Origin of the sequence: Aquabacter spiritensis (genome assembly GCF_004346185.1) — a bacterium.
Taxonomy (GTDB): domain Bacteria; phylum Pseudomonadota; class Alphaproteobacteria; order Rhizobiales; family Xanthobacteraceae; genus Aquabacter; species Aquabacter spiritensis.
In genome coordinates this window covers 112668-161253 of record NZ_SMAI01000013.1, presented here as the reverse complement: position 1 = coordinate 161253, position 48586 = coordinate 112668, and the positions used below count along the sequence as shown (strand labels likewise).

Sequence of the window (48586 nt, the reverse complement as noted above, 5' to 3'; positions counted from 1 at the left end):
ATCGCTGCCGTCAAAGACGTCTTGCCATGGTCCACGTGACCGATGGTCCCGATGTTGCAGTGCGGCTTGTTGCGCTCAAATTTGACTTTGGCCATGGGACTCTCCGTTGGGTCTCGCTGGCAATTCCATTGCGGGGTTCAGTTGGCGGTTCAGGCGTATTTCGCCTGAACCTCCTGAGCGACGTTCGACGGCACTTGTTCGTAATGGTCGAACTGCATGGTGAAAGTGGCGCGGCCCTGGCTGAAGGAACGCAGGGTGTTCACGTAGCCGAACATGTTGGCCAGCGGCACCATCGCATTGATGACGTTCGCATTGCCGCGCATGTCCTGGCCCTGGATCTGACCGCGCCGGGAATTCAGATCGCCGATGACCGAGCCGGTATAGTCTTCCGGCGTCACCACTTCGACCTTCATGATCGGCTCGAGCAGCACCGGGCTGCCCTTCTGCAGGGCTTCGCGGAAGGCCGCACGGGAGGCGATTTCGAACGCGAGGGCGGACGAATCCACCTCGTGATAGGCACCGTCGATCAGCTGGACCTTGACGTCCACGACCGGGAAGCCCGCGAGCACGCCCGCACCCAGCACGCTTTCGAGACCCTTATTGACGCCGGGGATATATTCCTTCGGCACCGCGCCGCCGACGATCGCGCTCTCGAACAAGAAGCCCTTGCCGACTTCGTTCGGCTCGACCACGAACTTCACCCGCGCGAACTGCCCGGTCCCGCCGGTCTGCTTCTTGTGGGTGTAGTCGATCTCGGTCCGCTTCGTGATGGTCTCGCGATAGGCGACCTGGGGGGCGCCGATGTTCGCGTCCACCTTGTAGGTGCGCCGCAGGATGTCGACCTTGATGTCGAGGTGCAGCTCGCCCATCCCCTTCAGGATGGTCTGGCCGCTCTCGAAATCGGTGGACACCCGGAAGGACGGATCCTCGGCCGCCAGCTTGGAGAGGGCGATGCCGAGCTTTTCCTGGTCCGCTTTGGACTTGGGCTCGATCGCGATCTCGATCACCGGCTCGGGGAATTCCATCTTCTCGAGGATGACGGGCTTGTTGGTATCGCACAGCGTATCACCGGTGCGCACATCCTTCAGGCCCGCCAGAGCGACGATGTCGCCGGCGTACGCTTCCTTGATGTCTTCCCGGTTGTTGGCGTGCATCAACAGCATCCGCCCGACGCGCTCACGCTTGTCGCGGGTGGAGTTGAGCAGGCCCATGCCGGTCTCGATGACGCCCGAATAAAGGCGGCAGAAGGTGATGGTGCCGACGAAGGGGTCGTCCATGATCTTGAACGCGAGCAGCGACAGCGGCTCGGAGTCCGAAGGGTTGCGAACGGTGTCTTCCTCGGTCTTGAAGTCGATGCCCTTGATCGCACCACGATCGATCGGGCTCGGCAGATAATCCACGACCGCGTCGAGCAAAGGCTGAACACCCTTGTTCTTGAACGCCGAACCGCAGAAGACCGGATTGAACTTGCGGGTGACGACCGCCTTGCGGATCAGCTTCTTCAGCGTCTCCACGTCGGGCTCGACACCGTCCAGATAATTGGACAGCGCCTCGTCGTCGAGCTCGACCGCCGCTTCGACCAGCTTGCCGCGATATTCGGCAGCCTTGTCGGCGAGATCGGCCGGGATCTCCTCGTCGTGGAACTTCGCGCCGAGCGCTTCATCTTCCCAAACGACCGCCTTCATGCGGACGAGATCGATGATGCCCTTGAAATTGTTCTCGGACCCGATCGGCAACTGGCAGCAGACCGGGTTGCCCGCCACGCGGTCGATGATCATCTCGACGCAGCGATAGAAATCGGCGCCGGTCTTGTCCATCTTGTTGACGAACACGATGCGGGGCACGTTGTACTTGTCCGCCTGGCGCCAAACCGTCTCGGTCTGGGGCTCGACGCCCTGGTTGCCGTCGAGCACGCAGACCGCACCGTCGAGCACGCGGAGCGACCGTTCGACTTCGATGGTGAAGTCGACGTGCCCCGGCGTGTCGATGATGTTCAGGCGCTTGCCGTTCCAAAAGGCGGTGGTCGCAGCGGAGGTGATCGTGATGCCACGCTCCTGCTCCTGCGTCATCCAATCCATGGTGGCAGCGCCATCATGGACTTCGCCGATCTTATGGCTCTTGCCGGTATAATAGAGGATGCGTTCCGTCGTCGTCGTCTTGCCCGCATCAATGTGGGCCATGATGCCGAAGTTACGGTAGTCATCGATCGCGTGGGTGCGGGGCATGGCTTCAATCCTCTCCGATCACCAGCGATAATGAGAGAAGGCACGATTGGCTTCCGCCATCCGGTGCGTGTCTTCGCGCTTCTTCACCGCGTTTCCACGGTTGTTCGCCGCGTCGAGAAGCTCGGCGGAAAGGCGCTCCACCATGGTCTTCTCGTTGCGGGCCCTGGCCGAAGCGATCAGCCAACGGATGGCCAGCGTCTGGCGACGCTCGGTGCGCACTTCCACGGGCACCTGATAGGTGGCACCGCCGACGCGCCGCGAGCGCACTTCCACCGCCGGAGCGACGTTTTCGAGCGCTTGGATGAAGACCTCGACGGGGTCGTGCTTGGCTTTCGCCTCGACCGTGTCGAGGGCGCCATAAACGATCGACTCCGCGACCGACTTCTTTCCGTCACGCATGACGGAGTTCATGAAGCGGCTGAGGGTGAGGTTGCCATACTTGGCATCCGGGATGACTTCGCGGCGCTCGGCCCGATGACGACGAGACATGCTCTTATCTCCTCAGATCACTTCGGCCGCTTCGCGCCGTATTTGGATCGACGCTGCTTGCGGTTCTTCACGCCCTGGGTATCCAGGACGCCGCGCAGAATGTGATAACGCACACCCGGAAGGTCCTTCACACGGCCGCCGCGGATCATCACCACGGAATGCTCCTGGAGGTTGTGACCCTCGCCCGGGATATAGCCGATAACTTCGTAGCTGTTCGTCAGCCGCACCTTCGCAACCTTCCGGAGCGCCGAGTTCGGCTTCTTTGGGGTCGTGGTGTAGACGCGGGTGCACACGCCGCGCTTTTGCGGGCTCGACTGCAGAGCGGGAGCCTTGTCGCGCGCCTTCTGCGCTTCCCGCGGCTTCCGGATCAGCTGGTTGATCGTCGGCATACGCCTTCGCCTCGTCCTGACCTGCGGCTTGCGCCGCATTCTTGAATTTACGCGGCCCCGAGGGACCGCCGCTCATCGGCAGCCCGATCGGCCGCCACGAAACAGTCATCGCGCCGAAAGGCATTAGCCCTTCGACGGTCCAGGAACGGTCGGGCGCGCAGCATTGCCGTGGCAACGCAAGCGCCTCGTTCGCGACAGAGGATCACGCCGCTCCGCCCCTTTCGGAGCCGGCGCCGCGATCGTGCACCCATGCTTTCACAGTGCTGTTCCTGGCAGCGTTTCGGTGTTCCGATCGGGGCGCCCGGCTTTCCGGGAATGCCGCACCGATCGCTGGAGGCACCGACCGCCTGCCGCGAAGTGGGCTGCTTCTAGCCGGAGAGTCGCCGATCGTCAAGTATCTCCGGTCGGCGATGTCTGGATTAGGCCCTCACAAACGTGTTTGGCCGGCTTTATGGGCGAAATCGGCCAAGACGGGCGCCAAGACCGCGATAAAGGGCCCGGCCGCGCCGCGTAATCGGCAACCTTGGTGGCATAGACATGGGCACAACGGCTCGAAAATGCGGGTCCGCCGGAGCGGCGGACCCGCAGGCGACTCAGCCGACGATGGCCTTCACGCCATCCCGCTCGTCGAGCAGTTCCTTCAGGGTCTTGTCCATCATGGTGCGAGAGAAGTCGTCAACGGGAAGCCCCGCCACGACTTCGTAGGCGCCATTGGCGCACACCACCGGCATGCCGTACACGATCTCTTCGGGGATCCCATAGGAACCATCCGACGGCACGCCCATGGAGACCCAGCCGCCATTCGTCCCATGGATCCAGTCATGCATGTGATCGATGGCGGCATTGGCTGCGGAGGCCGCCGAGGACAGCCCGCGCGCCTCGATGACGGCTGCGCCGCGCTTGCCGACCTTCGGGATGAGGACGTCGCGATACCAGGCTTCGTCATTGATGAGGTCCGGAAGGGGCGTCCCCTTGACCGTCGCGAAGCGGTAATCGGCATACATGGTGGGGGAATGGTTGCCCCACACGGCCATCTTTTCGATGTCCGCCGAGGAGACGCCGGCCTTGGCGGCCAGCTGCGACAAGGCGCGATTGTGGTCGAGACGCAGCATCGCAGTGATGTTCGACGCCGGCAGATCCGGCGCGCATTTGCGGGTGATATAAGCGTTGGTATTCGCCGGGTTGCCGACCACCAGCACCTTCACGTCGCGCTTCGCGACTTCGTTGAGCGCCCCGCCCTGCACCTTGAAAATCTCGGCGTTTGCGAGCAGCAGATCGGCGCGCTCCATGCCCTTGGACCGTGGGCGGGCGCCGACCAAGAAGGCCGCGTCGATATCGCGGAACGCCACTTTCGGGTCATCCGTGACCACGACGCCGGCGAGATTCGGGAACGCGCAATCCTCGAGCTCCATCACGACGCCGCCCACGGCGGCCTGGGCCTGGGGCAGATCGAGAAGCTGGAGGATGACCGGCTGATCCTTGCCGTAGAGATCGCCATTGGCGATGCGAAACAGCAGCGAGTAACAGATCTGACCGGCGGCGCCGGTGACGGCGACACGAACGGCGGGCTTGGTCATGAGATAACCCCTGATTTCGACGCCCCGCTTCGGGGGGCTTCGCGCCGGGCAATCTAGGGCCGCGGCCGAGCCTTGGAAAGGCGCCCCGGCATCAGAATCAACCGGACAGCCAACCTCGCTTAATCCCCGCCCCCTGCCTCGCCGCCGAGCGTGATCGGCGCGTTCGGCAGTTCGTTGCGGTCGCCCGAACGCGCGGGCAGCGGGCCGGACAGGAGGTCGCCGGCGCGGGCGACGGCGGCGACGATGCCGTCGGCGAGCCGGCCCTCGGCGGCCGGCGCCGTCACGGTGCGGCAGACCTCCGCCCAGGCCGCGGCGCCGAGCGCCGCATCGGCATTGGCGTCGGCCAGTATCTCGACGATGCGGTCGCGTGATGCCACCAGGATGAGGAGCCCGCTCCGCCCCTCCGTCCCGTGCATGCCGTGGCCGACGAACAATTGACGCACCATCGCCCGCGCGGCTGCGCGGCGCTCGCGCATCGGCACCAGGCGGCGGGACACCGGGGGGAGCGCGAGTCCACCCCAGAACAGGACGAACGCCGCCGCCTGCACCGCCAGAAGCCGCAGTGGCTCGATCGGAAAGACGGCGATCGCCGGCCACGGCAGCACCAGAGCCCCCAAAGCGGCCCAGAGCACAGGATGATAGGCGTGGGTCACAAGCGGGGCTTCGACGAGCGCGACGCGAATCTCGGCTGAGGTCTTGGCTTCCGCCGCCGCGACCGCGTCGGCGATCCGCCGATGCTCGTCCGGCGTCAGAGGAGGAACATGCGCCATTTCACCACCCTCCCGAGGCGCCGCCGCCGCCGGACGAACCCCCTCCCCCCGAAAAGCCGCCGCCACCGGAATCGCCACCCCGGCCACCCGACCCTGGCATGAAAACGATCGGTCCGGCGGCGCCGCCACCGCGCAGCCCACCACCGCGCCAGATGATGAAGACGAAGATCAGGATCATGATCGCCAGAATCAGGAAATGGACCCAGTCATCCGACTCATCACCGTCTACGAGCGCCCTGGCGCGCCGACGCGCCTCCTCCGGATCGAGATTGAGGATGTCCAGGATCGCGTCGGCGCCCTTGACGATGCCGCCCGCCATGTCGCCGTCGCGGAATGCCGGGACGATGGCGGTTCGGATGATGGTGCCCGACACGGCGTCCGTAAGAATCCCTTCCAGCCCGTAGCCGACTTCGATCCGCACCTTTCGTTCGGCAGGCGCGACCAGGAGCAGAACCCCGTTATTCTCCTGCGCCTGCCCGAGCTTCCAGTGGCGGAACAGCCGGTTGGCGAAATCCTCGATCGAGGTGCCTTGCAAGGAGGGAATAGTCGCGACGACGAATTGGTCGCTCGCTTTCGCTTCCTGCGCCGCGAGCTTTCGGTCAAGTTCGACCAGGGTCTGCCAGTCGAGCACATGGGCCGAATCCACCACACGCCCACTTAAAGGCGGAAAGGTCAGCTCGGCGCGGGCCGGCAGGGGCAGCGCCATTAGAAAAAAGGCGAGCAGCAGCCCCGTAAGCATCCGGCAGATGCCCGGCACGAGCATCCGAGCGGGCTGGAGGTGGGCTGCGCGGCTCATCACCGAGACGCCCGCCGTGTCAATTGAACTTGACCTTCGGCACCTGCATCTGTTGCTCCGAGATCGTGAAAGTTTCCATCGGCCGCGCCGCCCGGTAGAGCGTCGCCGCCCAGAGCGCTCCGGGAAAGGTGCGCAGCTCGGTGTTATAGACCCGAACCGCCTCGATATAATCGCGCCGCGCGACGGCGATGCGGTTTTCCGTTCCCTCGATCTGGGATTGGAGGGCGAGGAAGTTCTGGTTTGACTTGAGGTCTGGATAGGCTTCGGCAATCGCAATCAGCCGCCCGAGGGCGCCGGAGAGCTGCGCCTGGCTGTCCTGAAACTGCTTGAACTGGGCCGGGTCGGTGATAGTCGAAGCGTCGACCCGCACCGAGGTCGCCTTGGCGCGGGCTTCGACGACGGAAGTCAGGACGTCCTTTTCCTGCTGCGCATAGCCCTTCACCGTCTCCACGAGATTCGGAATGAGATCGGAGCGGCGCTGATACTGATTCAGGACCTCGCTCCACGCCGCCTTCGCTCGCTCCTCCTCGGTCGGGATGGTGTTGACGCCGCATCCGGAGAGGACGAGCGCGAGCAGCAGCAGGCACGCGAGCCGGATGCGGGGAGCGGGAGCAATAAGGGCGATCATGGCGAAGCCTTCCCGGTGATATGCCGCGTCCGAGGACGAATCTGTACCTCGCACCGGACGTGCGGAGCGCGCTTGCTCCGCACGTCCGGTCGTCCAATGTCTGCGCAGGCGGCGTCAGCCGGGCGAGATCATCTTCTCGGGGCGGACGACCGCGTCGAACTCCTCGTTGGTGACATAGCCGCCGCCAACCGCTTCCTCGCGCAAGGTGGTTCCGTTGTGGTGGGCCGTCTTGGCGATCTTGGCGGCGGCATCATAGCCGATCTTGGGTGCCAGGGCCGTGACCAGCATCAGCGACCGCTCGAGCGCGGCCTTGATGTTGTCCTCGCGCGGCGTGATGCCGACGACGCAATGCTCGGTGAAGCTGTTGGCCGCATCCGCCATCAGGCGAACCGATTGCAGGAAGTTGTAGGCCATCACCGGATTGTAGACGTTCAATTCGAAATGGCCTTGGCTTCCCGCGAAGGTCAGGGCGGCATTGTTGCCGAAGATCTGGACGCAGACCTGGGTCATGGCCTCGCACTGCGTCGGATTGACCTTGCCCGGCATGATAGACGAGCCGGGCTCGTTCTCCGGCAGCGAAAGCTCGCCGAGACCAGAGCGCGGCCCCGAACCGAGGAAGCGGATGTCGTTGGCGATCTTGAAGAGCGACGCCGCCACCGTATTGATGGCCCCATGCGAAAACACCATGGCGTCGTGCGCGGCGAGCGCCTCGAACTTGTTCGGCGCCGAGGTGAACGGCAATTGGGTGATGGCGGCGATGTGCTCGGCTACCTTCTCGGCGAACCCAACCGGTGCATTGAGCCCGGTTCCGACCGCCGTCCCGCCTTGGGCCAGCTGCATCAGACCCGGCAGCGTCATTTCGATGCGCGCAATGCCGTGCTCGACCTGGGCGGTGTAGCCGGAAAACTCCTGCCCGAGAGTCAGGGGCGTCGCATCCTGCGTATGGGTGCGGCCGATCTTGATGATGGCCTTCCACTGCTCGGCCTTGTCGTTCAGGGCGTTCCGCAGCGTGCGGAGCGCTGGCAGAAGGCGGTGGACGATCTCCTCGGCGCAGGCCACGTGCATCGCAGTCGGATAGGTGTCGTTCGACGACTGGCTCATATTGACATGGTCGTTCGGATGGATCGGCTTCTTCGATCCCATCTGCCCGCCCATCATCTCGATGCCGCGGTTCGAAATCACCTCATTGGCGTTCATGTTCGACTGGGTGCCGGACCCGGTCTGCCAGACCACCAGCGGGAAATGGTCGTCGAGCTTGTTCTCCATCACTTCGCTGGCCGCCTTCACGATGGCCGCGCCGATCGTCGGATCGAGCCTGCCGAGCGCCATGTTCGTTTCGGCGGCTGCACGCTTGATCACACCCAAAGCGCGGATGACTGGCGCCGGCTGGCGCTCCCAGCCGATCTTAAAATTCCCGACGGAGCGCTGGGCCTGCGCGCCCCAATAACGGTCGGCGGGAACTTCGATCGGCCCGAACGTGTCCGTTTCCGTGCGTGTGGCAGTCATCTCGCTCGCCTTTCCACATGTCTGAAGCCGCTTGGCTTCTAGTTCGCCGACGCTCCCGAGGGAAGTGCTCCAAGTCAGGTGATGCCGGCAATGCAAAATAGTTAGGGGGAGGTACTTTGGGAGGGAAGAATGGCGGCACATTTGCCATAGCTTCGCCCTGGATCCCAGGCTAAATGCTTTGATCCGCATCGTTTCGGGGAAATGAAGCGCAAGGGTCATTTGCGATGCGGGAAATTCCCGGCGCGGTTTTGGGGGGAACCATGCCGAACGTCGAGGTTTGAAGTGGGCGAGATCGTCAATCTCAGGCGCGTGCGGAAGGCCAAGGCTCGCGGCAAGGCCGAAGACCAGGCGGCCCAGAACCGGATCGCTTTCGGCCGTACAAAGGCCGAACGCGCGGCTCAGGATCTGGAACGCCAGCAACGCACCCGAAGACTTGACGGCCATTTGCTCACGGAGAGGGAAAAAACATGAAAAGCCCCGTGGTGAAGAGGTCGATCGTCATTGCCGGCCATAAGACCAGCGTCAGTCTCGAAGATGCCTTCTGGGACTCGCTGAAGGAAATCGCCGCGGGCCGCCGGCTGACTCTGTCGGATCTGGTGGCGACCATCGATTCCTCACGGACCCAGGGCAACCTGTCCTCGGCGATTCGCCTTTTCGTGCTCGATTATTATCGCGGGCACGCCGCAGGCGGCCGGCCTCACGGCTCGAACGAACGCACCGGAGCCGGCGCTCCCGTTGCGTAAGCGGGGCCGCTCCCCTATCTGATGGACAAGCGAGGCACGCGCCACGTTGAAACGTGGCGCGTGCCTTCTTATAACCCGCAACTTGCGGCGCCGCGCGTACCGACGCTATTGGGCTCGGTATGTGCGCCAGCGACGTGTGGACTGAGCTGGACCGCAGCCTCAGACCGCGGTGATCGTGGCGCTCGACTGGAGACGTTGGATGTCGTGGAAGAATCAGAGCGGAGGTCCCTGGGGAAGCGGGCCTCGCGGGCCCTGGGGAACCGGGCCTTCCTCGTCCGGACCAACGCCGCCTGATATCGAAGACTTGATTCGCCGCAGCCAGGACCGGCTGCGGCATATGATGCCGGGCTCTATGGGCGTGAAGGGGATCATCCTTCTCGTCGCCCTCCTGATCGCCGGATGGCTTCTGTCTGGATTTTATCGTGTCGAACCCGACGAGCAGGGCGTGGTGCTGCGCTTCGGCCGCTTCGTCCAGCTCACCCAGCCAGGATTGAACTACCACCTCCCTTACCCGATCGAGACGGTGGAGACCCCGAAGGTCACCCGGGTCAACCGGATCGATATCGGCATGCGGATCGGCGAGGACGCACGGCGCGGCAGCCCGGTCGTACGCGACGTTCCCGAGGAAAGCCTCATGCTCACCGGCGATGAGAATATCGTCGACGTGGACTTCGCGGTCTTCTGGGTCATTTCGAATGCGGAGAACTACCTCTTCAACGTTCAAAACCCGGAGGGGACGATCAAGGCCGTGGCGGAAAGCGCGATGCGCGAGGTGATCGGCCGCACCAACATCCAGCCGATCCTGACCGGTGCCCGCCAGACCATCGAAACCGGCGTGCAGGAACTGATGCAGCGCACCCTGGACGAGTACAAGGCCGGCGTGCGGATCACCCAGCTTCAGATGCAGAAGGTCGATCCTCCGGCCCAGGTCATCGATTCCTTCCGTGACGTGCAAGCCGCCCGCGCTGACGCCGAGCGGTCGCAGAACGAGGCGCAGGCCTATGCCAATCGGGTCATCCCCGAAGCGCGCGGCGAAGCCTCCCGCATCGACAATGCCGCCCAGGCCTACCGCGAGCGCACGGTCGTCGAAGCCCGCGGCCAGGCCGATCGCTTCTTGAAGATCTACGAACAATATCTGACGGCCAAGGACGTCACCCGTCAGCGCATGTATTTCGAAACTATGGAGCGCGTGCTGGGGCCGATGGAAAAGGTGTTGATCGACCAAGGCTCGACCGCAACGGCCGGGGCCGGCGGCACGACAGGCGTGGTTCCGTTCCTGCCACTCGGCGAGCTTGGCCGCCGTCCAGCGCCGCCGGTCGGCGCAGCCCCGCAGGGCACCCAGAGCCAAGGAGCCGCGCGATGAGAAATCCGTTCACAGGCGGTCTGATCGCCGTCATTGTCGTGCTGGTCCTGTTCGGGGTCTATTCCGCGGCGTTCACCGTCACCCAGACCCAGCAGGCGCTTGTGCTTCGCCTCGGCAACCCCCTGCCCCCCATCACCACGCCGGGCCTGCACTGGAAGATCCCGTTCATCGACACGGTGGTCTATATCGACAACCGCATCCTCGATTTGGAAAACCCGCCGCAGGAAGTGATCGCGTCCGATCAGAAGCGGCTGGTGGTCGATGCGTTCGCCCGCTATCGGATTTCCAATCCGCTGAAATTCTATCAGTCGGTCGGGTCGATCGAGGCGGCCAATTCGCGGCTTGCCACTGTCTTGAATTCGGCGCTGCGCCGCGTGCTCGGCGAGAGCACCTTCACCCGCGTCGTGCGCGACGAGCGCGAGGCGCTGATGGCGCGCATCAACGAACAGGTCAATCGCGAAGCCGCCAATTTCGGCATCACGGTGGTCGATGTGCGGATTCGGCGCGCCGACCTGCCGGAAGCCAATAGCCAGGCGGTGTTCCAGCGCATGCAGACGGAACGCCAGCGCGAGGCGGCCGAAATCCGTGCGCAGGGCAACGAGGCCGCCCAGCGGACCCGGGCTCGGGCGGAACGCGAGGCCACCATCATCGTGGCCGAAGCCAATTCGACCGGCGAGCAGATGCGCGGTGAAGGCGACGCTGAGCGCAACAAGATTTTCGCTCAGGCCTATGGGCAGGATCCGGACTTCTTCGCCTTTTATCGCTCGATGCAGGCTTTCGAGGCGAGCTTGCGATCGAACGACACGAGGCTTGTCCTAAACCCGGATTCCAGCCTGTTCTTCCGTTACTTCTCCGATCCCATGGGCGGCGTACTGGACCCGCCCGCGATCGCCCCGGGCGCGCCTCCCTCGCGGGCGCCCGCACCTGCGGCCGGCACCGCCATTCCGCCGGTCGCCCCAGCCCCGGCCCAGTAGGCCGGGGGTGGAGATGCGGGACCTTCTGGCAGCCATCGGTCTCGTCCTGGTGCTGGAAGGGCTCGTTCTTGCGGCATTTCCCGGCGCTTGGCGCAGTGCCGTGAAAGCGGTGCTCAAAGCGCCGGAGACCCCGCTGCGGATCAGCGGTCTTCTTGTCGGCGCTGTTGGCGTGATTGTGGTTTGGCTTGTGCGCGGCTGATGCGGCACACTCGTGCCAGTCGCTATTCCGCCGCAATGGCGGGTGACGCATAACGATCCGGCGGTGTCTGCGCCTCGGCGTCACCCGCTATCCCGCGAGGAGAGGTCATGTCCGCTGGAAGCCGTCTGCTGTCCGCTTTGTCGGTGCCGGGCCTCGCCCTCGTTGCGGCCTTGACCTGCGCCGTACCCGCACCCGCTTTTTCAGCCTCCGCCAAGGGACCCGACACGGTGGCCGATACCGCGGCGATCGTCATGGACGCCGTGGTGAACATCTCCACTTCTCAGAATGTCGCGGCCTCCCGCGGCGTGCCGACACCGCAATTGCCGCCCGGCTCGCCCTTCGAGGATTTCTTCGACGAATTTTTCAAGCGCCGCCAGCAGCCCGATGACGGCGAAGGCAACAACAACAGGTCGCGCAGGGTCTCCTCCCTCGGTTCGGGCTTCGTGATCGATCCGGCGGGTCTCATCGTCACCAACAATCACGTGATTGCCGACGCCGACGAGATCTACGCCAATTTCAACGACGGCTCGAAGCTGAAGGCCGAACTGGTCGGGCGCGATCCCAAGACCGATCTGGCATTGCTGCGGGTGAAGCCGGAAAAGCCCTTGACGGCCGTCAAGTTCGGCAATTCCGACGTGCTGCGCGTCGGCGACTGGGTGATGGCCATCGGCAATCCGTTCGGCCTGGGCGGCACGCTGACGGTCGGGGTGGTCTCGGCCCGCAACCGGAACATCAATTCCGGTCCTTACGACAATTTCATCCAGACCGACGCCGCCATCAATCGCGGCAATTCCGGCGGCCCCCTCTTCAACATGGAGGGCGAGGTCATCGGCATCAACACGGCGATCATCTCGCCCTCCGGTGGGTCGATCGGCATCGGCTTTGCCGTTCCCTCGGCGACCGCAGCACCCATTCTCGCGCAGCTCGAACAGTTCAAGGAAGTCCGGCGCGGCTGGATCGGGGTGCGGATCCAGAGCGTCACAGACGAGATCGCGGAGAGCCTCGGGCTCGGTCGGGCCCGAGGCGCCCTGGTCGGTGGTGTGAGCGACGGCGGCCCGGCGGCGAAGGCGGACATCAAGGCCGGAGACGTCGTGGTGCGGTTCGACGGCAAGGACGTGAAGGAGATGCGCGATCTGCCGCGCATCGTGGCCGATACGCCCGTCGGCAAGGACGTGGACGTGGTCGTGATCCGCAAGGGTAAGGAAGAGACCCTTCGCATCACCATCGCCCGGATGCCGGAAGACGAGAAGAAGGCCGAGGCCGACACGCCGAGCCCCTCCCCGAAAGCGACCGCGTCGCAGCGCTCGCTCGGTCTCGAACTGACGGCGATGAGCGACGAGCTGCGCCGCAAGTTCAAGATCAAGGAGGGCGTCGCTGGCGTCGTGATCCTCAGCGTCGACCGCGGCTCAGCCGCGGCCGACAAGGGGCTGAAGCCCGGGCAGGTGGTGGTCGAGGTCAGCCAAGAAGCGGTTTCGAGCCCGGCCGATATCCGCAAGCGGGTCGAAGCCTTGAAGCGCGACGGGAAGAAATCCGCTCTGCTCCTCGTCGCCGATCCCGAGGGCCAGGTTCAGTTCGTCGCCATCCCGCTGACCTGACGGCCCGCCGTCACGGACGGACGATGTCCTCGCTGGTATAGCCCTGCATGTAGAGCAGTGCGGACAGATCGGCATAGTCGATCCGAACGTGCGCGGCCTCTGCGACCTTGGGCTTGGCGTGATACGCGATGCCGATCCCGGCTTCCGAGAGCATGCCGAGATCGTTCGCCCCGTCCCCGACCGCAAGGGTTTCGGAGGGCGAGAGCCGCAGCCGGTCGCGGATCTCGATCAAGGCCGCGGTCTTCGCGTCGCGGCCGAGAATGGGCTCCTGCACCTGGCCGGAGAAGGCTCCGTTTTCGATCAAAAGAACATTGGCGCGGTTCTCGTCGAACCCGATTCGGGCCGCGATCGGACCAGTGAACAGCGTGAAGCCGCCAGAAACGAGGACGGTATAGGCGCCATGCGCCTTCATCGTCGCGACAAGCTCGGGTCCTCCGGGCGTCAGGTGGATCCGGGTCGCCAAAAGGTCGTCGACGACGCCTGTCGCGAGACCGCGCAGCAAGGCGACGCGTTCACGCAGCGCCGGCTCGAACGCGATCTCGCCGCGCATCGCCCGCTCGGTGATGGCGGCCACGTGATCCTTGATGCCGGCGAGATCCGCCAGTTCGTCGATGCACTCCTGGCCGATCATGGTGGAATCCATGTCAGCCAGGAAGAGACGCTTGCGCCGGTCGGCCGCAAGTTGGACAACGACGTCGATCGGCGCGCCGGCGAGCGTGGCGCGGGCGGATTCGGCCAGGATGCGCGGATCGGCACCGAGCGGGGGATCGAAGGGAATGTCGACTGCCGTGTCGGGCGCGAGCACGCTCGCATCGCCGGCCCCCGGCAAAACGGCACGGACGGCGGCGACGTGATCGCGTGACAGCGGGCCGGTCTTGGGATTGGAAACGAGGGTCGCGACATAAACCATGGGGAAGATCCCGACGAGGATGGCCTGATGCAAGCCCCCGCGGATCGCCCGCGCAGGGCGCAGCCGGACGCGGTGCTCATCGCAGGTCCGACCGCAAGCGGCAAGTCCGCTTTGGCGCTCGCCTGCGCCAAGGCGACCGGTGGTGTGGTGGTGAACGCCGATTCGATGCAGGTCTACCGCGACCTCCAGATCCTGACGGCACGCCCCTCCGCCAGAGACGAGGCCGAAGCCGGTCACTGGCTCTATGGCCATGTCGATGGCGATGCGGATTATTCTGTCGGCCGCTGGCTGGACGACGCTGCGGCCGCCCTCGCCGCCCTGCGCGAGGCTGGCCGGCTGCCTATTCTGGTCGGCGGGACCGGCCTCTATTTCAAGGCGTTGACGCAAGGGTTGGCGCCCGTCCCACCGATCCCGGATGCCGTGCGGCTTAAGATCCGGATGGATACGATCGAGGACAAAACACCGGTCCTGCACAGCCGCCTCGCAACCCGCGACCCGGAAACCGCCTTCCGGCTGAAGCCCAACGACCGCCAGCGGATCCTGCGGGCGCTCGAAGTGCTGGAGGCGACCGGAAGGCCCCTCTCGGCCTGGCAGAAGGCCACCGGACCGGGCCTCATCGCCGAGGATCGCGCTGTGCGCGTGGTGATCGATACCGACCGAGACAGCTTGAAAGCGCGGATCGACACCCGTTTCGACGCCATGATCGAGACGGGCGCGCTCCGGGAGGTCGTGGACCTGATGCGGCGCGGCTTGCCGGCGGGGCGACCGATTCTGAAGGCCCACGGCGTCCCCGCGCTGTTCCGCCATCTGATGGGAGAAATCTCGCTCTCCGAGGCGATCGAGATCGGCAAAGCGGACACCCGCCGGTACGCCAAGCGGCAGGAAACCTGGTTCCGCCATCAGATGGCAGACTGGCCGCGCGCCCCCCCCGAGGCGGCCCTTCAGACGATCTTGCGTGTCCTTGGCTGACCCGGCTGAGTGTCGCCGCGACGACGGCTTCACCATCCGAGCACACCGTGTAAGATGACAAGACATGAAGCGGGCGGAGAGGTGGGCATGCCGGAGGGTCCGGGACCCTGGGCGCAGGTGGACGTCCTGCTCGACCGGTTTCTGTCCGGCCGCCTGACATTCGACGCGCTCACCCGTGACCTCAGAGCCGCCTGCGCAGTCGCGGACGGTGCATCTGCACTTCGGGTGCGTCTTCAAGGACATATCGATGGCCGGCGCCTCGCTCTGGCGCTGGCCGAGGCGATCTACGCGAAGGCGATCTCCGAAGTCGAGCCGCCGACGCAGCCGCACATCGCAGCGGCTTCATCCTCCTCAGCAGCACCGCGCAATGCCGAGGCACGGCTGGAGGATGCCCTTGTCGGGACTCTCGTCGACCGCTACCGCACCTTGAAAGGTTCTGGGCCGGAAACCACGGCACGGGACCGCTCGCTCGACCAGGATCTTCAGTCCTTCCTTTCGCTGCGGCTTCGCAAGCAGGCGCAAGTCGGGGCGGAGGGCGCGGCCGGACCATCGCGCGTGGATCTGAGCGAACCCGGTATCGGCACCATCCTGCGGGACCGTTTCGTCATCGACGCGGAACTCGGCCGGGGCGGCATGGGGATCGTCTACAAGGCGGTGGACCGGCGACGCCTAGAGACCGGCGCGCGCCAGCCTTATGTCGCGCTGAAGCTGCTGAATGCTGAATTCGGCGCGCATCCGGATTCGCTGCGGGCGCTCGAAGCCGAGACCCGCCGCACCCAGGAACTGCCGCACCCCGCCATCGTCACCGTGTACGATTTCGACCGCGACGGGGCCCGACCCTATATCGTCATGGAATTGCTTGAGGGAACCTCGCTCGACCGTGTCATGCGGCAAGAGCCGAATTTCATCGGAAGCCCCCTCGCCCGCTCTGTGATCCGGACGGTCATCGACGCCCTCGCCTTCGCACATGCCCATGGCGTCGTGCATGCAGACCTCAAGCCGGCCAACGTCTTCCTGTGCAAGGACGGACGCACCAAGCTGCTGGATTTCGGTATTTCCGCCGCGCTCCAGGCCGACGAGACAGGTGCCTTCGATCCGACCACGCTGGCCGCGGTGACGCCGGCCTATGCCACACCGGAGCGGGAGAGCGGCGCCGCCCCGGACTCGAGCGACGACGTCTATGCGCTCGGCTGCATGATCCACATCTTGATGAGCGGGCGTCATCCGTTCGGTCGGCGCTCCGGTGCGAAAGCCAAGGAGCAGGGCTTGACACCGCCGTCACTGCCGATGCTTTCGGCCGGCGAAGAACAGGCGGTGCGCGCCGCACTGTCGTTCGACAAAGCCGATCGACCGGCCGACGCCGGGGGCTTCCGCCTCGCCTATCTTTCCGGCCGGGATGCCTGAGCCCCGCCGCCTCCCTCTGTTCCGCTCGCACCACCGGGGTTTGTTTCTTTCCGAGACCGCCGCCTTCCTCAGGCCGAGCGCGCCTTCAGCCGCACCGCTTTGTCACGGGGCGGCCGCAGCCGCCGCCACACGGCCGCGGCGCCCGCGACCCCCAGCCCAGAGCCCGCAACCCAAAGCGCAGGACTGATGCCGAGGCCCGGTGTCAGATTCGCCTCTGCGACCAGCCAGGGGTCCACGCCCGTCGCGAGGCCGTACCAGGCGATCTCGCCCAGCGCCGTCAGAAGTCCAGCGATGAGCGCCAGCCCGCCCGCCACCGCTGCCGTCAATTCAACCCGAACACGCTGCACCAATCGGTATCCGAACAGGAGGATGAGGAATCCCATCATCATGATCGGCTCAGTCACGTCGAGCTTGGATTGGATCAGGAAGTGCGCGAGCGCGAGCGGCGCGACCAGATAGACGCTGCGATGGAGCAGCAGCCAACGCCGCCCGCCCATCCGGCGGATGACACGGTCGAACGAGGTCGAGGCGAGAATGAGCAGAAAAACCAGGGCGATCGCGCCGATGGCAAGATAGAAACGCAGGACAATCTCGCGCCCGACGGTCGCGAGATTGAAGCCCTGGTCCGCCACATAGAGGGCCAGATGAAGCGCAGCATAGCCGAAGGCGGCAACACCGAGGCAGCGCCGCGCAAGCACGAGTTTCGGCCAATCGAAAAGCCGCCGAACCGGTGTTACGGCAAGGCTCAGGAGCAGAAAACGGACGGCGAACAGCCCGGTAAAATGGATCGCGGCCATCAACGGCCGCGCGCCCAGATTTCCCATCGCTGCATCCACTGCCAGCCACAGGACCGGTAAAATGGCGGCGAGAAACGCCACCGTCTTCTCCGGGCTAAATCGCCCGGACTTTTCGTGAAAGAGGTTCATTTGCCGTCCGTCGCGAGGGTCGTGCCCTGTTTACGCGCCCGGAACCTGGAAAGTTACACCCCCGCGCGCACAACGCCGTGAGACCCGCACGTCTCCTCCGTCCGTCCCGCTCAGATCGCGACCGGCGCCTTGATGTGAGCATGCGGCTCATAGCCGGCGATTGCGATGTCTTCGTAGCGGAAGGCGAACAGGTCGGTCACCTTGGGGTTCAGATCCAGCCGCGGCAACGGGCGCGGGGCGCGGGAGAGTTGAAGGCGCGCCTGATCGAGATGATTGCGATAGAGGTGCGCGTCCCCGAACGTATGGATGAAGTCGCCCGCTTCGAGCCCGGTCGCCTGCGCGACCATGTGGGTCAGAAGCGCATAAGAGGCGATGTTGAAAGGGACGCCGAGGAAAATGTCGGCGGATCGCTGATAGAGCTGGCAGGAGAGCCGCCCCCGCGCCACTGCGAATTGAAACAGGCAATGGCACGGCGGCAGGGCCATATCGGCAATGTCGGCCGGATTCCAGGCCGAGACGATGAGCCGGCGGGAATCGGGATTCTTTCGGATCTCCGAAACGACCTGCGTCAATTGATCAATGGTGCGTCCGTCGGGGGCCGCCCAAGAGCGCCATTGGCGCCCATAGACCGGTCCGAGATCACCGTTCGCATCGGCCCATTCGTCCCAGATCGTGACGCCATTTTCGCGCAGATAGCGCACATTGGTGTCGCCGGCGAGAAACCAGAGCAGTTCGTGGACGATCGATTTCAGATGCAGCTTCTTGGTCGTGACCAAGGGGAAACCCGCCGACAGATCGAACCGCATCTGGTGGCCGAACACGGACAGCGTCCCCGTGCCGGTCCGGTCGTCCTTCGGCACACCATTCTCCAGAACGTGCCGGAGCAGATCGAGATAGGCTTGCATCAGCGCTCCGCACCGCCGGGCCGACAGTCACTGGACAGACATAGCCCCTTCACGGGCCCGGTCCAAGGCGCCGGAGCGGCGATGGCGGCGCCATCCACGCCTCGATCAACGCCAACCGGACTGCATGCGCGGCGCGGGAAAGCGCTATAAGACACTGTGGCTGCGGCGCGAAGGCGAGACGACATGGCTGGGGCATCGGCGGAACGGGCGAACGCACCCCCCCTGCGGGCTTCCGCGGCAAGCCTCCAGGGCGCCGGACGGGAGCGGAACCAGGACGCTTATCTCTGCGCACCAGACCACGGTCTGTTTGTCCTCGCCGACGGCGTCGGTGGGCTTGCCGCCGGTGAACGTGCGAGCTGGGGCATCATCCGAACGTTCGAGAACGCGCTTCCCCTTCCCCCGGCCTGGGAGGCACGGGTTCAGAGCGCCGAAGCGTGCATACGTCGCGCGAATGCGGACTTGTTCGAAGACGGGCGCAACGCAAAGCCCCCCTTTGTCATGGGGTCCACCCTCGTCGCCCTGCTGGTCGAGGGAGAGCATGCGGCCTGCCTTTGGGCCGGCGATTCGCGGCTCTATCTGCTGCGCGAACGTATCCTGACGCAGGTGACGGAGGACCATAGCGCCTGGGTCAGCCTTCATCACACTGGCGGAAAGCGGCCGGTCCTGACCCGCGCTGTCGGCGTGGAGCCCGAAATCGAGATCGAATCCTGTGTCATATCGCTGCGGCAGGGCGATGTTTTGCTGCTGTGCTCGGATGGAGTTTCGGGCCCGGTTGGCCATGACCGGATGACACATCTGCTCCAGGATCGAACCGGCGATTCTGCGGCCCGCCTCGTCCAAGAGGCGCAGCACGCTGGCGGCCGGGACGACGCGACGGCGATCGTGGTGGGGATGATGGGCGCCGGTTTGAATGAGGACAGAGACGTGGAACGCGACGACACGATCCGTCTCCGGCCGGCAACCGAAGTGCCGGTGGAGGTTACGCAGCGCGGGCCGGAGACCGGCGCGCTGGCGCGCCTCGAGCGGGTCTGCTGGCAGATCGCTCACGGCAGCTACAGCCATGCTGACGAATTGTTCGAAATGACCATTGCGGAGGATGCCTCGCCAACCTTGCGCCAGCTCGCCGAATCGTTCGGTTTCATGCTGGTCCAGGTTGAAGCGCGGGAAATGCGCCTCACGGGCCTTATCGACGACCTGCGGGCTGCGCACGCCGATCTTGAGGTGGCCAACCGCCGGCTCGCCAAGGAGAACGCCGAACTCGCCGTGACGGTCGAGCGCCTGAAAGTCGATATCGACCGAAAGGAGTTCCGCCGCGAGGTGGGGGAGATCGTGGAAACAGAATATTTCCAGGATCTGCAGCGGCGCGCGCGCGATATGCGCGCGCGCCATGGCACCGGCAAACGGGAAGACGGACGATGACCTGCATCATCTCGACCCATTCGTACCGAGGCGGGACCGGCAAGTCGAACATCACCGCCAATGTAGCGGCGCTGCTCGCCGGGCAGGGCCATCGCGTCGGCGTCGTGGACGTCGACATCCGATCCCCCGGCATCCACGCCCTGTTCGGGGTCGATCCGCATGCGATGCGTTCCACCCTCAACGATTTCCTCTGGGGGCGCTGCGAGGTCGAAGACGCGGTGATCGACGTCACCCAATCGGTCGTGCCGCAGGGCGCCGCCTTGGGCGCGGGCCGCGTCCTTCTCGTGCCGAGCAGCATGCGCACCGGCGAGATCGCCCGGATCCTGAAGGAAGGTTATGCGGTCGAACTGCTCAACCAAGGCATCCATGCCCTGTGCCAGAAGCTGCAGCTCGACTATCTCCTGATCGACACGCATCCGGGGGTAAATGAGGAGACTCTCTTGTCGATCGCCGTCTCCGATTGCCTCCTCCTCGTGCTCCGCCCGGACCAGCAGGACTATCAGGGAACAGCGGTGACGCTGGAGCTCGCGCGGCGGCTGGAAGTGCCGCAACTGGTGCTGGTGGTCAACAAGGCGCTCGCCTCGATGAACATCGCCGAATTGCGGGACGAGATCGAGGCCGCCTACCAGACGCCGGTGGCCTGCGTTCTGCCGCTCAGCGAGGATCTGATCCGGCTGGGCAGCGCCGGCGTGCTCCAGGCGGTGCGGCCAGATTCTCCATATCTGGCGGCCCTGAAGCAGGTCTTGCCTTATATCGCGCGCAGCGTTCCGGGCAGCGGGCAGAGCTGAGCAGACGCCTCAAAGAAGCGGCCGGCTGCCGACGATCACGCGCTGCAGATAGAGAAGGTTCTCCGATACGTTGAGTTGGAGGTCGTTGACCTTGCTCGGCTCCAGATCATAGATCACGCGCCATTGCGACTGATCGCTGGCCCGAAAAAGGGCCATCGCAGCGACGTATTCGGCCTCCGGAGCCACTTCGGCCTTGAACGGAATATTGGCGTTGGGCGGGACCAGAACCTCCCGCCGGAAGGCGAGGCTGCTGCCGAGATAGGCCTCGTCCCCGCTGAACATGGTCTGAAAGTCGCTCTGGAGGAACAGCACATTGCTCTTCAGCGCGTAAATCCGCACCACGACCGGCGCGGCGACCCCGGCGGGCGAGGGATTGATCGTATCGTCGGAAATGATCCGAATGCCGATAATGGTCTGTTTGGGCGGAGGCAGGAGGCTGCCGCAGCCGGCCAAAGCCGCCGTGCCGCCGGCTGCCAGGGCTGCCGCCCCGCCGCGCAGAACGTCTCGCCGCGAAATTGGGCGAAGACGATCCGCCGTGCGCTTGATTGGATGTGACACGCCGTCTCGGCTCCCCCTTGGAGAAGCCCTGCGGCCCTCCTCTCACCCGCCACGATCGCGCTATGCTCTCGGCGAAACTCATTGCCGAAACATGACATTCCTGATCAGGTTCGGCGCGGGTGCTTAATGATTTTTACCCGAGGGGCCGCCGGGGTTCAAAAAAAATCGACATATTGCGCGCTATTGAGTGGGTGATGGCCGGGGATCGCGCTGGCGCCGGGCAGAACGGGTTGGGAGGCGACACGCATGACTCCGATTGATCTTAAGCCGCTGATCTCGCGCTTGAACCAGGTCTCTCGCGCAGGCTTGGAAAATGCCGCGGGCTTCGCCCTGATGCGGACCCATTACGCGGTCGAGGTCGAGCACTGGTTAACCAAGATGCTCGAAGACTCCACGTGCGACATTTCCGTGATGATGTCGCTCTACGGCATCGACGTCGGACGGGTGCAGCTCGACATCAGCCGCAGCCTCGATCGGCTGCGCTCCGGGAACAGCCGCCCGCCCGGCCTGTCGCCGGACATCATCTCCGCCACCAAGGAAGCTTGGCTGCTGGCCTCGATCGTCTCCGGCCTTGGACAGGTGCGCTCCGGCCACCTTCTCTGGGCCATGTTGGCGGACGAGAGCCTCAATCTCCGGCTCAACGACATTTCCTCCGAATTCCGCGCCCTTTCGGTCGACGCGCTGCGCAAGGACTTCCCTGCCATCATGGCGAAGTCGGGCGAGCAGACTTCGGCCACCCTGCCCGGTGCCGGCCCGGCCGGCGCGAGCGAGCCGGCAGCGGCGGGCGGCCGGAGCGGCGACGCCCTCGGTCAATACACCGTCGACCTCACGGCCGAAGCGAAGGCCGGGCGGATCGACCCTATCCTCGGCCGTGACGACGAGATCCGGCAGATCGTCGATATCCTGATCCGGCGCCGCCAGAACAACCCGATCCTCACGGGCGAGGCAGGGGTGGGCAAGACCGCTGTCGTAGAGGGATTTGCGCTGAAGATTGCGGCCGGCGACGTCCCGCCCGCGCTGCGCGACGTGTGCCTGCGCACGCTCGATCTCGGCCTGCTCCAGGCGGGCGCCAGCATGAAGGGCGAGTTCGAGAACCGCCTGCGCTCGGTCATCGACGCGGTGAAGGCCTCACCTGTACCGATCATCCTGTTCATCGACGAAGCCCATAATCTGGTGGGTGCCGGCGGCGCGGCCGGTCAGGGCGATGCGGCGAACCTGCTGAAGCCGGCTCTGGCCCGCGGCGAACTGCGCACAATCGCCGCGACCACCTGGGCGGAGTATAAAAAATATTTCGAGAAGGATGCGGCCCTCACCCGCCGCTTCCAAGTCGTAAAGGTCGAGGAACCGTCTGAGCCACTCGCCGTCGCCATGTTGCGCGGCCTCGTTCCGGTGCTTGAAAAGTTCCACAAGGTGCGGATTCTCGACGAAGCGATCGGCGAAGCCGTGCGCCTGTCCGCGCGCTACATTCCCTCGCGCCAACTGCCTGACAAGGGCGTGTCGCTGCTCGATACGGCCTGCGCACGCGTTGCCGTGAGCCAGACCACCATTCCAGGCGCAATCGAGGACCGCGAGCGGCGCGTCGGCCGGATCGACGCCGAGCTGGCGCTACTGAGGCGGGAGGCGGCGGTCGGCACGGCGAATGGGGGGCGCCGCACCGCGCTTGAGGACGAACGTGCGCAACTTGTCGAGGAACGGGCCGCGCTCGACGCGCGCTGGCAGGAGGAAAAAGAGCTGGTCGATCGGCTGCAGGCGATCCGCACCGCGCTCGAGACGGCGCCGCCGGAGGACGACACGGATGCACTGAAGTCCGAGTTCACCGAGCTGCACGATCGGTTGCATACCGTTCAAGGTGAAAACCCGCTGGTGTTCCCGCTGGTGGACGGCCAGGCGATCGCCGAGGTGGTGCAGAACTGGACCGGCATTCCCGCCGGCCGGATGCGGTCCGACGAGATCCGCAACGTGCTCGCCCTGCAGGAGACCATGGAGCGCCGGATCGTCGGCCAGTCGCACGCGATCAATGCCGTGGTTCAGGCAATCCGCACCTCACGGGCCGGCCTCACCGACCCGCGCAAGCCGCTCGGCGTATTCCTAATGGTCGGCCCCTCGGGCGTCGGAAAGACCGAGACCGCCCTTACACTCGCCGAACTGCTCTATGGCGGCGAGCAGAACCTCACCACGATCAACATGTCGGAGTTCAAGGAGGAGCATAAGGTCAGCCTCCTCATGGGCTCGCCTCCCGGCTATGTCGGCTATGGCGAGGGCGGCATCCTGACCGAGGCGGTACGGCGCAAGCCCTATTCGGTGATCCTCCTCGACGAGATGGAAAAAGCCCATCAGGGCGTCCAAGACGTGTTCTTCCAGGTGTTCGACAAGGGCCACATGAAGGACGGTGAAGGCCGGGACATCGATTTCAAGAACACGATCATCATCATGACGTCGAACGCCGCGTCCGATCTGATCGCGAAATTGTGCGCCGACCCGGACACGGCACCGGAGCCCCACATCCTCGCCGAGGCGCTCCGGCCCGAATTGATGAAATATTACAAGGCCGCCTTCCTCGGGCGCGTCACGCTCGTCCCCTATCTGCCGCTGACCGACGAGGTGATCCGCAAGATCGTCGTCCTCCAGATGGAGCGCATCCGCCGGCGGGTGGCCGATGCCTACGAGGCCGTGTTCGACTATGATCCGGCCTTGATCGAGACGATCGCGGCGCGCTGCACCGAAAGCGCGTCCGGCGCCCGCAACATCGAAAACATCCTCTCCCGCACCCTGCTGCCGGAAATGTCGGCGGAGATTTTGCAGGCTCTGGCGCAGGAGAAGCCCATTGAACGCGTGACGGTCGGCATCGGGCCGGACGGACAATTCACCTATTCGGTGGCCTGATACGCCCCGACCGGAGCCGGCCCATGCCCCCCGCCGCACGCATGACAGACAAGGCACTGCAGGCAGCCCCGCATTGCCATGCGCCCATGCATCCGCCTGCCCCGGTGCCGACCCCGGTCCCGCATCCCGCCATGCCGCTCGCGATCATGAAGGGATGCCCGACCGTGCTGATCGGCAACATGCCGGCGGCACGGGTGACCGACACGACCATGCCCTGCATGCTGGCCGGCTGCGTGCCCGGCGGGCCGGGCATGATCCTGAAGGGATCCGCCACCGTGCTGATCGGCAGCCTGCCGGCGGCACGGGTCGGCGACAGCACGCTCCATTCGAGCTGCGTCGCCCCGATCCCGAGCCCGAGCGGAACCATTTTGCCGCCGGGCTGCCCGACCGTCATGATCGGCGGCTGAGCATGCGCCGGCTCCATTTCGAGACGTTGCGGCCCATCTGCCCGGCCTGCCGGCTGCGCGGTCAGGAGGTGCGCCTCGATCTATGCGCCGACGCGGAAGATGACGCGGGCGTCCGCGCGGGGGTGCTGCTCTGTCGGGACGGGTGCGGCCAAGCCTATCCCATCCTCGGCGGGACGCCGATTCTGGTGCCGGATCTCGCCGGCTGGCTGTCCGCCAATCTCCATCTCGTGCTCCAGAGCGGGATCGAGAGCGAGGCGGCGGAGGCGGCGATCGGCGCAGTCACCGGCCCGGATTCCGCATTCAACATCGTGCGTCAGCAGCAATCGAGCTATGGCCACGGCCATTTTGGCGATCTGTCTCACGGAGATATCGATGGCGTCGGCGACTCGTCACCGGGGTTGGGCAGCGTGTTGGCATGCCTCGACGCCGCCGTAACGCGCCTTAAACAGAGCGAGGGGCCGACGTTAGATATCGGTTGCGCGGTAGGGGGATCCACATTCCGCCTCGCCGCTTCCACATCGGCCCCGGTTCTCGGTATCGACGTCAATTGGCCCCTGCTCAAAGTCGGCCGCACGGCCCTCGATCACGGCATCGTCACCTATCCCCTTCGCCAAGGGGGAACTCGCTATGAACGCCGATCAGCACCCGCGAACTTTCCGGGGAGCGAGAGGGTGGATTTCTGGATCGCCGACGCATTGGCCCCACCGTTCGCGAGCGGAACGTTTGGGCGCGCGGTCGGCCTCAACATTCTCGACTGCGTTGCCGATCCGCAGCGCTTGATCGCTGAACTTGCAAGGATTCTTCGCATTGGCGGCGGCTATGCCCTTGCCACTCCATTCGACTGGGCAAGCCACGCCACACCTCCAGCCCAGTGGATCGAAGGGCCCGCAGAGGTTACCCGCCATCTGGCGGCCCAAAACCTGAGCGGCGATGCACCCGTGACGCTTGCATGGCATCTGCGCCTGCACGCTCAAGCTACAATGACTTATTGGTGCATTCTTTTTACAGGACGGAAGGCTTGAACTTTTCCGTAGCGTGGGGGACGTTCCGGTTGCGCGACCGTCAAAAATGGATGCTAAGGATCTCGCGCGTCGCTGAGCAAGCGAGGAATACGGGGGAAAAACCATGGCCATCTATGTGAATTACGACGGCATTCCGGGGGAAGCTACGCAGCAGGACCACACCAAGTGGATCGACGTCCTGTCGCTCTCCTGGGGCGTCGGCCGCGGCATTTCGACGGTCTCCGGATCCACCGCCAACCGCGAAGCCTCCGAGCCGTCGGTGAGCGAAGTGTCGATCGTCAAGATGTTCGACTCCTCCTCCCCCAAGCTCTTCACCGAGGCCTGCACCGGCAATGCCGGCAAGACGGTCAAGATCGACCTGACGACGACCGGCAGCCCCGGCGTGACCTTCTGCACCTACACGCTCACCAATGCGCTGATCTCGTCCTATTCGGTCTCCACCAGCGGCGACCGCCCGACGGAATCGATCTCGATCTCCTTCACCAAGCTCGAATTCAAGTTCACCCCCTACGACGGCACCAACAAGGCCGGTACCCCGGTCACCGTCTCCTACGACATGTCCACCACCAAGAGCTCGTGACGTCGTGACAGCGCAATGAGGGGCAAAGGCCGACCGACAAACGGCGGTCAGCCTACCTTTCGCCGCTAAATGGTTCAGAGGGGCACATGACCACCATCAGAGAGTTGGAAAAAGCCGTCGCTGCCATTTCGCAGGGCGCCAACGCCGTGACGCTTCGCTCGGTGCCGCTCGCAAATCCGACGATCACCAACGATCTCGGACCGGTCACCTCAAAGATGGAAAAACTGAAGACGATCTATACTGCGATCGCCATCAATTATCTGCTCGGGATGTCCAAGGCGCCGCACGGGTACGACCATGTCAACTTTGCGGGGATGAGAGAGGCCATTCGCAATCTTTCCGAGCAGTTGATCTTCAGCGAAAAGCTCGTCACATCTAGTTATGCACAGTCCATCAAGGATCTGACTGACCGCTGCAATCACGCGAAGATCACCTCCCAGGTCGTCGCGGTCACCAAAGCTCTGACGCCTGAACCGACCACACCCGTTTGGGCAACAATGCTCGACGTGACATTGGCGACGGGTCTCAGCTTTGTGCCGTTCGTTGGTCCCGTTCTCTCTTCGGCTGCAACTGGTGGCCTCGGCAAGCTTGTGACGGGCCTCGCCGGAATGGGTGTGACTGAAGTAAATCTGCAATTGGGCGTCGCCACTTCCTCGTCCTACAATAAGGATTTTAAGGCGACAACGTCGGCGAAGGACGGCCTTCTGCAAATGCCTGGATCCGGCATAACAGCCATCGCAGGAACCATCGGCACCAGCAAGACCACGGTCGGATCTGCACTTGTCAGCTACCTCGCAGAGCGTGACAAGAAAAAGGCGAAGAAAACACTCGAAGATCCGACTGCGTTTGTAAATAGCTTTGGGAAAGTAATAAATCCAATAACTCAGAATCAACTTTTAAATAACAAGATTTTTGAAAATATTCGATTAAATGTTAGCAATCCAACGATTGTCACTGCAGTTGGAAAAGTCGAGAGCTGTCTTGAAAAAGAAAGCGACACAGTTGAAAGCTACATCGACAAGTTTGGCGAGGCCGTCGAACTTTCCGGAAGCCTGATCGTCGCCGTTGTCACGTCATGCGTCGTGGATTCATTCGGTGATATTTTAGAGGCCTACAAGACAGAGTTCGACTCGATCAAAAGTAATCCCAAGTTTTCCGGCATGCAGCCATGGGTCAAAAGCAGCGAAGATCAGGGAGATAAAGCTCGGATCCTCGCGTTGGTTATTACGGCCTATTATCTCAATCCCGGCATTAAGGCTTCCGTCCATTCCAAGACCGGAGCGGGCGTGGCTTTCATGGGGATGTTTGGCGCAGCCGGGCTGGACGTATTGATCGAGTCCAACATCCGGGACGGGCTTTTCATCGGACGTAGCCAACATACCAGTGGGCCGCTCGGAAATCTTTCAGCTCAGAAGGAAAATATTAAAGAAACCTTCCGAGACGAGGGAAACCCAACTGTCGCTTTTGCAACAGCAGCGAAGAAGGGCGAAAATTACATCGTTACGGTCAAGGACTCGATGATCGGAACGATTAATAAGGTTCTTTTCGCCAACAATAATATGGGGCATTTTAAGGAAATTATTACGATATTCGCAGCCTCGAATATGATCGTGAATGCCGTCTGGAAGGCTGCGGCAACCCAGCAAAAGCTGGACGTTTGGTTCTCAGAAAAATTCAAAGTTCCCAAGAAAGCTGTCGACGCCCTGAAGAGCGCGGGGTTCGTAAAAACCTATACCACGACGATCGGCCGGGTGAGCAATGATGAAAAGTTACGTCACATGGGTGGCGCAACGATCAATCAGCAGACTCGTACGCTCGAATACAGCGATACCAACAGAAAGACCGCAACGCTTAGATATTATGACGGCACATTCAAGGGAGCCAGCGACCGTGAAAAGGTCATGCTCTATTTGTTTGCGCGTGCCGTCACCAGCGACGTCAATCTCTTTCATGTTTTCATTGGCATTGTGTCCTGGGAAACAGTGAAAGAGCAACTGCACGCCGTGATTGCGGAGATCAACATTTCTTCTCACTTCGTTGATCAAGCAGATCTCCGTCCTGCGTCGCGATAGGATTATGAATTACCCGGTCCCCGTGCGCATGACACAACAACCACCCAAGATAGGATGAAGGATCAACCATGGCCATCTATGTGAATTACGACGGCATTCCGGGGGAAGCCACGCAGCAGGACCACACCAAGTGGATCGACGTCCTGTCGCTCTCCTGGGGCGTCGGCCGCGGCATCTCGACGGTCTCCGGATCCACCGCCAACCGCGAAGCCTCCGAGCCGTCGGTGAGCGAAGTGTCGATCGTCAAGATGTTCGACTCCTCCTCCCCCAAGCTCTTCACCGAGGCCTGCACCGGCAATGCCGGCAAGACGGTCAAGATCGACCTGACGACGACCGGCAGCCCCGGCGTGACCTTCTGCACCTACACGCTCACCAATGCGCTGATCTCGTCCTATTCGGTCTCCACCAGCGGCGACCGCCCGACGGAATCGATCTCGATCTCCTTCACCAAGCTCGAGTTCAAGTTCACCCCCTACGACGGCACCAACAAGGCCGGCACCCCGGTCACCGTCTCCTACGACATGTCCACCACCAAGAGCTCGTGACGCGTCGCTCCGACGCTCTATGATGCCCGAGCGGGTGGGAGTCTTCCGACCCCCACCCGCATTTGCCCGCGAAAGACCGCCGGCTCGTAAGAAACTGGGTCTGCCGGACGGAGGTGTTGCCGCATGACCGCGCCCGTTCAGACCGGCCGCCTGATCCAACTGACCACCCCGCTCGGGGGCGATGTGCTGATCGCCACCGAAGTCTCCGGGGACGAAGGCCTGTCGCGCCTGTTCCGCTTCACCGTGGAAATGTCGTCGACCAATGCCGGGATCACCGCCGACAGCCTGCTCGGCAAGTCGATGACGGTGAAACTCGCGCGGCCGGGTGAGGATCCGCGCGCCATCAATGGCATCGTGACCGCCTTCTCCGCGGCCGACCAGATGGTCAACGGCATGCGCCGCTACCAGGCGGTGATCGAGCCCAAATTGTGGCTGCTCACCCGCACCGCCGACTGCCGGATCTTCCAGAATCAGACCGTGGTTCAGATCGCCGAGACACTGCTCTCCGACGGCGGGATCACCGACTACAAAAAGCAAGGCATTTCCGGCACCCACCCCTCGCGTGAGTATTGCGTTCAATACCGCGAGACGGATTTCGACTTCCTGGTGCGCATCCTCGCCGAGGAGGGAATCTATTTTTACTTTCAGCACGAGAGCGGAAAACACACCTTGGTGCTGAGCGACAGCACGTCGGGCTATACGGACTGCGCCGACAAATCGGTGCAGCACGCTCAACCCACCTCTTCGCTGACGCTCGCGGTGCACACCTTTTCGTCCGGCTACAGCTTCCAGTCCGGCAAGACCACGCTCAAGGATTACGATTTCGAGCAGCCGACCTCGGATCTCACCGCCACGACCACGACCGTGCTCACGAACTCGGCTTTCAAATCCTGGGAAATCTTCGACTATCCCGGGGATTATACCCAGAAGAGCGACGGGACCTCCCTCTCGCGCACCCGCATGGAGACCCCGGAGGCCGCCTATGCGGTGGCGAGCGGGACCGCGACCTATCCGAGTTTCGTTCCGGGTGCGAAATTCACCATGGCGAAGCACGAAGTCGCAAGCGAGCAGAACAAGCAATATGTCCTCGAGACGGTGACCCACCACGCCAGGGACCTGTCGCATCTCGGCAACCAGGACGACGCGGTCGGCTATAGCAACCGCTTCACCGCACTGCCCGCGACCGTGGCGTATCGTCCGCCGCCGGTGACCCGCCGCCCGCTGATCCCCGGACCGCAGACCGCACTCGTGGTCGGGCCGTCGGGCGAGGAGATCTATTGCGACAAATATGGGCGGGTGAAGCTGCAATTCTATTGGGATCGGCTCGGCAAGAAGAACGAGCAAAGCTCGTGCTGGGTGCGCGTCGGCCAATGGATCTCGGGCGCCACCTGGGGCTCACAATTCACTCCTCGGGTCGGCATGGAGGTGATCGTCGCCTTCCTCGAAGGGGATCCCGACCGGCCGCTCGTCGTCGGCAGCGCCTATAACGGCCAGAACATGCCGCCTTACACCCTGCCGGACAATAAGACGCAGAGCGGGATCAAGACCCGGTCGAGCAGCGGCGGAAGCGCTACCACCTTCAACGAATTGCGGTTCGAGGACAAGAAGGACAGCGAACTCGTTTATATGCACGCGCAGAAGGACTTCACGCGCGAAGTGGTCAATGACGACACGTTGACCGTGCAGCACGATCAGACCATCACGGTGAAGAACAACCGGACCGAGACCGTGCAGGAGGGAAACGAGAGCGTCACGATTTCAAAGGGCAATCGCTCGGTGACGATCTCCGAGGGCAACGAATCCCTGACCGTCACCAAGGGCAATCAGAGCGTGACCGTGTCGCAGGGCAACCAGACGACGACGGTGTCGAAGGGCAATTCCTCGACCACCGTGTCGAGCGGCAATTACACGCTCGATCTCGGCTCCGGCAACGCGACCTTAAAGTGCGACGGCGGCAGCATCACGCTGCAAGCGGCGCAAACCATAACATTGAAGGTCGGTGGAAACTCCATCACCATCAATCAGAGCGGCATCACCCTCAGCGCGACGCAGATTTCCCTGTCCGGAAGCGCGAAGGTGCAAGTCAGCGGACCCATGGTAAACATCAGCGGAAGCGGGACCGTCTCGGTGAAGGGCGGCCTCGTCAACATCAACTAGGGCAGAATCATTTGTCATGGAGGTGGGATTCCTTCCTAAGGTCCGTTTTGCGCTGGCGGAACACCTGTGCACGCTGCTCGAACCGAGCGACGAGGCGGCAGGTGTCCTGAAACCCGGCATGACGGCGGCCGACTTTATCGGCGCACTGGCCGCTCAGGACCAGACTATCGACGCGATTCGCTATCTGGCGGTCGGGCTCCCACGGCGCGAGGCGGTGTGGTGGGCCTGCATGAGCCGGCGGCGCTTTCTCGAAGAGGAGCTTCCACCTTCCGAGCTTGCAGCCTGGGCCGCGGCCGAGACCTGGGTCTACGAGCCCACCGAACCCCACCGCCGTGCCGCCCACGCGCCCGCGGACGCGCTGAAGTTCCAGACGGCGGGCGCCTATGCCGCGCTGGGCGTGTTCTGGTCCGGCGGCAGCCTCGCCCCGCCCGAAGTGTCGATCGTGGTGCCGCCGGGGGATGCACTCACCGGCAGCGCGGTTGCAGCCTCTGTCATCCTGTGCTGCGTGCCGGGACCAGCCAAGACGATCGGGGAACGTCATCGCGCGGCCTTGGCGATTGGGATTGACATCGCGAACGGCGGGTCGGGCCGACCTGTGCAGGAGCAGATCCACGCATGACAGCGGTGCTTCGCCTGAAACTTCTCACCTCGATCGAGGGTCCGCCGGACCAGCAGAGCCGCAGCCTGACTTCGGGCGCGCTGAAGATCGGCCGCGAAGAGGGCAATGACTGGATCATCGACGATGGATCCAGGCTGATTTCGCGCCACCATTGCACCATCACGGCAAGTGGCGGCCTGTTCGTCATCATCGACAGCTCGGCGAACGGTCTGTTCATCAACGATGCAAAGCAGCCGCTTGGACGCGGCAATTCGGCGATCCTCAGCGACGGGGACACCATCCATCTCGGCCATGTTTCGATCGCAGCCCAGGTGGGCGAGCAATTGGTCACGGAGGCGGACCCGTTTCGGGCGATCCTGCCCCGGCTGGATTCGCCGGAGGTGCCAATGCCCCAGCGCGCCCCGGACCCGTTCGATCTGCCGGTTTCGATCCCCCCCGGCCGCAGATCGGCCCCGTCCATGAACGTGCCGGACCCAGGCTGGCCGAACTTCGAGCTGCGGCCGCTGCCGGACCTTGTGCAGCCCTCTTCAAAGGCAGAGGCGGTCACCCTCGCGGACCACATTCCCGCCGAGCAGGAAGCCATCCTGCCGATGCGTGTCGTAAAGTCGGAGATCCCAGAGGATTGGGACGCGGATTTGATGCCTCGGCCGCCCGAACCTGTGACTCCACGGGCCCCGCGGCTTCCACAACCGCCGTCCATCCCGCCGTCCAGCGCATTCGATGCGCCGCAGGCGCCCCCGCCTCCCGCCGCATCCGCGACCCCGCAGATCCCCGATTGGGATCTCGATTTCGACCCGGCGCCCGCGCCGCCTCCCGCCGGAGCGCCGAATGCTGTGGCTCTCGCGCTTCTCGAGGCTCTGGCGCGAATCGAGGCGGAAGTCGTTGGCAGCGACGAGTCGGCTCTGCTCGCCGGTCCGCCCGTCGAGGTGCTGGCGCGGATCGAGTCCGAGGAATCCGAATGGATCGGCCTGTCCTTGGCCAGTCTTTCGGCGCGGGTGATCGCGAAGTTGAAACAGGCTGAGGTGCGTTCGGGCGGGGGCGTCCCGGAGACGGACGCGGCGCCCTCCAGGTTCGGCACCTCCCTCCCCCCCGCACCGGAAAGCGACCTGTCATGAGCGAGAACAGCAAGGTCGTATGGTCGGAGGGCATGTTCCTCCGTGCCCAGCATTTCCAGCAGCAGGACAGATATGTGGAGCGGCTGGTCCGGCGCCGGGTCGAGGGGCTTGCGTCCTACCCGTGGGGGTTGCGCTCTCTGGTTCTGAACACCAAACTTCTCGGTCTCGGGAAATTTGCGGTCGATACCTGCGACGGCGTGTTCGAGGACGGCACGCCGTTTTCGGTGCCCACTGACGACCAGCATCCCCGGCCGCTCGACCTGCCACCGGCTTTGACAAACTGCATCGTCTATCTGTGTGTCCCGATTCTTCTGCGCGGGGCGCCGGAGATGGATGTCGAGACGCAGTTCAATTCCTCCTCGCGCTTTCTGGCTGAAGAGCAGGACGTGGTGGACGCGATCAGTGGCTCGCAGAGCGTGTCGCGCGTTCGGGTCGGGCGCCTGCGACTCACCCTTATGCTGGAGCACGAGGACCGCTCCGGATTCTTTTGCCTGGGCCTTGCGCGCATTCTGGAAGTCTCCGCCGATCGCCGGGCGCAGCTCGATCCCAATTACATTCCCCCCGCCCTGCATGCCTCGGTGTCCCCGACCCTCGTGGGATTTCTCAACGAAGTGCAGGCGATGCTGCACCATCGCGGCCAGGCTTTGGCCCCGCGCGTCACGGGCTCGACCAGCCACGGCGTTGCCGAGATCGCGGACTTCCTGATGCTCCAATTGGTCAACCGCGTGGAGCCGCTGCTCGGTCATCTCGCCAGCCTGCCGAGCCTGCATCCCGAGCGCCTCTATGCCGCCCTGCTCGAACTTGCCGGCGAATTGTCGACCTTTACCACCAACACCAAGCGGCCCCAGGAACTGCCCGCTTATCGCCACGACGATCTCGAACTGAGTTACGGCCATCTGATGCCGGTGCTTCGTGCGCTGCTGAGCGCCGTACTGGAACAGGCCGCGGTTCAGATTCCGCTGCAGGACCGCAAATATGGCATCCGGGTCGGTGCGATCACGGATCGCGCTTTGCTCGCCGGCGCGGTGTTCGTGCTCATCGTCAAGGCCAGCATGGCGGGCGAGGCGATCCGGCGGACGCTGCCCGCCCTGATCAAGATCGGTCCGGTCGAACAAATTCGCGATTTGGTTAATGCGCAACTTCCCGGCATTCGTGTTCAGCCGCTGGCGGTGGCGCCGCGTCAAATTCCGTACAATGCCGGTGCGGTATACTTCCAGCTGGAGGCAGATAATCCCATCTGGAAGCAACTCATGACATCGGGCGGGATCGCGATTCATCTCGCGGGCGATTTCCCTGACGTCGCAATGGAGCTATGGGCAATCCGGCGATAGTTGCAATCGCCCCGAAAGTGCCACACCGTCATTGGAGCGCAACAGCAGGCCGTCAAAACGCAGTGTGCGGACGAAAGCGAGCAGATGAGCCCAGACCCTCAGGCCGACGAAGATAGGGACGCGACCATCTTTTCGCCTGCCGCTGGCGCGCAGAGGGCTGGGGCGGCCGGATCCGGTGCGCCTCAGGCACCGTCGGGGGGATCCGCCGCTCCGCTGCCGTTTCCGCGCCCGACCGCGCAGCCCCGGGGCGCGCGGCGCCCGGACCGGGTCACTCCGGGCCTCGGCCCCTCCTCCGCCATCGACCGCACCGAGCCGGCGCCGCCGCCAAACGCGCCGATGTCCTCCGGCACCCAGGATTCGCTGCTCAGTGCCGCGCTCGAAGTCTATTGGGACAATCCCGGCCTCGCTTTGGCGGCACCGATCTTCGACACGCTCGTCCGGGCTCAGGCGGAGACCGCAGTGGATGCCGGCGCGCTGCGGATGCAGATGCTGGAGGATCTGCGGACCTTCGAAGCGCAGGCCATCGGACGCGGACTGTCGCACAACCATACGCGGCTCATTCTCTATGCGCTCGCGGCGACGGCGGACGACTGCATCCTCCACACGGCGTGGGGACGCGAAAGCGATTGGTCGTCGAAGACGCTGATCTCGGCCTTGTTCCAGGAAACTTGGGGCGGCGAGCGCTTCTTTGCCCTGCTTCAGCAGATGATGGCCGGTCCCCACGCGGTGGTGCGGGAGATCGAGTTTTTCTATTATTGCCTGCTGTTCGGCTTCGAGGGCAAATACCGCCTCGCGTCCAACGGCTCACGCGAGCTCGTTCGGCTGAAAGAGGAAATCTACCAATTCCTCCGCAGCGTGAAGGGCGGCGTCAAGCGGGAGATGGCGCCGAGCTGGCGGGGTCTTTCCGCCGAGGGAAGCGGCCCGCGCGACATGCGCCTCCTGCTGATCGGCGCCGCCGCGGGCTGTTTCGTTCTCGTCCTCGCTTTCTCCGCTTATTATGTCATCCTGCGGCGCGAAGCCGCTCTCGCCGCGGCGCAGGTGCAGAACCTCACCGCCGAACCCATCCTGGCCCCGCGCCCCCCACCGCCGCCGCCGCCCGAACCCGTTCGCGTCGTTCCGCAGGCCACGCGCCCTGCCGCCGAGCCGGTCAAGCCACAACAGACGCCGTTTCAGGCGATTTCGGCGTTCCTCGAGCCCGAGCAGAAGGCGGGGCAGCTCGCCGTGCTCGATCAGAACGGCAATGTGGTGATCCGCACCACGATGGAACTGTTCGCCTCCGCCAGCACCACGCTGCGCCCACCTTACGACCAGGTGACGCGCAAGGTCGGCGAGGCGCTGGCAAAATATCCCGGACCGGTGAAGGTGTTCGGCTATACCGACAATCTGCCGATCCGCACGGCCACCTTCCCCAACAATCTGGTCCTCTCGGCGGCCCGCGCCAGTGCGGTCGCAAAAATTCTCGAGGACGTGATGGGCACCAAGGGGCGCGTCACGGCCGAGGGCCGTGGGGATGCGGATCCGATCGCCGACAATGCGACCCCGGAAGGGCGGCAACAGAACCGCCGGGTCGAAATCGTCCTCACCCCGCAATAGACCGCTTGGAACCGAACGGCAGATGATGACGAAGTTCACAGGCTGGGCCTTCTGGCGCTGGGTCGTCCTGGCGGCCGTGACGCTTGTCTTCATTCTTCTGATCTGGTTCGTCGGACCGCGCATCGCCATCGGCGGCATCGCCCCGCTGGCCTCCCATACGCCGCGCCTCCTCGCCTGTCTGATCGTGCTGCTGCTCGCCGCGATGTTTGCCCTCGCCTGGCTGTTGCGGACCCCGAATGCGAATGGCGGCACGCGGGAGCGGCAGGTCGCGCTCACGTCCTCGGTGACGGCGGAAACGCAACAGATCTCGAAGGCGCAGCGCGACACGATGGAGCGCGGCTTCCATCTGGCGATGGCGGTGCTCCGGCGCGTGCGCCCGCCGGGCCTCTTCAACCGCACGTATCGCTACGCTCTCCCCTGGTACGGCGTGATCGGCCACGAACAGGCCGGCAAGAGCACTTTCATTCATTCCTCGGACCTTCGCTTCCCGCTCAACGAAGGGCGCGACGGGCGGATCGCGGCGGGGCCGCTCGGCTTTTCCTTCACCGACCGCGCCGTGCTCATCGAAACGCGCGGTCCGCTGGTGCCGCAAACCGAGCTCAACACCTGGAGCGTGTTCGCCGCCTTGCTGAAACGCCATCGCGCGCGGGAGCCGATCAACGGGCTGATCCTCGTCCTGTCTCTGCCCGATGTGATGCGCGCGAGCGAGGTGGAGCGCTTTTCTTTCCATGCCGATCTGCGCGACCAGTTGGAGGTGTTTCAGCGGGTCCTGAAATTGCGCGTTCCGGTCTATGTGGTGTTCACGAAAGCCGACGAGATTCCCGGCTTCCGCCAGTTCTGCTCCGATCTGACCCTGAGCGAACGGCGCGGCGTGTTCGGCATCACCCTGCCGCTTTACGACGAACACGGCATCACAACCAAGGGCAAGCCGCTCAGCGCCACCTTCGCGACCGAGTACGACCATTTCATCCAGTGGCAGCTGCCGCGGGTGATCGGACAGATGAAGCAGGCCTTCTCGGTGGAGGAGCGCTTCGACTGCTTCATGTTCCTGCCGCACCTCGCGACTCTGAAGGCGATGATCAACGACCTCATTGAGGACGTGTTCAAGCCGACCAGCTTCGAGCGGCCGCTCCTGTTGCGGGGGATCTATTTCACCAGCGCGATCCCCACCGCCAACCGAGCTTCGAACGAATTGCTGCCGGCGCCCGGCGCCGAGACCGCCGCGGATGGGCGGCGCATGGGCTTCTTCATCCACGATTTGCTCGACAAGGTGATTTTCAAGGAATCGGGCCTCGTCGAAGCCGACCACGTGACCCGACGGCGCGAAGCCTTGCTGAAATGGGGCGCGATCGGGCTCGGCGGAATCGCTGCCACCGCTCTGCTGGTGTGGTGGACGCTCAGCTTCCTCGGCAACACCTATCTGATCACCGACCTGCAGAGCGCCACGCTGCGGGCGCAAGACGCCATCCAGACGCTGGAAGCGAGCCCCGCCTCAAAATCCCCCACCGACACGGACATGGCGGTGATCCTGCCGACGCTGAACGCGCTGGAAGCGCTGCCGACGGGCTGGTCCGACCGCCACAAGGAGGTCCCGCTGCGCCTGGGCGGCGGCCTCTCGCAGGATACGTTGCTCTCGTCTGCGACGATCGGCGAATACAAGGACGCCCTCCAGACCCTTCTTCAGCCCCGGATGCAGTTGGTGCTGCAGAACGAAATCGCCGGCAGCATGGACAAGCCGACCAATCTCTATCCGGCCTTGAAGGTCTATCTCATGCTGGGCGGCGCCGGACCGATGGATCAGACTGCGGTCAAGAGCTGGATGAGCCATTATTTCGGCCTGGCTTATCCGGGTCCTTCGCAGGCGGCCCTTCGCACCTCCCTCATGCGCCACGTCGACAATCTTCTCGACGCCGACCTGAAGCCGATCGAGATCGATGCGCCGCTGGTGGCCGAAGCCCGCAATGCGCTCAACGCTTACACCCCCGCAAATCGCGGCATGACCGTGCTGCAGCAGATGACCGAAGTGCGGAATCTGCCGCCCTGGCGGCTCACCGAGATCGCCGGCCCGCTCGCGCCCTATGCGCTGGCGCGCCGGTCCGGCCGTCCGCTCTCCGAGCCGATCGACGGCATGTATACCTCCGCGGCATTTTTCTCGACCATTCTGCCGGCGATCTCGAAGGTCGCGGAAGATTTGGTGGGCGAAGACTGGGTGCGGTTCCCGACCAGTCCGACAACACCTCGGACAGCGCGCGTGACACAATTGCGTCGCGACATCACAGATCTCTATCTCAACGATTATATCGTCGCCTGGCAGAATCTGATCAGCGACGTGACGATCGCTACATTCGCAAATCTTCAGGAAGAGCTCGCCGTCCTCCAAGCCCTGATCGGCCCCCCCTCGCCCTTGTCGACCTATCTCCAGGCGGCCGCGAAGGAGACGATGTTGGCTCCCCCGGCCCCGCCCGCCGAACTCGGCAAAGCGGACGTGCTGCAGCCCGAACTCGCTGCGGTGCTCGCCCGTTCGCGCGCGCTGGGGGACTCCGTGACGGTGCATTTCTCGGATCTGCACCGCTTCGTCACCGGCTCGCCCAGTCCACTCGACGAGGTGCTGAAATCGCTCGGGCAACTGCGCGCCCTGATCGGCCCTGCCGCGAGTTCGGGCGGCGAAGGCGCGGCCCAGGTGACCGAATTGTCCACCGGGCCGGCTTACGGACAGGTGCTCAGCCAGCTCAAGCTCAACACCCTCACTGCGCCGCCGGCCCTGACCGCCTCGATCCTCGCTTTGGTGCATCAGACCTCATCCATCACGGATCAAGGCGTGCGCGCCGACCTCGATGCGAACTGGAAGACGCAGATCTATCCATTCTGCCTGAGCGCCATAAACGGCCGTTACCCCTTCGCCAATTCCCCCAACGAAGCGACGCTCGCCGATTTCGCCCGGATGTTCGCCCCCGACGGTCTGATGGACGCCTTCTTCACCAAGCACCTCAAGCCGTTCGTAGACACGCTCACCTCGCCCTGGAAGCCTTTGGCCAATGCCGGCGCGCGGCCGAACATCACACCGCAGGCGCTCGGCTATTTCGAACAGGCGGCGAAGATCCGAACCTATTTCTTCGCCGGAGGATCCACCGCGCCGCTCTTCACGTTCGGCGTCACCCCGCTCGAACTCGATCCCGGCGCCGCCAGGGTGCGCCTGACGATCGATGGCCAGTCCCTGACCTATCAATACGGACCGCAAGAGACGGCGCAGATGAAATGGCCCGGCGCGCCGAGCGGCGTTCGGATCGAGTTCGGCGCGGCGACCATGGAACAGCCGGTCGCTCAGAGCTTCACCGGCCCCTGGGCCCTGTTCCGCTTCCTTGCCGCGCAGAACGTCCAGCGCCAGACCGCCAACCGCTTCAATCTCGTCGTCAATGTGGGTCCGCGCTCGGCCACCTTCGTTCTCGATGCCGCGAGCGTCGACAACCCGTTCCTACGCTCACCGCTCCCCGGTTTTCGATGCCTGCCCTCACTGATGCCCTGAGCGCCTCTGTTCGGGCGAGACTCGCCGGCGGATGCGCCCGCCCCATTGTCACATTTGCGTTTTTGACTGATCGTATCAAAGACTTCGCGGTAGTGACCAAGCTCGGTCTCGACGCGCCCCGGACCGATCGCTCCGGCCGCTCAGAGGGAACCGCGTTAAGTGCTATCGTCGGGTCGAACTTCCTGGCGGACCATGGCCATCCAACACACATTCGATCCTGACGCGCTGCTCGCAGCGATCTCAGACACGGCACCGTGCGGCACGGACCCACGGGCCGACACATCGACGTCCTCGCCGTTCCTCCGAATGAAGGATGCGCGCGCCAATGCCCGGCGCAAGGAGCGGGTCCTGGATGTCGATCCGGATTCTCCACTCGCGACCGAGGATTGGAGCGAGGTCGCCGAGACGGGTTTCGAAATCTTATCCCAGGTCGGCAAGGACCTCGAAGTCGCGGCCTGGCTGATCGAGGCCCTGGTTCGGGTCGACGGCTTCGCTGGGCTGTGTACCGGACTGGTGGTCGCCAGGGGATTGGTGGCGAACTTCTGGGACGCGATCTATCCTCTCCCCGACGAGGACGGCAACGAGCCGCGGCTCGCCCCCTTCATCGCCCTAAACGGCGCGAACAACGACGGAACGCTCGTTCAACCGCTGCGGAAAATCCCGCTCCTCGGCGCCGAACCGATCGGCCTCTGGCAATATGAGCAGGCCGTCGAGGTCAGTCAGATCAGCGATGCCGCCAAGCGTGACGCCCGGATCGCAGCTGGCGCTCTCAAGCTCGAGGATTTTCAGGCCGCGGTCCAGGGGACCCCGGCCGGCTTCTTCAAGACTCTGGTTCAGGAGATCGAAGAGGCGCTGGTCGCTGTCGGCGCTCTGTCGGACGCCTTTTCCGAGCGCGTCGGGATCGACGCCCCACCTGCCGGCGCGATCCGCAACCTTCTGACCACGACGCTCGACGCCGTGAGGGTCTTCGCGGAGACCAAGCTCCAACAGGCCGCCGATGCCCAGGCGACTGCCGACCTCGCCGCGCCTCCCGATGGCGAGACAGCTGCCTCCGCGGAAGACGTCGAGAATGACCCGGGTGCCTCGTCCAGTTCTCAGGTACCATCCGGAAGGCCCCGCAACCGCAACCAGGCCCTGCAACAATTGCTTCTTCTCGCCGCCTACTTCCGGGAGACGGAGCCGAATTCACCGATTTCCTACACCTTGGAGGAAGCGGTGCGGCGCTGTCGCATGCCGCTAAACGAGTTGCTGGAAGAATTAATCGTGGACACCGACGCCCGAAGATACTTTTATCTGGCGGCTGGATTGCGCCTGCCCGCGCACGATGAGGGCGAATCCTCTTGACCATGCCGCACATGGACCGGTGCTCACGCACAACTGTCATTTTCGTCCGCTACAAGGCAACCATCGGAAGGGGGGCTTGTCTAAATGGCCAGCATTCATGAGAAGTTGAACCGGGTGCGCAAGCCCCGCGTTCACATTACCTACGACGTCGAGACCGAAGGCGCCGTGGTTCAGAAGGAACTCCCCTTCGTCGTCGGCGTGCTCGGCGATTTTTCGGGCGATCCCAGCGAGCCCCTGAAGCCGCTCAACGACCGCAAGTTCATCCAGATCGACCGGGACAATTTCAACCAGGTCCTGGCGCGGATGACACCCGGCCTGAAGATGAAGGTCGACAACACGCTCGCCGACGACGGCAGCCAAATGTCGGTCGAGCTCGCTTTCAAGTCGCTCGACGATTTCGATCCGGCCGCCGTCGTGGCCCGCGTCGAGCCGCTGCGCAAGCTGATGGAAGTACGCAACCAGCTCCGCGACCTGCTCTCCAAGGCCGACCGGTCGGAAAATCTCGAAAGCCTCCTCGAACAGATTCTGTCCAACGAAGAGCAGCTCAAGAGCCTGAGCGAACAGCTCGGCGTTTCCAAAGAAAATACGGAGGCCTGATCCATGAGTGCCGCCGAAGCCCAGGGCGAAGCCGCATCGGCTGCCGCCACAGAAGCCGCGGAACTGTCGTTCCTCGATCAGGCGATCGCTGCAACCAAGCAGACCGATCCCGACCGTACCGCCGAACTCCTGCGCACCCTTACAAAGGAAGCGCTGTCCGGCACGGTGACCTATTCGAAGAATCTCGCGCAGACCATCAACAACGCCATCGTCGCGATCGATGCGAAGATGTCGACCCAGTTGAACGCGATCATGCACCATCCCGACTTCCAGAAGCTGGAAGGCACGTGGCGCGGTCTGAACTACCTGGTGATGAATTCGGAGACGGGCAGCAGCCTCAAGATCCGGATGCTGAACTGCACCAAGCGCGAGCTCTATAAGAGCCTGACCAAGGCGTCGGAGTTCGACCAGAGCACGATCTTCAAGAAGATCTACGAGTCGGAATTCGGCAGCCCCGGCGGCGAGCCTTATGGCGCACTGATCGGCGACTACGAATTCTCGAACCATCCCGAGGACATCGAGCTGCTGACGCAGATGTCGAGCGTGGCGGCCGCGGCCTTCGCGCCTTTCGTCACGGCGGCCAGCCCGAAAATGTTCGGCTTCGACGAGTTCACTGAACTCTCCAAGCCCCGCGACCTCGAGAAGATCTTCGACTCGATCGAGTACGCCAAGTGGCGCAGCTTCCGTGAGTCGGACGATTCCCGCTTCGTCACGCTCACCATGCCGCGCACTCTCGCACGACTGCCCTACGGCGAAGCCACCAAGTCGGTGGAAGAGTTCGACTATGAGGAAGGGCCTTTGGTCGACGGTGCCCCGCGCGCAATGGGTCACGAAGAATATTGCTGGATGAATTCGTCCTACGTGCTCGGCGTTCGTCTCACCGATGCCTTTGCCCAGCACGGCTGGTGCACCGCGATCCGTGGCGCCGAGGGCGGCGGCAAAGTGGAAAACCTCCCCAGCCACGTCTTCGTCTCCGACGACGGCGACAGCGACCAGCAGTGCCCGACCGAGATCGGCATCACGGACCGTCGCGAAGCAGAGCTCTCCAAACTCGGCTTCCTGCCGCTCTGCCACTATAAGAGCACTGATTATGCGGTGTTCTTCGGCGCCCAGACCACGCAGAAGCCGAAGAAGTACGATCGGCCGGAAGCCACCGCAAACGCGGCGATTTCCGCCCGCCTGCCGTACATCATGGCGACCTCGCGTTTCGCCCATTATCTGAAGATCATGGGACGCGACAAGGTCGGTGCCTTCATGGAGGCGAGCGACTGCGAGGCGTGGCTGAACCGCTGGATCATCAATTACGTCAACGGCAATCCGGATGCCGGCCAGGACATGAAGGCCAAGTATCCGCTCGCCGAGGCCAAGGTCGAGGTTCGCGAGATCCCCGGCAAGCCGGGTTCCTACAACGCGGTGGCGTGGCTGCGGCCCTGGCTCCAGATGGAAGAACTGACGACATCGCTGCGGATGGTCGCGCGCATCCCGACCGCGTCCTGATCGCTCTCCGTCGCCCTGACGCGACCAGATGGCAGGCCTCGCCCTCACAACCACCCGGCCCCCGAAGCTCCGCTTCGGCGCCGGGTGGCGCAAGACCGAGGAAGCCGAAACGGCGGCGCCTTTGCCGCTGCGACGCATCGCGGCCGATATCGCGCTCGGCCGACGGCCGGACGAGCGTCTGACCACCTTTCTTCGAACCAAGGACATAGCCGTCGCGCTGCGCGACTGGTTCGGTTCGGACATTTCCGGCCTCAAAGACAGCAACGCGTTGCTCGGGGCCATTGAACGCGACATCGCTTTTTTGGACGAGATGCTGACCGTCCAACTCAATGCGGTTCTTCACAATCGTAAATTTCAGCGGCTCGAAGCCTCCTGGCGCGGGATGGCCTATCTGTGCGATTGCGCTGCCCAGGCCCCTTCCGTCTTGGTCCGCGCGCTCAATATCTCCTGGCACGAGATGGCCACGGATTTCGAGCGGGCTCTCGATTTCGATCAGAGCCATCTTTTCCAAAAGGTGTACAGCAACGAGTTCGGCATGCCGGGCGGAGTGCCGTTCGGTGTTCTGCTTTGCGACTACGAAGTCCGGCACAGGCTGACGCCGCACCATCCCGTTGACGATGTCGCCACGCTGATCGGCTTGTCCGGGGTGGCGGCGGCGGCATTCGCGCCGGCGATCCTGGGAGTCTCCCCCAAGCTTCTCGGCATCGACAGTTTCCGCGATCTCGCCTACGTCACCTCACTTTCGGGCCTGTTCCGCAGCGAGGAATATGCCCGCTACAACCGCCTGAGAAGCACCGCGGATTCCCGCTTTCTCGGCCTCGTCTTGCCGCGCGTTCTGATGCGGGCACCTTATTCGGCCGATGGGATGCATGGCCTGCCCTTCCGCTATCGGGAGGATCTGCGCGGCCTGGCACACGAGGACCATTGTTGGGGCAGCGCTGTCTATGCGTTCGGCGAGGTCCTTGTCCGGGGGTTTCAGGCGCATGGGTGGTTTGCCGACATCTGCGGCACCCGCCGTGACGAAATCGATCATGGGCTGGTGACACGCCTCTCGGCCCCGAGCGCGGAGACCGACGCGCCAGGCCTGGTCGCACGCTTTGCCAGCGAGTTGGCGATCCCAAAGAACGTCGAATACGACCTGTGGCGGCTCGGACTGATCACGCTCGGCGTGTGCAAAGACACGTCCTATCTCGCTTTCGATACCAGCGTCTCGGTGCAGGCCGTAGCGACCTATCAAAGCGCCATCGCCACGATGAATGCGCGGATCTCCTCGATGCTGCGCTACATTCTATGCGTCTCGCGTATCGCGCATTATGTGAAAGTGCGCATCCGCGACCGCGTCGGTGCCTATGTGACCGAGGAGGCGTGTGAACGCGACCTGCAGAGCTGGCTGCACGGTTATTGCCTCGGCAATGACGACGCCAGCGCCGAGATGAAGGCGCGCTTCCCCCTGCGCGAGGCGACCGCCGAAGTGCGCGCCATTCCGGGTCGGCCCGGAAGCTTTTCATGCGTGCTGCACCTGCGCCCGCATTTCCAGATCGACCAGATCTTCACCACCTTCAAACTCGTGACCGACCTCTCTTTGGTCACGGCCCGCAGTGCCACCCCCAACCGCTAGGACGAGGCCATGTCCGCCGCAGCCTTACATCTGTTTGAAGAGGGACGTCTGCGCGACGCCATCGCGGCCATGAGCGAGGCCGTCAAGGCCATGCCCACGGACACGCAGCGCCGCAGCCAGCTTGCCGAGTTCCTCTGTGTCGCCGGCGAACTCGAGCGCGCCGAGCGCCAGTTCGAAGCGATCGCCGAGCAGGACCCCACCACTGCACTCCAGGTTGCTTCGCTGCGCCAATTGGTGCGCGCCGACATGGCGCGCCGGCAGGTCTGGACCGAAGGCCGAGCGCCCGAACTGCTGGCCCCGCCGCCGGAGCATGTCGCACTGCGCCTCGAAGCCCTGATGCATCTGCGCGAGGGCCGTCCGCAGGAGGCCGGCGGCTGCCTCGCCAAGGCCGAGATTGCCCGCCCTGCGCTCAGCGGCAAGAGCGATGACGTTCCCTTCACCGATTTTCGCGACCTCGACGATTTGATGGGCGGCATCCTGGAAGTGATGACGACGACCGGGAAATATTACTGGGTCCCGATGGAGCAGGTGGACGAAATCGAGTTCTCGACCCGTGCGCGGGCGCTCGACGGCGCCTGGCGCACGGCCCAGATCAGCGTGCGGGGCGGGCCCGACGGCGAGGTCGTCATCCCGGCCATTTATCCGCCGATCGAAGTGCCGGCCCCGGACCCCATCCTGCTCGGGCGCGAGACCAACTGGGTCGAAGTGGCGCCCGATTGCATCCGCGGCGAGGGTTTGCGCTGCTTTCTCGTCGGCGAGGAAAGCGTATCGATCCGCCAGCTTCATAAGATCGAGTTCGACGCGCAATGAATGACGGACCCGCCGTCGGCCTCTCCCTCATCGACCGCCTCTTCGGCGACGAGGCCCCCTCGCTTGCGCGGGTGCGGGCCGGGTTGAAGCGCGACCTCGAGGATCTTCTTAACACCCGCGAACGCGTCAAGAGTTGGCCGGCCGTTCTCGGCGAGTTGGAGAGGTCTCTGTTCAGCTACGGCATCGTCGATCTCGCCACCGCCAATTTTTCAACCGAGGAGCGTCGCGCGGCCGTGGTGGAGGAGATCGGCGCGACGATCCGGCGGCTCGAACCCCGACTGACACGCATGAACATTGCCGCCCTTCAGAATGCGGATCCTTCCGATCGCTCTCTGCGGATCCGTATCGAGGCGCAGATCATCATTGATTCCGAATCCGAGCCGGTCCAGTTCAATACGATCATCGATCCGATCGCCGGAGCCGTCGCGCTGACGGATCAATCCTGATGGACGACCTGCTTCCCTACTACAATCGGGAACTCCTCTATCTGCGTCAGATGGGGCAGGAGTTCGCCGAGCGCCATCCGCGTATTGCGGGCCATCTCCGGCTGAGCGGCGATGCGATCGACGATCCCCACGTGTCCCGGCTGATCGAAGGTGTCGCGTTCCTCAACGCCCGAGTGGAGCGGCGGCTGGACGACGAGTTCCCCGAGCTGGTCGACACCCTGCTCGAAGTCCTCTACCCGCATTACCTCGCGCCGATACCGGCCATGGCGACGGTTCAGTTCAAGCCCAAGCCGGAAGTGACCGTCCCCCAGCTCATCCCGGCCGACACCGAACTCGATTCAGAACCGGTCGGGGGCGAGAGCTGTCGGTTCAGGACCCGCTATCCCGTCACGCTCTGGCCGATCGCCGTGAGCGATGCGGGTCTGAAGGGCCGCCCGATTGCGGCCCCGCCCAATCCGCGCGGAATGGGCGCCCATTCCTGTCTGCGGCTCGCGGTGCGCTGCACCGCCCCGGACCTCACCTTCGCCGAATTGCAACCGGAGCATCTGCGCATCTTTCTGCGCGGCCAGGCATCCCAGGCCTACGGTCTGCACGAATTGATCTTCAACCACACGGTCTCGATCGCGCTGGCGGATTCGCCCTCCGATCCGAACCCGGTGATCCTGCCGCCCGAAGCGGTGCGCCCGGTCGGATTTGCGCCGGACGAGAACATGTTGCCATTCGCGCCCCAGTCGCAGCCGGCTTACCGGACATTGACGGAATTCTTCGCCTTCCCCGACAAGTTTCTTTATTTCGACATCGATCTCAGCGCCAAGGTCCTGCGCGACGCCGGGCCGGAATTGTATGTTTTCTTCTATTTCAACAAGAGCGATGCGGCTCTCGAGCGGAGCATCTCGAAGGAGATGTTCGCACTCGGCTGCACGCCGATTGTCAACCTGTTCCGCCAGCGCGCCGAGCCCATCCTCGCCGCACAGAACCGTCTGGAGTACCGGGTTATCCCGGATGTGCGGCGGCAGGAGGCGCTGGAGGTCCATTCGCTGCTTTCCGTCACCGCCACCAATGCCGACGGCGAACAGCGCTCCATTCAACCCTTTTATTCGCGTTCGAACCTCGCCGACCGGCGCGCCCGTGTCGCCTATTGGAGCCTGGCGCGACGCCAAACGCAGAACCGGATTCCGGGCACCGAGACGTATCTGTCTTTTTCCGATCTTGATCCGACATTCTCAAACGCGGATCTCGTGGTCTCCACCGATGCGCTCTGCCTCAACCGCGACCTACCGGCGAAGCTGCCATATGGCGGCGGGCATCCGATCCTATCGCCGGTGCGCGGAATTCCGGCTGACGACATCCTCTGCATTTCGCCGCTGACGCCGACCGTGCGGCTGCCAGGCGGCAGCGGGCGAAATTGGCGGCTCGTCTCGCACTTACTCCTCAATCATCTGTCTCTCACGGGCGAGCAGGGGCTCGACGCGCTGAAGGAAATCCTCCAGCTCTACGATTTCCGAGACTCGCCCGAATCCAAGCGGATGATCCTCGGCCTGACCGGCCTGAAGGCGAAACGCGGAACCGCCCGCGCCCCGCGCCGACCGGGCGATGTCGCCTGGGGCGATGCGATCTGCCGCGGCATCGACATAGGTCTGGAGTTCGATCCGGCTTATTTCAGCGGCAGCAGCATGTTTCTCTTCGCCATGGTCCTCGACCAATTCTTCGGTCTCCAGGCCTCCATCAATTCCTTCACCCGGCTGACCGCCAGCGTGAAGGGGCAACCGGGAACGCTTCGCACATGGCCGGCTCGGGCGGGATTTCGTCCTCTCCTCTGATCCGCGCTCTGCTCGATGCGCCGGAGAGCTTCGACCTGGTCCAGGCGATCCGGGTGTTGGAAGGCGTTCAGAGGGCGGTGCTCCATCAGGCGGACGAGGAGTTTATGGATTCCGGCGCGAGCGAATTGCGCGTCGGACTCAGTTCCGCGCGTTTCCTCAGCGACGCCAATCTAAAATATCCGCCGTCCGCCATCACAGCGGCCAGCCAGCGCGGCGACGGGCCGGTCCAACTGACGGTGTCTCTGTTCGGGCTGCTCGGCCCCATGGGCGTGCTGCCCTATGCTTACACCGAGCATGCAATCGAGGCGCACCATAACAATAACGAGGCCCTGCGCGCCTTTTTCGACATCTTTCAGCACCGCGCGGTGACCTTATTCTACCGCGCCTCGTCGAAGTACCGGATCGCCATTTCACGCGAGCAGCACGACCCGGGCCCGGGCGGCAAACCTGACGCCTTCACGACCGCGCTGCGGGGCCTGACCGGGCTCGCCTTGCCCGCCACCATGAACCGTCTCGCTTTCCCCGATTCGGCGGTGCTGCACCATGCCGGCCTGTTCAGCGGACAGACCCGCAGCCTGACCGCGCTGGAAGATCTGCTCACCAGCGAACTCAAGCAGGCGGTCGAGGTTGTGCCCTTCGTCGGAGAGTGGGTTCAGGTCCCCGACGATGAGCAGACGCGGCTCGGCGGCATCTACGCTGGCCGCCATGCGCAGCTCGGTGCCAGCGCCATGGCCGGGGCACGCTGCTGGGTGGCGCAACAGCATTTCCGCATCAATATCGGCCCCGTCGAGGAACCGAGCCTGCGCGCCCTCTTGCCGGACCAGCCGCTCGCGAACCTCATCGCCGACATCGTCCATCTCTTCTGCGGCATCGAGTTCGGCTTCGACGTCAATGTCGTCGTCAAGGCGCACGCGGTCCCGCCCGCTCGGCTCGCATCGAGCCCTGAGGATACGGACGGCGCCCGGCTCGGCCAAATGGCTTGGTTGCTCAGCGCGCCGAGCCCGGTCGACCGGGCCGATGCGATCTATTCCGTCGACAGGCTTTCCTGACCGGTTCGACCATCAAAAGGACAGTGACCATGAGCGAGTGGGCGTCGGGCTATGTCAGCGATGTCGAGTACCTGCCGGGGCTGTACCTGGAGCAAGCGCCCGCGCACGTCGTGCTCACATGCCTTCTGAACGGGGTCGAGCCGCCGGCCGATGGGGAAGATTTCGCCTATTGCGAACTCGGTTGCGGCCAAGGCGTCACCGCGAACATCATCGCCGCCAGCAATCCAGGCGCCCAGGTGGTCGCGCTCGATTTCAATCCGGCACATATCGCCCGGGCCCGTGCGGCGGCGCGGGAGGCAGGGATTGAAAACGTCGCCTTCCACGAACTCAGCTTCGAGGAGGCCGAGGCGCGCGCGGACTTTCCGCAGTTCGACATGGTCACCATGCATGGCGTCTGGAGCTGGATCTCCGACGCTGGCCGCGCA

44 protein-coding genes (1 of these 44 running past the window's edge) are annotated in these 48586 nt (G+C 64.0%); 31 read left to right on the top strand and 13 right to left on the bottom strand.

The window, feature by feature from the left end; translation table 11 throughout:
- The 9 genes from EDC64_RS18650 to fumC all read right to left on the bottom strand — a co-directional run.
- On the bottom strand, positions 1-95 hold a 95-nt coding region (locus tag EDC64_RS18650; RefSeq protein WP_132034170.1), incomplete at its 3' end, for a GTP-binding protein.
- Positions 96-149: 54 nt separating this feature from the next.
- The gene (gene fusA / locus EDC64_RS18645) at positions 150-2225 is read right to left on the bottom strand and encodes an elongation factor G (protein ID WP_132034168.1); all 2076 of its coding nucleotides are present in this window, start codon (positions 2223-2225) and stop codon (positions 150-152) included.
- An 18-nt stretch (positions 2226-2243) separates the two neighbouring features.
- Positions 2244-2714 carry a 30S ribosomal protein S7 gene (gene rpsG / locus EDC64_RS18640; protein WP_132034166.1) on the bottom strand — a complete coding sequence of 157 codons (471 nt, stop codon included), beginning with the start codon at positions 2712-2714 and terminating at the stop codon, positions 2244-2246.
- 17 nt (positions 2715-2731) lie between these two features.
- Positions 2732-3103, bottom strand: coding sequence for a 30S ribosomal protein S12 (gene rpsL / locus EDC64_RS18635; RefSeq protein ID WP_012171083.1), 372 nt, complete (start codon positions 3101-3103; stop codon positions 2732-2734).
- A gap of 593 nt (positions 3104-3696) precedes the next feature.
- Positions 3697-4680 carry a malate dehydrogenase gene (locus tag EDC64_RS18630; RefSeq protein ID WP_132034164.1) on the bottom strand — a complete coding sequence of 328 codons (984 nt, stop codon included), beginning with the start codon at positions 4678-4680 and terminating at the stop codon, positions 3697-3699.
- A gap of 119 nt (positions 4681-4799) precedes the next feature.
- Positions 4800-5450: a TPM domain-containing protein gene (locus tag EDC64_RS18625; protein ID WP_132034162.1), complete on the bottom strand. Its 651-nt coding sequence runs from the start codon at positions 5448-5450 to the stop codon at positions 4800-4802.
- Between the two features lies 1 nt (position 5451).
- Positions 5452-6246: a TPM domain-containing protein gene (locus EDC64_RS18620; RefSeq protein WP_245504777.1), complete on the bottom strand. Its 795-nt coding sequence runs from the start codon at positions 6244-6246 to the stop codon at positions 5452-5454.
- Positions 6247-6265: 19 nt separating this feature from the next.
- Complete coding sequence (locus EDC64_RS18615) at positions 6266-6874, bottom strand: LemA family protein (RefSeq protein ID WP_207916130.1); 609 nt, start codon at positions 6872-6874, stop codon at positions 6266-6268.
- Positions 6875-6988: 114 nt separating this feature from the next.
- Positions 6989-8380, bottom strand: coding sequence for a class II fumarate hydratase (fumC, locus tag EDC64_RS18610; protein WP_132034160.1), 1392 nt, complete (start codon positions 8378-8380; stop codon positions 6989-6991).
- Positions 8381-8581: 201 nt separating this feature from the next.
- Between fumC and EDC64_RS18605 the strand changes: the two genes are divergently transcribed.
- The 6 genes from EDC64_RS18605 (at position 8582) to EDC64_RS18580 (ending at position 13254) form a co-directional block, all read left to right on the top strand.
- Entirely contained in the window at positions 8582-8851 is a 270-nt protein-coding gene (locus tag EDC64_RS18605) for a DUF4169 family protein (RefSeq protein WP_245504776.1), read from the top strand.
- Complete coding sequence (locus tag EDC64_RS18600) at positions 8848-9123, top strand: ribbon-helix-helix domain-containing protein (protein ID WP_132034156.1); 276 nt, start codon at positions 8848-8850, stop codon at positions 9121-9123. Before EDC64_RS18605 ends, EDC64_RS18600 begins: the two co-directional genes overlap by 4 nt.
- Before the next feature lie 199 nt (positions 9124-9322).
- Positions 9323-10486, top strand: coding sequence for an FtsH protease activity modulator HflK (gene hflK / locus EDC64_RS18595; protein WP_132034184.1), 1164 nt, complete (start codon positions 9323-9325; stop codon positions 10484-10486).
- Positions 10483-11460, top strand: a complete 978-nt coding sequence (hflC, locus tag EDC64_RS18590) for a protease modulator HflC (RefSeq protein ID WP_132034154.1) — start codon at positions 10483-10485, stop codon at positions 11458-11460. Before hflK ends, hflC begins: the two co-directional genes overlap by 4 nt.
- A 13-nt stretch (positions 11461-11473) precedes the next feature.
- Positions 11474-11659 (top strand): DUF2065 domain-containing protein, encoded by a 186-nt coding sequence (locus tag EDC64_RS18585; RefSeq protein ID WP_132034152.1) that lies wholly within the window; start codon positions 11474-11476, stop codon positions 11657-11659.
- A 107-nt stretch (positions 11660-11766) separates the two neighbouring features.
- Complete coding sequence (locus EDC64_RS18580) at positions 11767-13254, top strand: Do family serine endopeptidase (RefSeq protein WP_132034150.1); 1488 nt, start codon at positions 11767-11769, stop codon at positions 13252-13254.
- A gap of 10 nt (positions 13255-13264) precedes the next feature.
- On the opposite strand, the gene serB is transcribed toward EDC64_RS18580, so the two are convergent.
- Positions 13265-14164 carry a phosphoserine phosphatase SerB gene (serB, locus tag EDC64_RS18575; RefSeq protein ID WP_132034148.1) on the bottom strand — a complete coding sequence of 300 codons (900 nt, stop codon included), beginning with the start codon at positions 14162-14164 and terminating at the stop codon, positions 13265-13267.
- 27 nt (positions 14165-14191) lie between these two features.
- Here serB and miaA point away from each other — a divergent pair, with 27 nt between their 5' ends.
- Both miaA and EDC64_RS18565 read left to right on the top strand, forming a co-directional pair.
- Positions 14192-15133 (top strand): tRNA (adenosine(37)-N6)-dimethylallyltransferase MiaA, encoded by a 942-nt coding sequence (miaA, locus tag EDC64_RS18570; RefSeq protein ID WP_132034146.1) that lies wholly within the window; start codon positions 14192-14194, stop codon positions 15131-15133.
- Between the two features lie 87 nt (positions 15134-15220).
- Positions 15221-16537: a serine/threonine-protein kinase gene (locus EDC64_RS18565; protein WP_165933815.1), complete on the top strand. Its 1317-nt coding sequence runs from the start codon at positions 15221-15223 to the stop codon at positions 16535-16537.
- 68 nt (positions 16538-16605) lie between these two features.
- Here EDC64_RS18565 and EDC64_RS18560 read toward each other — a convergent pair whose 3' ends face one another.
- The gene (locus tag EDC64_RS18560) at positions 16606-17415 is read right to left on the bottom strand and encodes a protein-methionine-sulfoxide reductase heme-binding subunit MsrQ (RefSeq protein WP_245504775.1); all 810 of its coding nucleotides are present in this window, start codon (positions 17413-17415) and stop codon (positions 16606-16608) included.
- 158 nt (positions 17416-17573) lie between these two features.
- Positions 17574-18368, bottom strand: a complete 795-nt coding sequence (locus EDC64_RS18555) for a thymidylate synthase (RefSeq protein WP_132034140.1) — start codon at positions 18366-18368, stop codon at positions 17574-17576.
- A 183-nt stretch (positions 18369-18551) separates the two neighbouring features.
- Between EDC64_RS18555 and EDC64_RS18550 the strand changes: the two genes are divergently transcribed.
- Complete coding sequence (locus EDC64_RS18550; protein ID WP_132034138.1) at positions 18552-19787, top strand: PP2C family protein-serine/threonine phosphatase; 1236 nt, start codon at positions 18552-18554, stop codon at positions 19785-19787.
- Positions 19784-20575 (top strand): MinD/ParA family ATP-binding protein, encoded by a 792-nt coding sequence (locus tag EDC64_RS18545; RefSeq protein WP_132034136.1) that lies wholly within the window; start codon positions 19784-19786, stop codon positions 20573-20575. Before EDC64_RS18550 ends, EDC64_RS18545 begins: the two co-directional genes overlap by 4 nt.
- Before the next feature lie 9 nt (positions 20576-20584).
- On the opposite strand, the gene tssJ is transcribed toward EDC64_RS18545, so the two are convergent.
- The gene (tssJ, locus tag EDC64_RS18540) at positions 20585-21133 is read right to left on the bottom strand and encodes a type VI secretion system lipoprotein TssJ (protein ID WP_132034134.1); all 549 of its coding nucleotides are present in this window, start codon (positions 21131-21133) and stop codon (positions 20585-20587) included.
- 246 nt (positions 21134-21379) lie between these two features.
- On the opposite strand from tssJ, the gene tssH reads away from it, so the two are divergent.
- The 21 genes from tssH to EDC64_RS18435 all read left to right on the top strand — a co-directional run.
- Positions 21380-24016: a type VI secretion system ATPase TssH gene (tssH, locus tag EDC64_RS18535; protein ID WP_132034132.1), complete on the top strand. Its 2637-nt coding sequence runs from the start codon at positions 21380-21382 to the stop codon at positions 24014-24016.
- A 23-nt stretch (positions 24017-24039) separates the two neighbouring features.
- Positions 24040-24423 (top strand): PAAR domain-containing protein, encoded by a 384-nt coding sequence (locus EDC64_RS18530; RefSeq protein ID WP_132034130.1) that lies wholly within the window; start codon positions 24040-24042, stop codon positions 24421-24423.
- Between the two features lie 2 nt (positions 24424-24425).
- Complete coding sequence (locus tag EDC64_RS18525) at positions 24426-25445, top strand: methyltransferase domain-containing protein (protein ID WP_132034128.1); 1020 nt, start codon at positions 24426-24428, stop codon at positions 25443-25445.
- Positions 25446-25548: 103 nt separating this feature from the next.
- Positions 25549-26025, top strand: a complete 477-nt coding sequence (locus EDC64_RS18520; RefSeq protein ID WP_132034124.1) for an Hcp family type VI secretion system effector — start codon at positions 25549-25551, stop codon at positions 26023-26025.
- A gap of 86 nt (positions 26026-26111) precedes the next feature.
- Positions 26112-28097 carry a P-loop NTPase family protein gene (locus EDC64_RS18515; protein ID WP_132034126.1) on the top strand — a complete coding sequence of 662 codons (1986 nt, stop codon included), beginning with the start codon at positions 26112-26114 and terminating at the stop codon, positions 28095-28097.
- Between the two features lie 68 nt (positions 28098-28165).
- Positions 28166-28642, top strand: coding sequence for an Hcp family type VI secretion system effector (locus EDC64_RS18510; protein ID WP_132034124.1), 477 nt, complete (start codon positions 28166-28168; stop codon positions 28640-28642).
- Positions 28643-28765: 123 nt separating this feature from the next.
- A complete protein-coding gene (locus tag EDC64_RS18505; RefSeq protein WP_132034122.1) occupies positions 28766-30799 on the top strand; it encodes a type VI secretion system Vgr family protein in 2034 nt (677 codons plus the stop codon).
- Between the two features lie 16 nt (positions 30800-30815).
- On the top strand, positions 30816-31418 hold the full coding sequence (locus EDC64_RS18500; RefSeq protein WP_132034120.1) for a DUF6931 family protein: 603 nt from the start codon (positions 30816-30818) through the stop codon (positions 31416-31418).
- A complete protein-coding gene (locus tag EDC64_RS18495; protein WP_132034118.1) occupies positions 31415-32533 on the top strand; it encodes an FHA domain-containing protein in 1119 nt (372 codons plus the stop codon). Before EDC64_RS18500 ends, EDC64_RS18495 begins: the two co-directional genes overlap by 4 nt.
- Entirely contained in the window at positions 32530-33864 is a 1335-nt protein-coding gene (tssK, locus tag EDC64_RS18490) for a type VI secretion system baseplate subunit TssK (RefSeq protein WP_132034116.1), read from the top strand. Before EDC64_RS18495 ends, tssK begins: the two co-directional genes overlap by 4 nt.
- Before the next feature lie 336 nt (positions 33865-34200).
- Positions 34201-35457, top strand: a complete 1257-nt coding sequence (gene tssL / locus EDC64_RS18485) for a type VI secretion system protein TssL, long form (protein ID WP_132034114.1) — start codon at positions 34201-34203, stop codon at positions 35455-35457.
- 22 nt (positions 35458-35479) lie between these two features.
- Positions 35480-38980, top strand: coding sequence for a type VI secretion system membrane subunit TssM (tssM, locus tag EDC64_RS18480; protein WP_165933814.1), 3501 nt, complete (start codon positions 35480-35482; stop codon positions 38978-38980).
- 192 nt (positions 38981-39172) lie between these two features.
- Positions 39173-40324, top strand: a complete 1152-nt coding sequence (gene tssA / locus EDC64_RS18475; RefSeq protein WP_132034110.1) for a type VI secretion system protein TssA — start codon at positions 39173-39175, stop codon at positions 40322-40324.
- A gap of 84 nt (positions 40325-40408) precedes the next feature.
- The gene (gene tssB, locus EDC64_RS18470) at positions 40409-40921 is read left to right on the top strand and encodes a type VI secretion system contractile sheath small subunit (protein WP_132034108.1); all 513 of its coding nucleotides are present in this window, start codon (positions 40409-40411) and stop codon (positions 40919-40921) included.
- A 3-nt stretch (positions 40922-40924) separates the two neighbouring features.
- Positions 40925-42418 carry a type VI secretion system contractile sheath large subunit gene (gene tssC / locus EDC64_RS18465; RefSeq protein ID WP_132034106.1) on the top strand — a complete coding sequence of 498 codons (1494 nt, stop codon included), beginning with the start codon at positions 40925-40927 and terminating at the stop codon, positions 42416-42418.
- 28 nt (positions 42419-42446) lie between these two features.
- A complete protein-coding gene (gene tssC, locus EDC64_RS18460) occupies positions 42447-44036 on the top strand; it encodes a type VI secretion system contractile sheath large subunit (protein ID WP_132034104.1) in 1590 nt (529 codons plus the stop codon).
- Between the two features lie 9 nt (positions 44037-44045).
- Entirely contained in the window at positions 44046-44846 is an 801-nt protein-coding gene (locus EDC64_RS18455) for a type VI secretion system accessory protein TagJ (RefSeq protein ID WP_132034101.1), read from the top strand.
- Positions 44843-45292: a type VI secretion system baseplate subunit TssE gene (gene tssE, locus EDC64_RS18450; protein ID WP_132034099.1), complete on the top strand. Its 450-nt coding sequence runs from the start codon at positions 44843-44845 to the stop codon at positions 45290-45292. Before EDC64_RS18455 ends, tssE begins: the two co-directional genes overlap by 4 nt.
- Positions 45292-47112 carry a type VI secretion system baseplate subunit TssF gene (tssF, locus tag EDC64_RS18445; protein ID WP_207916129.1) on the top strand — a complete coding sequence of 607 codons (1821 nt, stop codon included), beginning with the start codon at positions 45292-45294 and terminating at the stop codon, positions 47110-47112. The genes tssE and tssF overlap by 1 nt, the downstream gene beginning before the upstream one ends.
- On the top strand, positions 47076-48161 hold the full coding sequence (gene tssG, locus EDC64_RS18440) for a type VI secretion system baseplate subunit TssG (protein ID WP_132034095.1): 1086 nt from the start codon (positions 47076-47078) through the stop codon (positions 48159-48161). Before tssF ends, tssG begins: the two co-directional genes overlap by 37 nt.
- A gap of 29 nt (positions 48162-48190) precedes the next feature.
- On the top strand, positions 48191-48586 hold the start of the coding sequence (locus tag EDC64_RS18435) for a class I SAM-dependent methyltransferase (RefSeq protein WP_132034093.1). The gene runs 1167 nt beyond the window's last position; the window shows 396 of its 1563 coding nt (coding positions 1-396); it begins with the start codon at positions 48191-48193; its stop codon lies off the right edge, out of view.

Bases quoted from the DNA above. Each gene is read 5' to 3' on its own strand.
- fusA (WP_132034168.1), bottom strand. From the start codon at position 2,225: ATGCCCCGCACCCACGCGATCGATGACTACCGTAACTTCGGCATCATG.
- rpsG (WP_132034166.1), bottom strand. From the start codon at position 2,714: ATGTCTCGTCGTCATCGGGCCGAGCGCCGCGAAGTCATCCCGGATGCC.
- rpsL (WP_012171083.1), bottom strand. From the start codon at position 3,103: ATGCCGACGATCAACCAGCTGATCCGGAAGCCGCGGGAAGCGCAGAAG.
- EDC64_RS18630 (WP_132034164.1), bottom strand. From the start codon at position 4,680: ATGACCAAGCCCGCCGTTCGTGTCGCCGTCACCGGCGCCGCCGGTCAG.
- EDC64_RS18625 (WP_132034162.1), bottom strand. From the start codon at position 5,450: ATGGCGCATGTTCCTCCTCTGACGCCGGACGAGCATCGGCGGATCGCC.
- EDC64_RS18620 (WP_245504777.1), bottom strand. From the start codon at position 6,246: ATGAGCCGCGCAGCCCACCTCCAGCCCGCTCGGATGCTCGTGCCGGGC.
- EDC64_RS18615 (WP_207916130.1), bottom strand. From the start codon at position 6,874: ATGATCGCCCTTATTGCTCCCGCTCCCCGCATCCGGCTCGCGTGCCTG.
- fumC (WP_132034160.1), bottom strand. From the start codon at position 8,380: ATGACTGCCACACGCACGGAAACGGACACGTTCGGGCCGATCGAAGTT.
- EDC64_RS18605 (WP_245504776.1), top strand. From the start codon at position 8,582: ATGAAGCGCAAGGGTCATTTGCGATGCGGGAAATTCCCGGCGCGGTTT.
- EDC64_RS18600 (WP_132034156.1), top strand. From the start codon at position 8,848: ATGAAAAGCCCCGTGGTGAAGAGGTCGATCGTCATTGCCGGCCATAAG.
- hflK (WP_132034184.1), top strand. From the start codon at position 9,323: ATGTCGTGGAAGAATCAGAGCGGAGGTCCCTGGGGAAGCGGGCCTCGC.
- hflC (WP_132034154.1), top strand. From the start codon at position 10,483: ATGAGAAATCCGTTCACAGGCGGTCTGATCGCCGTCATTGTCGTGCTG.
- EDC64_RS18585 (WP_132034152.1), top strand. From the start codon at position 11,474: ATGCGGGACCTTCTGGCAGCCATCGGTCTCGTCCTGGTGCTGGAAGGG.
- EDC64_RS18580 (WP_132034150.1), top strand. From the start codon at position 11,767: ATGTCCGCTGGAAGCCGTCTGCTGTCCGCTTTGTCGGTGCCGGGCCTC.
- serB (WP_132034148.1), bottom strand. From the start codon at position 14,164: ATGGTTTATGTCGCGACCCTCGTTTCCAATCCCAAGACCGGCCCGCTG.
- miaA (WP_132034146.1), top strand. From the start codon at position 14,192: ATGCAAGCCCCCGCGGATCGCCCGCGCAGGGCGCAGCCGGACGCGGTG.
- EDC64_RS18565 (WP_165933815.1), top strand. From the start codon at position 15,221: ATGCCGGAGGGTCCGGGACCCTGGGCGCAGGTGGACGTCCTGCTCGAC.
- EDC64_RS18555 (WP_132034140.1), bottom strand. From the start codon at position 18,368: ATGCAAGCCTATCTCGATCTGCTCCGGCACGTTCTGGAGAATGGTGTG.
- EDC64_RS18550 (WP_132034138.1), top strand. From the start codon at position 18,552: ATGGCTGGGGCATCGGCGGAACGGGCGAACGCACCCCCCCTGCGGGCT.
- EDC64_RS18545 (WP_132034136.1), top strand. From the start codon at position 19,784: ATGACCTGCATCATCTCGACCCATTCGTACCGAGGCGGGACCGGCAAG.
- tssH (WP_132034132.1), top strand. From the start codon at position 21,380: ATGACTCCGATTGATCTTAAGCCGCTGATCTCGCGCTTGAACCAGGTC.
- EDC64_RS18530 (WP_132034130.1), top strand. From the start codon at position 24,040: ATGCCCCCCGCCGCACGCATGACAGACAAGGCACTGCAGGCAGCCCCG.
- EDC64_RS18525 (WP_132034128.1), top strand. From the start codon at position 24,426: ATGCGCCGGCTCCATTTCGAGACGTTGCGGCCCATCTGCCCGGCCTGC.
- EDC64_RS18520 (WP_132034124.1), top strand. From the start codon at position 25,549: ATGGCCATCTATGTGAATTACGACGGCATTCCGGGGGAAGCTACGCAG.
- EDC64_RS18515 (WP_132034126.1), top strand. From the start codon at position 26,112: ATGACCACCATCAGAGAGTTGGAAAAAGCCGTCGCTGCCATTTCGCAG.
- EDC64_RS18510 (WP_132034124.1), top strand. From the start codon at position 28,166: ATGGCCATCTATGTGAATTACGACGGCATTCCGGGGGAAGCCACGCAG.
- EDC64_RS18505 (WP_132034122.1), top strand. From the start codon at position 28,766: ATGACCGCGCCCGTTCAGACCGGCCGCCTGATCCAACTGACCACCCCG.
- EDC64_RS18500 (WP_132034120.1), top strand. From the start codon at position 30,816: ATGGAGGTGGGATTCCTTCCTAAGGTCCGTTTTGCGCTGGCGGAACAC.
- EDC64_RS18495 (WP_132034118.1), top strand. From the start codon at position 31,415: ATGACAGCGGTGCTTCGCCTGAAACTTCTCACCTCGATCGAGGGTCCG.
- tssK (WP_132034116.1), top strand. From the start codon at position 32,530: ATGAGCGAGAACAGCAAGGTCGTATGGTCGGAGGGCATGTTCCTCCGT.
- tssL (WP_132034114.1), top strand. From the start codon at position 34,201: ATGTCCTCCGGCACCCAGGATTCGCTGCTCAGTGCCGCGCTCGAAGTC.
- tssM (WP_165933814.1), top strand. From the start codon at position 35,480: ATGATGACGAAGTTCACAGGCTGGGCCTTCTGGCGCTGGGTCGTCCTG.
- tssA (WP_132034110.1), top strand. From the start codon at position 39,173: ATGGCCATCCAACACACATTCGATCCTGACGCGCTGCTCGCAGCGATC.
- tssB (WP_132034108.1), top strand. From the start codon at position 40,409: ATGGCCAGCATTCATGAGAAGTTGAACCGGGTGCGCAAGCCCCGCGTT.
- tssC (WP_132034106.1), top strand. From the start codon at position 40,925: ATGAGTGCCGCCGAAGCCCAGGGCGAAGCCGCATCGGCTGCCGCCACA.
- tssC (WP_132034104.1), top strand. From the start codon at position 42,447: ATGGCAGGCCTCGCCCTCACAACCACCCGGCCCCCGAAGCTCCGCTTC.
- EDC64_RS18455 (WP_132034101.1), top strand. From the start codon at position 44,046: ATGTCCGCCGCAGCCTTACATCTGTTTGAAGAGGGACGTCTGCGCGAC.
- tssE (WP_132034099.1), top strand. From the start codon at position 44,843: ATGAATGACGGACCCGCCGTCGGCCTCTCCCTCATCGACCGCCTCTTC.
- tssF (WP_207916129.1), top strand. From the start codon at position 45,292: ATGGACGACCTGCTTCCCTACTACAATCGGGAACTCCTCTATCTGCGT.
- tssG (WP_132034095.1), top strand. From the start codon at position 47,076: ATGGCCGGCTCGGGCGGGATTTCGTCCTCTCCTCTGATCCGCGCTCTG.